The 54,210-nt window shown below is 63.0% G+C and carries 60 protein-coding genes, 1 tRNA gene and 1 pseudogene (2 of these 62 only partly in view); 37 read left to right on the top strand and 25 right to left on the bottom strand.

Translation table 11 applies throughout. The features are described 5' to 3' along the window. Window positions 1-64: the beginning of a hypothetical protein gene (locus tag B9A23_RS22875; RefSeq protein WP_176218024.1), read on the bottom strand. 155 nt of this gene lie to the left of the window's left edge; the window shows 64 of its 219 coding nt (coding positions 1-64); the start codon lies at window positions 62-64; the stop codon falls past the left edge of the window. Here B9A23_RS22875 and B9A23_RS15405 point away from each other — a divergent pair. The 16 genes from B9A23_RS15405 (at window position 63) to B9A23_RS15340 (ending at window position 8,985) form a co-directional block, all read left to right on the top strand. Further along, on the top strand, window positions 63-500 hold the full coding sequence (locus B9A23_RS15405) for a helix-turn-helix domain-containing protein (RefSeq protein ID WP_176218023.1): 438 nt from the start codon (window positions 63-65) through the stop codon (window positions 498-500). The genes B9A23_RS22875 and B9A23_RS15405 overlap by 2 nt on opposite strands. Then, complete coding sequence (locus B9A23_RS15400) at window positions 497-775, top strand: hypothetical protein (RefSeq protein ID WP_084279972.1); 279 nt, start codon at window positions 497-499, stop codon at window positions 773-775. The genes B9A23_RS15405 and B9A23_RS15400 overlap by 4 nt, the downstream gene beginning before the upstream one ends. 20 nt (window positions 776-795) lie before the next feature. Beyond that, window positions 796-1,071 (top strand): hypothetical protein, encoded by a 276-nt coding sequence (locus B9A23_RS15395; RefSeq protein ID WP_084279971.1) that lies wholly within the window; start codon window positions 796-798, stop codon window positions 1,069-1,071. A 242-nt stretch (window positions 1,072-1,313) separates the two neighbouring features. Beyond that, window positions 1,314-1,634 carry a hypothetical protein gene (locus B9A23_RS15390; RefSeq protein WP_084279970.1) on the top strand — a complete coding sequence of 107 codons (321 nt, stop codon included), beginning with the start codon at window positions 1,314-1,316 and terminating at the stop codon, window positions 1,632-1,634. Beyond that, window positions 1,634-1,798 (top strand): hypothetical protein, encoded by a 165-nt coding sequence (locus B9A23_RS22870; protein ID WP_176218022.1) that lies wholly within the window; start codon window positions 1,634-1,636, stop codon window positions 1,796-1,798. The genes B9A23_RS15390 and B9A23_RS22870 overlap by 1 nt, the downstream gene beginning before the upstream one ends. Before the next feature lie 94 nt (window positions 1,799-1,892). Next, window positions 1,893-2,030, top strand: coding sequence for a hypothetical protein (locus tag B9A23_RS22865; RefSeq protein WP_176218021.1), 138 nt, complete (start codon window positions 1,893-1,895; stop codon window positions 2,028-2,030). Then, a complete protein-coding gene (locus B9A23_RS15385) occupies window positions 2,027-3,169 on the top strand; it encodes a hypothetical protein (protein WP_084279969.1) in 1,143 nt (380 codons plus the stop codon). The genes B9A23_RS22865 and B9A23_RS15385 overlap by 4 nt, the downstream gene beginning before the upstream one ends. 3 nt (window positions 3,170-3,172) lie before the next feature. Then, entirely contained in the window at window positions 3,173-3,937 is a 765-nt protein-coding gene (locus B9A23_RS15380) for a lambda exonuclease family protein (RefSeq protein ID WP_084279968.1), read from the top strand. After that, on the top strand, window positions 3,934-4,638 hold the full coding sequence (locus tag B9A23_RS15375) for an exonuclease domain-containing protein (protein ID WP_084279967.1): 705 nt from the start codon (window positions 3,934-3,936) through the stop codon (window positions 4,636-4,638). The genes B9A23_RS15380 and B9A23_RS15375 overlap by 4 nt, the downstream gene beginning before the upstream one ends. Continuing rightward, on the top strand, window positions 4,635-5,297 hold the full coding sequence (locus B9A23_RS15370) for a hypothetical protein (protein WP_139797497.1): 663 nt from the start codon (window positions 4,635-4,637) through the stop codon (window positions 5,295-5,297). Before B9A23_RS15375 ends, B9A23_RS15370 begins: the two co-directional genes overlap by 4 nt. 2 nt (window positions 5,298-5,299) lie before the next feature. After that, the gene (locus B9A23_RS15365) at window positions 5,300-5,500 is read left to right on the top strand and encodes a hypothetical protein (protein WP_084279965.1); all 201 of its coding nucleotides are present in this window, start codon (window positions 5,300-5,302) and stop codon (window positions 5,498-5,500) included. A gap of 61 nt (window positions 5,501-5,561) precedes the next feature. Beyond that, window positions 5,562-5,990, top strand: coding sequence for a hypothetical protein (locus tag B9A23_RS15360; protein ID WP_084279964.1), 429 nt, complete (start codon window positions 5,562-5,564; stop codon window positions 5,988-5,990). 12 nt (window positions 5,991-6,002) lie between these two features. Beyond that, on the top strand, window positions 6,003-6,920 hold the full coding sequence (locus B9A23_RS15355; protein WP_084279963.1) for a DUF2303 family protein: 918 nt from the start codon (window positions 6,003-6,005) through the stop codon (window positions 6,918-6,920). 53 nt (window positions 6,921-6,973) lie between these two features. Then, window positions 6,974-7,234, top strand: coding sequence for a hypothetical protein (locus B9A23_RS15350; protein WP_084279962.1), 261 nt, complete (start codon window positions 6,974-6,976; stop codon window positions 7,232-7,234). Next, window positions 7,234-7,596: a hypothetical protein gene (locus B9A23_RS15345; protein ID WP_084279961.1), complete on the top strand. Its 363-nt coding sequence runs from the start codon at window positions 7,234-7,236 to the stop codon at window positions 7,594-7,596. The genes B9A23_RS15350 and B9A23_RS15345 overlap by 1 nt, the downstream gene beginning before the upstream one ends. 174 nt (window positions 7,597-7,770) lie before the next feature. Then, window positions 7,771-8,985 (top strand): site-specific integrase, encoded by a 1,215-nt coding sequence (locus B9A23_RS15340; RefSeq protein WP_084279960.1) that lies wholly within the window; start codon window positions 7,771-7,773, stop codon window positions 8,983-8,985. A gap of 18 nt (window positions 8,986-9,003) precedes the next feature. On the opposite strand, the gene B9A23_RS15335 is transcribed toward B9A23_RS15340, so the two are convergent. The 3 genes from B9A23_RS15335 to B9A23_RS15325 all read right to left on the bottom strand — a co-directional run bounded on the left by B9A23_RS15335 (window position 9,004) and on the right by B9A23_RS15325 (window position 13,137). Next, window positions 9,004-9,079: transfer RNA gene (locus tag B9A23_RS15335), tRNA-Val, on the bottom strand. 58 nt (window positions 9,080-9,137) lie between these two features. Continuing rightward, a complete protein-coding gene (locus B9A23_RS15330) occupies window positions 9,138-11,726 on the bottom strand; it encodes a DUF2309 domain-containing protein (RefSeq protein WP_084279959.1) in 2,589 nt (862 codons plus the stop codon). Between the two features lie 25 nt (window positions 11,727-11,751). Beyond that, on the bottom strand, window positions 11,752-13,137 hold the full coding sequence (locus tag B9A23_RS15325; protein ID WP_176218020.1) for a proton-conducting transporter transmembrane domain-containing protein: 1,386 nt from the start codon (window positions 13,135-13,137) through the stop codon (window positions 11,752-11,754). A gap of 112 nt (window positions 13,138-13,249) precedes the next feature. Here B9A23_RS15325 and B9A23_RS15320 point away from each other — a divergent pair, with 112 nt between their 5' ends. Further along, on the top strand, window positions 13,250-14,116 hold the full coding sequence (locus B9A23_RS15320; RefSeq protein ID WP_084279957.1) for a LysR substrate-binding domain-containing protein: 867 nt from the start codon (window positions 13,250-13,252) through the stop codon (window positions 14,114-14,116). An 18-nt stretch (window positions 14,117-14,134) separates the two neighbouring features. On the opposite strand, the gene B9A23_RS15315 is transcribed toward B9A23_RS15320, so the two are convergent. Then, window positions 14,135-15,886 carry a cation:proton antiporter domain-containing protein gene (locus B9A23_RS15315; protein ID WP_084279956.1) on the bottom strand — a complete coding sequence of 584 codons (1,752 nt, stop codon included), beginning with the start codon at window positions 15,884-15,886 and terminating at the stop codon, window positions 14,135-14,137. A gap of 123 nt (window positions 15,887-16,009) precedes the next feature. On the opposite strand from B9A23_RS15315, the gene B9A23_RS15310 reads away from it, so the two are divergent. The 3 genes from B9A23_RS15310 to B9A23_RS15300 all read left to right on the top strand — a co-directional run bounded on the left by B9A23_RS15310 (window position 16,010) and on the right by B9A23_RS15300 (window position 19,719). Next, window positions 16,010-17,467: a DUF4139 domain-containing protein gene (locus B9A23_RS15310; RefSeq protein ID WP_254895143.1), complete on the top strand. Its 1,458-nt coding sequence runs from the start codon at window positions 16,010-16,012 to the stop codon at window positions 17,465-17,467. 8 nt (window positions 17,468-17,475) lie between these two features. Next, a complete protein-coding gene (locus B9A23_RS15305) occupies window positions 17,476-19,005 on the top strand; it encodes a DUF4139 domain-containing protein (RefSeq protein WP_254895140.1) in 1,530 nt (509 codons plus the stop codon). Between the two features lie 87 nt (window positions 19,006-19,092). Next, window positions 19,093-19,719: an SCO family protein gene (locus tag B9A23_RS15300; RefSeq protein WP_176218019.1), complete on the top strand. Its 627-nt coding sequence runs from the start codon at window positions 19,093-19,095 to the stop codon at window positions 19,717-19,719. Between the two features lie 373 nt (window positions 19,720-20,092). On the opposite strand, the gene B9A23_RS15295 is transcribed toward B9A23_RS15300, so the two are convergent. Beyond that, a complete protein-coding gene (locus B9A23_RS15295; protein ID WP_084279953.1) occupies window positions 20,093-21,139 on the bottom strand; it encodes a MarR family winged helix-turn-helix transcriptional regulator in 1,047 nt (348 codons plus the stop codon). A gap of 281 nt (window positions 21,140-21,420) precedes the next feature. Further along, window positions 21,421-22,710, bottom strand: a complete 1,290-nt coding sequence (locus B9A23_RS15290; RefSeq protein WP_084279952.1) for an adenylosuccinate synthase — start codon at window positions 22,708-22,710, stop codon at window positions 21,421-21,423. 223 nt (window positions 22,711-22,933) lie between these two features. Between B9A23_RS15290 and B9A23_RS15285 the strand changes: the two genes are divergently transcribed. Then, the gene (locus B9A23_RS15285) at window positions 22,934-23,863 is read left to right on the top strand and encodes an alpha/beta hydrolase (RefSeq protein ID WP_084279992.1); all 930 of its coding nucleotides are present in this window, start codon (window positions 22,934-22,936) and stop codon (window positions 23,861-23,863) included. Between the two features lie 176 nt (window positions 23,864-24,039). Here the strand turns inward: B9A23_RS15285 and B9A23_RS15280 are convergent, their stop codons facing one another. From B9A23_RS15280 to B9A23_RS15260, 5 genes are all read right to left on the bottom strand, one after another. Beyond that, a complete protein-coding gene (locus B9A23_RS15280; RefSeq protein WP_139797496.1) occupies window positions 24,040-24,681 on the bottom strand; it encodes a hypothetical protein in 642 nt (213 codons plus the stop codon). Between the two features lie 59 nt (window positions 24,682-24,740). Then, window positions 24,741-25,859, bottom strand: a complete 1,119-nt coding sequence (locus B9A23_RS15275; RefSeq protein ID WP_084279951.1) for an ATP phosphoribosyltransferase regulatory subunit — start codon at window positions 25,857-25,859, stop codon at window positions 24,741-24,743. Window positions 25,860-25,960: 101 nt separating this feature from the next. Continuing rightward, window positions 25,961-27,547, bottom strand: a complete 1,587-nt coding sequence (gene serA, locus B9A23_RS15270; protein ID WP_084279950.1) for a phosphoglycerate dehydrogenase — start codon at window positions 27,545-27,547, stop codon at window positions 25,961-25,963. A 142-nt stretch (window positions 27,548-27,689) separates the two neighbouring features. Continuing rightward, a complete protein-coding gene (locus B9A23_RS15265) occupies window positions 27,690-28,829 on the bottom strand; it encodes a phosphoserine transaminase (RefSeq protein WP_084279949.1) in 1,140 nt (379 codons plus the stop codon). A 97-nt stretch (window positions 28,830-28,926) separates the two neighbouring features. Then, window positions 28,927-29,484: a TlpA family protein disulfide reductase gene (locus B9A23_RS15260; protein ID WP_254895139.1), complete on the bottom strand. Its 558-nt coding sequence runs from the start codon at window positions 29,482-29,484 to the stop codon at window positions 28,927-28,929. Window positions 29,485-29,509: 25 nt separating this feature from the next. On the opposite strand from B9A23_RS15260, the gene argH reads away from it, so the two are divergent. The 5 genes from argH to B9A23_RS15235 all read left to right on the top strand — a co-directional run bounded on the left by argH (window position 29,510) and on the right by B9A23_RS15235 (window position 34,041). Next, window positions 29,510-30,919 (top strand): argininosuccinate lyase, encoded by a 1,410-nt coding sequence (argH, locus tag B9A23_RS15255; protein ID WP_217806612.1) that lies wholly within the window; start codon window positions 29,510-29,512, stop codon window positions 30,917-30,919. Next, window positions 30,916-31,167: a hypothetical protein gene (locus B9A23_RS15250; RefSeq protein ID WP_084279948.1), complete on the top strand. Its 252-nt coding sequence runs from the start codon at window positions 30,916-30,918 to the stop codon at window positions 31,165-31,167. Before argH ends, B9A23_RS15250 begins: the two co-directional genes overlap by 4 nt. A 9-nt stretch (window positions 31,168-31,176) precedes the next feature. Next, on the top strand, window positions 31,177-32,436 hold the full coding sequence (gene lysA, locus B9A23_RS15245; RefSeq protein WP_084279947.1) for a diaminopimelate decarboxylase: 1,260 nt from the start codon (window positions 31,177-31,179) through the stop codon (window positions 32,434-32,436). Between the two features lie 3 nt (window positions 32,437-32,439). Further along, window positions 32,440-33,213, top strand: coding sequence for a precorrin-2 dehydrogenase/sirohydrochlorin ferrochelatase family protein (locus B9A23_RS15240; protein ID WP_084279946.1), 774 nt, complete (start codon window positions 32,440-32,442; stop codon window positions 33,211-33,213). Window positions 33,214-33,279: 66 nt separating this feature from the next. Further along, complete coding sequence (locus tag B9A23_RS15235) at window positions 33,280-34,041, top strand: YkgJ family cysteine cluster protein (protein ID WP_084279945.1); 762 nt, start codon at window positions 33,280-33,282, stop codon at window positions 34,039-34,041. 9 nt (window positions 34,042-34,050) lie between these two features. Here the strand turns inward: B9A23_RS15235 and B9A23_RS15230 are convergent, their stop codons facing one another. Next, window positions 34,051-35,049 carry a GDP-mannose 4,6-dehydratase gene (locus B9A23_RS15230; RefSeq protein ID WP_084279944.1) on the bottom strand — a complete coding sequence of 333 codons (999 nt, stop codon included), beginning with the start codon at window positions 35,047-35,049 and terminating at the stop codon, window positions 34,051-34,053. A gap of 46 nt (window positions 35,050-35,095) precedes the next feature. After that, window positions 35,096-36,421, bottom strand: coding sequence for a nucleotide sugar dehydrogenase (locus B9A23_RS15225; protein ID WP_084279943.1), 1,326 nt, complete (start codon window positions 36,419-36,421; stop codon window positions 35,096-35,098). A gap of 106 nt (window positions 36,422-36,527) precedes the next feature. On the opposite strand from B9A23_RS15225, the gene wecB reads away from it, so the two are divergent. The 3 genes from wecB to B9A23_RS22860 are packed head-to-tail and all read left to right on the top strand — an operon-like array spanning window position 36,528 to window position 39,166. Next, on the top strand, window positions 36,528-37,652 hold the full coding sequence (gene wecB, locus B9A23_RS15220; protein ID WP_084279942.1) for a non-hydrolyzing UDP-N-acetylglucosamine 2-epimerase: 1,125 nt from the start codon (window positions 36,528-36,530) through the stop codon (window positions 37,650-37,652). Next, on the top strand, window positions 37,642-38,961 hold the full coding sequence (gene wecC, locus B9A23_RS15215; protein WP_084279941.1) for a UDP-N-acetyl-D-mannosamine dehydrogenase: 1,320 nt from the start codon (window positions 37,642-37,644) through the stop codon (window positions 38,959-38,961). Before wecB ends, wecC begins: the two co-directional genes overlap by 11 nt. Window positions 38,962-39,019: 58 nt before the next feature. Then, window positions 39,020-39,166 carry a hypothetical protein gene (locus tag B9A23_RS22860; protein WP_176218018.1) on the top strand — a complete coding sequence of 49 codons (147 nt, stop codon included), beginning with the start codon at window positions 39,020-39,022 and terminating at the stop codon, window positions 39,164-39,166. A gap of 109 nt (window positions 39,167-39,275) precedes the next feature. Here the strand turns inward: B9A23_RS22860 and B9A23_RS15210 are convergent, their stop codons facing one another. Continuing rightward, window positions 39,276-41,612 (bottom strand): TonB-dependent receptor, encoded by a 2,337-nt coding sequence (locus B9A23_RS15210; protein WP_084279940.1) that lies wholly within the window; start codon window positions 41,610-41,612, stop codon window positions 39,276-39,278. Between the two features lie 151 nt (window positions 41,613-41,763). Here B9A23_RS15210 and B9A23_RS15205 point away from each other — a divergent pair, with 151 nt between their 5' ends. Continuing rightward, complete coding sequence (locus B9A23_RS15205) at window positions 41,764-42,375, top strand: TetR/AcrR family transcriptional regulator (RefSeq protein WP_084279939.1); 612 nt, start codon at window positions 41,764-41,766, stop codon at window positions 42,373-42,375. Here B9A23_RS15205 and B9A23_RS15200 read toward each other — a convergent pair. After that, window positions 42,372-42,911, bottom strand: coding sequence for a pseudouridine synthase (locus B9A23_RS15200; RefSeq protein WP_084279938.1), 540 nt, complete (start codon window positions 42,909-42,911; stop codon window positions 42,372-42,374). The two genes, B9A23_RS15205 and B9A23_RS15200, sit on opposite strands and share 4 nt — an antisense overlap. Window positions 42,912-42,920: 9 nt before the next feature. Next, window positions 42,921-43,541, bottom strand: coding sequence for a glutathione S-transferase family protein (locus B9A23_RS15195; protein ID WP_084279988.1), 621 nt, complete (start codon window positions 43,539-43,541; stop codon window positions 42,921-42,923). 126 nt (window positions 43,542-43,667) lie between these two features. On the opposite strand from B9A23_RS15195, the gene B9A23_RS15190 reads away from it, so the two are divergent. After that, window positions 43,668-44,531 (top strand): MipA/OmpV family protein, encoded by an 864-nt coding sequence (locus B9A23_RS15190; RefSeq protein ID WP_084279937.1) that lies wholly within the window; start codon window positions 43,668-43,670, stop codon window positions 44,529-44,531. On the opposite strand, the gene B9A23_RS15185 is transcribed toward B9A23_RS15190, so the two are convergent. Together B9A23_RS15185 and B9A23_RS15180 are read right to left on the bottom strand one after the other, a co-directional pair. Next, on the bottom strand, window positions 44,528-44,809 hold the full coding sequence (locus B9A23_RS15185; protein ID WP_084279936.1) for an usg protein: 282 nt from the start codon (window positions 44,807-44,809) through the stop codon (window positions 44,528-44,530). The genes B9A23_RS15190 and B9A23_RS15185 overlap by 4 nt on opposite strands. A gap of 150 nt (window positions 44,810-44,959) precedes the next feature. Continuing rightward, the gene (locus B9A23_RS15180) at window positions 44,960-45,601 is read right to left on the bottom strand and encodes a YqaA family protein (RefSeq protein ID WP_084279935.1); all 642 of its coding nucleotides are present in this window, start codon (window positions 45,599-45,601) and stop codon (window positions 44,960-44,962) included. A gap of 297 nt (window positions 45,602-45,898) precedes the next feature. On the opposite strand from B9A23_RS15180, the gene B9A23_RS15175 reads away from it, so the two are divergent. The 5 genes and pseudogenes from B9A23_RS15175 to B9A23_RS15160 all read left to right on the top strand — a co-directional run bounded on the left by B9A23_RS15175 (window position 45,899) and on the right by B9A23_RS15160 (window position 49,192). Continuing rightward, entirely contained in the window at window positions 45,899-46,429 is a 531-nt protein-coding gene (locus B9A23_RS15175; RefSeq protein WP_084279934.1) for a hypothetical protein, read from the top strand. Then, a pseudogene (locus tag B9A23_RS22335) lies at window positions 46,426-46,881 on the top strand (terminase family protein); the annotation flags it as partial. The gene B9A23_RS15175 and the pseudogene B9A23_RS22335, both read left to right, overlap by 4 nt. Further along, window positions 46,811-47,281 (top strand): DUF2793 domain-containing protein, encoded by a 471-nt coding sequence (locus tag B9A23_RS22330; RefSeq protein ID WP_139797494.1) that lies wholly within the window; start codon window positions 46,811-46,813, stop codon window positions 47,279-47,281. The pseudogene B9A23_RS22335 and the gene B9A23_RS22330, both read left to right, overlap by 71 nt. Window positions 47,282-47,472: 191 nt before the next feature. After that, entirely contained in the window at window positions 47,473-48,558 is a 1,086-nt protein-coding gene (locus B9A23_RS15165) for an OmpA family protein (RefSeq protein WP_084279933.1), read from the top strand. Window positions 48,559-48,652: 94 nt separating this feature from the next. Beyond that, entirely contained in the window at window positions 48,653-49,192 is a 540-nt protein-coding gene (locus B9A23_RS15160; protein ID WP_084279987.1) for a superoxide dismutase family protein, read from the top strand. A 4-nt stretch (window positions 49,193-49,196) separates the two neighbouring features. Here B9A23_RS15160 and B9A23_RS15155 read toward each other — a convergent pair whose 3' ends face one another. From B9A23_RS15155 to B9A23_RS22855, 3 genes are all read right to left on the bottom strand, one after another. Next, the gene (locus B9A23_RS15155; protein WP_084279932.1) at window positions 49,197-50,792 is read right to left on the bottom strand and encodes a spinster family MFS transporter; all 1,596 of its coding nucleotides are present in this window, start codon (window positions 50,790-50,792) and stop codon (window positions 49,197-49,199) included. Continuing rightward, the gene (queC, locus tag B9A23_RS15150; RefSeq protein ID WP_084279931.1) at window positions 50,770-51,465 is read right to left on the bottom strand and encodes a 7-cyano-7-deazaguanine synthase QueC; all 696 of its coding nucleotides are present in this window, start codon (window positions 51,463-51,465) and stop codon (window positions 50,770-50,772) included. Before queC ends, B9A23_RS15155 begins: the two co-directional genes overlap by 23 nt. A 72-nt stretch (window positions 51,466-51,537) precedes the next feature. Continuing rightward, window positions 51,538-51,699 carry a hypothetical protein gene (locus B9A23_RS22855; protein ID WP_176218016.1) on the bottom strand — a complete coding sequence of 54 codons (162 nt, stop codon included), beginning with the start codon at window positions 51,697-51,699 and terminating at the stop codon, window positions 51,538-51,540. Window positions 51,700-51,744: 45 nt separating this feature from the next. On the opposite strand from B9A23_RS22855, the gene B9A23_RS22850 reads away from it, so the two are divergent. Then, complete coding sequence (locus B9A23_RS22850; protein ID WP_176218015.1) at window positions 51,745-51,918, top strand: hypothetical protein; 174 nt, start codon at window positions 51,745-51,747, stop codon at window positions 51,916-51,918. A gap of 182 nt (window positions 51,919-52,100) precedes the next feature. Here B9A23_RS22850 and B9A23_RS15140 read toward each other — a convergent pair whose 3' ends face one another. The 3 genes in view from B9A23_RS15140 to B9A23_RS15130 are tightly spaced (at most 55 nt apart) and all read right to left on the bottom strand, a layout consistent with a single transcriptional unit that may run on beyond the window. Next, the gene (locus B9A23_RS15140; RefSeq protein WP_139797503.1) at window positions 52,101-52,961 is read right to left on the bottom strand and encodes an Hsp33 family molecular chaperone HslO; all 861 of its coding nucleotides are present in this window, start codon (window positions 52,959-52,961) and stop codon (window positions 52,101-52,103) included. Window positions 52,962-53,016: 55 nt separating this feature from the next. Next, window positions 53,017-53,943, bottom strand: a complete 927-nt coding sequence (argF, locus tag B9A23_RS15135; protein WP_084279929.1) for an ornithine carbamoyltransferase — start codon at window positions 53,941-53,943, stop codon at window positions 53,017-53,019. Next, window positions 53,940-54,210 carry the 3' portion of an aspartate aminotransferase family protein gene (locus B9A23_RS15130; protein WP_084279928.1) on the bottom strand. It continues 923 nt past the right edge of the window, so only the last 271 of its 1,194 coding nucleotides appear in the window; its start codon lies beyond the right edge, outside the window; the stop codon is at window positions 53,940-53,942. Before B9A23_RS15130 ends, argF begins: the two co-directional genes overlap by 4 nt.

Genomic DNA, 54,210 nt, shown 5'->3' with positions numbered 1-54,210 from the left:
GCGAGGCGTAAGGCAACGATATGCGCGCAGCCTCCGCCATACCTGTTGGGGTAATCGTTTCCATGCCAGCTATCTTTGCAGATTGCAAAGATGTGGTCAATAGCCAGTTGCCGTTTGAGCTTTGCAGTATGCGTGAGGACTTCCTTGCAGATTACCGCCAAAATGGGCAAATGGCAGACGACAAGAACGGCGGACCGAATTATCTCCGTGCTTGGAGAGAATATCGGAAGATGACTCAGGAAGAGCTGGGCGCGGCGCTTGTGCCTCCGACAACCGGCTCGGTCATAAGTCTGCTCGAAGAAGGTGAGCGGGGTTTGTCGCTGAAATGGCTTCGCAAGCTTGCGCCAGCGTTAAGAACGCGCCCAGGCTGGATCGCCGACCTCAATCCGTTGGAAGCTGACACTCGCACGTTGGAGCTGGTCGAAGCCGTTCCTGACGACCGCAAGGAGCAGGTCTATCGCATTATCGAGACGTTCCTAAAGGACGGCACGAACGGGTGATCGAGTTCGCCTTACTTGTCTTCGTTTGGCCGCTGTGCGTGATCCTGGCGCCGGTGATCGCATGGTCAAAGGGTCGCAGCGGCTGCAGTTTTGCGATATTGGCCGTTCTGTTCGGGCCCTTAGCTGTCCTCGCGTCAATGATTGTCAGTCCGGATCCTGAGATCAAGATTCGCAAGGGCCTCGCAAGCGGCAAGCTGGTACGTTGCGTCTGGTGCAGGGAGCCAGTGCATCTCGACGCTGCGGTGTGCCCTCATTGTCAGCGGGACAATCCCTGATCGCTTAAGGAGTGCATGCGGTGACTAAAGATGAGATTGGATTGCTCGGTCGCCTGACTGCTTATGAACGCCTTCTTGAGTTTCTGGTCGCAAGAGACTTCGCTGACAGGACCGCTGACGACGCATCAGCTGTGGCGCAAAGCATAGTCGACGCCCCCTTGGGCTTAGCCCTAGGGCTTATGGAGGCCAGCAATCTCCAGGCCGTCGAGGAAGGTGCAAGGATGATGGAGGCCGAGATCCTCAATCGAGCGCTCGCTATGGCGGAGCATTGGCGACAGGCGCGCACGAAGGCTTAGTCGCCGACAAATCGCGGTAGTCAGAACCCTGCCTGTCGGCGGGGTTTTTTGTTTTCCTACACGCAAGACGATCGTCATGATCATGGTGGGCGATTCGCATTGCTTCGCAGGCTGCAAACCACTGCGCCAGCGGGCTTTGCAATTTGCAATGTTTTTTGCTTGACCCCACCTTTGCAATCTGCAAATGTCACTCCAACACCCGGTGAGCCGAAAGCGCAGACCCGGCCAGTTGGAGACCCCCAGTGCTTCACCACACCCCCGAACAGCTGCGCAGGTCGCGTCATCTCGACCTCGTCGCATCGAACGAAGCGCATTGCGAACGCAACGCCCGCATCCGTGCCTGCGCCGAGGAGCTGGTCAGCAAGACCATGCCGCCCCGTACCGGGCCGGTGCACGGCTTCTACAGCTTCCGTGAGGGCATTGAGCGCGCTGCCTACAAAGGCCGCCGCGACAAGCTGATCGCGCAGACCATCGCCGACCTGCACGCGCAGGGCTTCGGCTATGACGCCTGGGATGCGGATTACGCTGCTGCTGTCGAGCGGCTGACGGCGAGGGCGGCCTGATGTCGACCTTCGAAATCAACTTCACCCCGGCTCGCGGCAAGGGCCCGATGATGAGCTACCAGTTCAAGGCCGCGACCTTGGCTGATGCCACCCGCGAGGCCCGCCGCCACGTCGCCATCGAAGCGCCTGGCTACAAGCTGCACTCGCAGCGCGAGGTAGCGTGATGGCACAGTACAGCCCACGCCGCGACCTGCTCGCATGCCTCGCCGTTCTGGCGCCGGTCATGGCGGTCTTCACCGCGATCTGGATCGCGCTGCCGTGATCTTCCGCCTCATCACCCGTCGCACTGCCGCGACCGCAACCACCATCCTGCCGATGTCAAAGGAAGACGCCCGCTTCTGGGCACTCCTGCGCGATCGGCGAAACACCCTCAGCAACGGAAAGGACGCCGCGTGAACGCCGTCACCAAGATCGAAGCCGCGCCTTCACACATTGCCACGGTCGTCGAGCAGACGCCTGTTGTTGTGCTGACCGACAAGGCCCAGCGCGAGAGCTTTTACGAGCACATCCAGCGCGAGGTCGATGCCTTCGAGCCGGACACCAGCACGGAGAAGGGCCGCAAGGCGATCAAGTCGCTGGCCTACAAGATCACGCGCACCAAGACCGCGATCGATGACGCCGGCAAGCAGCTCAACGAAGAGGCGAGGGCGCGCATCAACGCCGTCGATGCCGAGCGTCGCGCGGTCAAGGAGAAGCTGACGGCACTGGCCAATGAGGTTCGCCGCCCGGTGGATGAGTGGGAGGCTGCCGAGGATAAGCGCGTCGAGGAATGCCGCGCGGTTATCGACGGCATCAAGGCCGCTGCTGTCGTCACGATCGAGGACACCGCCGCAACGGTCCGCGCCCGTGGTGGTCAGGTCTGGAATACCGCGCTCGATGCCGACCGGTTTGGCGACATGCTGGCGGAGGCCACCGCTGCCAAGGACATGGCGGTGTCGGCGCTCAAGTCGGCGCTGGCACGTCTTACCAAGGAAGAGGCTGACAAGGCAGAGCTCGAGCGTCTGCGTGCCGAGGCCGCTGAGCGTGAGGAGCGTGATCGGATTGAGCGGGAGGCGCGTCTCGCCGAGGAACTGCGCTTGGCGGAATTGAAGGCCGCCGAGGAAAAGCGCCTCGCCGACGAGCGCGCTGCCGAGGAACGTCGCATCGCCGCCGAGAAGGCAGAGGCCGAGCGCATCGAGCGCGCCAAGCAGGAAGCCGCCGAAGCCGCCGAACGTGCTGCCCGTGAAGAGCAGGCGAAGCGCGACCGCGCACACGCTGAGCAGCTGGCCGCCGAACGTCGCCGTGCCGAGGAAGCCGAGCGGGCGGCACAGGCGGAGCGCGATCGCATCGCTGCCGAGGAAGCTGCGCGTCAGGCTGAGGCCAAGCGGCTCGCTGACGAACAGGCCGCACGTGAAGCCGACCAGGCGCATCGCAGCGCCGTCATGCGCGAGGCGAAAGAGGCGATCATGACCTGCGGTGTCGACGAAGAGGCCGCCAAGAAGATCGTCCTGCTGATCCGCGCCGGTGAGGTGCCCAACGTTAGCCTGAGGTTCTGATCGATGACCGACAATCCCTTTGATCTCGACTTCTGCGAAACCGCCGTCGAACTGGACGATTTCGCCGAAGCACCTTCTCAGACGACCACCGGCCCAACCTACCACGGCGAACTCCTGCAGGGCTCCGACGAGTGGCTGCATGCCCGCTGTGGGCTGCTGACGGCTTCGGAAATGAAGCTGATCATCACGCCCACCGGCAAGGTTGCGAACAACAAAGATACGCGCATCCACGCCTACGAACTGGCATTCCAGCGCATCACTGGCTTCGTCGAACCGCAGTACGTCTCGGACGCGATGCTGCGCGGGCAGGAAGACGAGATCTATGCTCGCGCCGCCTATTCCGAGCATCACGCTCAAGTCGTCGAAACCGGCTTCATCACGAACGACAAGTGGGGTTTCACGATTGGTTACAGCCCCGACGGCTTGGTCGGCGATGACGGTCTGATCGAGTGCAAGTCCCGCGCCGGCAAGTACCAGGTGCAGACGATCGCGAACGACGAGGTACCGGAAGAGTACGTCCTGCAGCTGCAGACCGCTCTGCTGGTCAGCGAGCGCGAGTGGATCGACTTCATTTCCTACTGCGGTGGGCAGCCGGTCTACATCAAGCGGGTCGAGCCTGATCTTGAACTGCAGGCAGCGATCATCGCCGCCGCAACCGCCTTCGAAGCCCGCGTCGCCCACGTCATCCGCGAATACCACGCGACGCTCGCGCGCATGCCGAAGCTCATTCCGACCGAGCGGCGTGAAATCGAGGAGATCATCATATGACGGTGATCCGCGTCATCGACTTCGAAACGTCGGGCACGGAACCGCCCGCCGGCAAGGTCTGCGAAGTCGGTATCTGCGATCTGGACCTGACGACGCGCAAGGTGATGCAGCCCAAGTCTTGGCTCTGTGGTGTCGACGTAATGCCGCCAGAGGTTCGCGCGGTGCATCACATCAGCCTTGCCGAGTGCGCTGGCTCCGACCCGTTCAAGGCCGACGACATGTTTGCCCACGTCAATGGCATACCCGCCGCCATCGCCGCCCACAACGCCGAGTTCGAGACAAAGTTCTTCGACAGCCCCGTACCGGTGATCTGCACATACAAGGCAGCGCTGCGGGTCTGGCCGGAAGCGCCCAGCCATTCCAATGGCGCGCTCCGGTACTGGTTGGAAGACGCAGGCAAGATCGCGCCGGATCACGCTCTGACGCAGCCAGCACACCGCGCCGGACCCGATGCTTATGTGACGGCGCACATCCTCCTCGCGCTCTTCGATGCCGGAGCGACCGGCAAGGACATGGTGCAGTGGACCAAGGAGCCGCGCCTGCTGCCGACGTGCCCGCTGGGCAAGTTCCGCGGCGTGCCCTGGTCCGAAGTCGAAGCCGGTTTCCTCGGATGGATGCTGCGTCAGCCGACGATGGAAGAAGACCTCAAGTGGAATGCGCAGCGCGAGATCACGCGCCGCCAGAAAGGAGCAGGACTGTGAGTGAAGCAATCGACATGTCCCGGTTCGTCGAGGCCAAGAGCGACCAGCTCAACGCCGACGACCTGATCGGGGCGCCGCGCACGATCACGGTGCGCAAGGTGACCGGCAACGACGGTGATCAGCCGGTCTCGATCTTCTACGAGGGCGACAACAACAAGCCGTTCAAGCCCTGCAAGACCATGCGCCGCGTCCTGCTCGGTGTCTGGGGCCGCAATGCCGCTGACTACGTCGGCCGGTCGATGACGCTCTACCGTGACGATGCCGTTACCTTTGGCGGCCTCAACGTCGGGGGCATCCGCATCAGCCACATGAGCCACATCGACAAGAAGACGGTCGTGGTGGTCATGAAGACCAAGGGCAAGAAGGCGGGGATCGAGGTGCATCCTCTCGTCGCCGAAGTGCGGCAGATGCCCAACGCCAACGCCGCAGCCGACTGGACCGCCAGCTTTATCGCCAAGGTCAACGAAGCGCCGGACGCCGATGCCTTGAATGCCTTCGTCGCAAAGCAGATCGCCAAGATGGACCGCCTGCCTGCCGACCTGCGCACCCAGGCCGACGATGCCGTGTCCGAGATGCTGGCCAAGTTCCACCCCACTGGCGGCAAGCCCGATGAGGACATGGGCGAGGGATTCAACACTGACGACGAGGGAGGTTTCTAACCATGACGCTCACCTACGCCCTGTTCGGGCTCAGCCTGATCATCGCGATCGCGTATCTGGTCTGCATCACGCTGGCCAATGCCCGCACCACGCGCCGCCTCAACGCCCTGCGCTCCAACTGCTTCGTCACCAGCGAGCGCGGCCACCGTATCCGCTACGTCAACGCCTCGCCGGAAGTGCGGGCGCGGGCTGAGACGAACTGACCAACACGGACCCGGCTTGGGCGCGGGCCGGGTCTGACCACCAGCGCCGGAGAACCTCAATATGAAACCCGAAGCATTTGACCCGGAGACGGGCGAAATAATCGAGGAGCGCGCTGCCGATGGTGGCCGTCGCTACCCGGCCGCCACAACAATGACCGACCTGGTCGCCATGCTCAACGATGGCGCATTCAACCAGAACTGCGCCGACAAGCTGCAGAGCTTCTCGGCTGACATGGAAGAGCGCGGCGTCGACACCGGCAAGAAGGTCAAGGGCAAGATCACCCTGACCATCGAAGTCGAGCGCGAGCACGATGGCGTCTACTTCTTCACGCCGGACCTGCAGTTCAAGCTGCCGCCCGAAAAGGTCAGCCGCACGATCGGTTGGGTTACCGAAGACAATCGCTTCACGCCCAACAAGCCGGGGCAGGGCAACCTCTTTGGCACCATCCGCGAAATCACCGTCGACGCACGCACTGTGCGCGGCGCTTAAGGACTTCTGATCATGCTCGATTCCGAAGCAACTAACGCCGGTGCCATCGTGCACGAAGCGTTCGAAGCGGCCAGCGACCATCTTCGCGGCCAAATCGTCACCGTGCGGGACCCTCGCGATGGCACTGATGCTCCGGCTATCCTCAGGGACGGCCTGCACGTCATCAATCCCAGCGAGTTCGACAAGTACCGCATTCGCCCGACCCGCCGCGAAGGCGCTGCAACCCACACTCGCCTCGACAGCTTCATCGATCACGTCAACCGCTTCAAGGGCGAGAACAGTGTCGTCTTCGCGGTCGACAACATGGCTGGTCCCAAGCTGACGGCGATCTTCGACTATCATTCCGCCGGCTATTCCAGCGATGCCGAGAACCTCAAGCACCGCGCGGTCTACAGCTTCCCGCTGTCGGACGAATGGAAGGCTTGGAGCCAGGCAGACGGCAAGTCGATGTCGATGATCGACTTCGCGGCATTCCTTGAAGATCACATCGTTGATGTCACGGCCGACAAGCCGCAGTCGGACGCCGCCAAGGACTTCCTCGCCAAGTCAGGCGGCAATCTCGCCAGCCCATCGAAGTTGATCGAGATCGCGCGCGGCCTGCAGGTCAACGAAGCATCGACCCTTCGTGAGGCCCGCAACCTGTCGAGCGGCGAGGCAGAAGTCGTGTTCCAGTCGGAGCACCTCGACGCCAGCGGCAACAAGCTGACGCTGCCCAACGCCTTCATGATCTGCATTCCGATCTTCGCGCGGGCCAAGGTGCTCGACCAGATCCTCGCGCGCTTCCGTTACCGCAAGAACGGTGGCTCGATCTCATTCTGGTTCGACCTGTGGCGCCCTGATCTCGTGTTCGAGCACGCATTCACCGAGGCCTGCGATCAGGTGAAGGCTGAGACCGGCCTGCCGCTCTTCGTCGGCTCGCCCGAAGTCTGATTTTCCACCAAGGGACTGGCGGTTGCCCAACAAGCGCCGCCAGTGATTTTACCATGACCCTCCCCGACTACATCACCCGCTATCTCCGCAACCCACTGATCTGCCCGAGACAGGACCGCATCACGGACCCGCTGGCGACATGGTCCGACCTCGGAATGCATGACGGTGCCCGCGATCTGGCACGGTGGGAAATCGCCATGCTGATCGAGGATGAAACCGGCTGCCCGATGATCGCGGATGATGTGATCGAAAAGTGGGAGACGCTGGCCGATGTTGCTGAGGCGGCGATGTGGTTTGAGGGGGTGGTGGTGTGATGGACTGGCAACCCGGCACCAAGAACGAGAACGGCGTTTACTGTCCACACGAGACGCTTGAGTTGTTCCGCAAAGGCGGCGGCCTGCGTGCCGAGATTGCCTTGGTGCAGACGCCGGAAGGCTGGCGCTCGAAGCGCGGATTCTCGTTTTTCTCTGGCGACTGGTGGGGATCATCGGGACCGATAACAGACCATTGCACCGCTTATCCGACACGCGAGGAAGCGATCAAGGAGCAGGTTGACCGGATGCACCGCGAGTTCGCCAAGATCACTGACGCCTCGCAGCAGAGGGAGGCGCGTGAAATTCTTGCTTGGGCCGACGCGGTGCTGGCGCCGGAGCAAATGGAGTTGTTCGCAGCATGACCCGCCTACTCACCAAGGAAGGCATCTGCTCATGACCGCGCACGCCTTAGCATCGAAAGTCCGCCGCGCTCTCCGCAACGATACCGGCGTGACCTTGACCGCAGATCAAATCCGCGAATTGGTTTCGCGGCACGGCCTGCTTGAAACACTCTCCCGTGCGGAAACCGAGGAACTATGCCCCGCGACAAATTCACCGTCGGCGACTTCTGGCTCGACAAGCGCCGCGACGGCATGGCCCCCGACATCTGGCAGATCGCAACCTACAAGCCGGGATCGCGCACCGTTGTCTATCGCAGCACTCGGTGCCGCACGGACGAACTAGAGCAGGCCAAGGCCGTCCTGCGTGCCCATGAAGCAGCGCAGCGGTCGAAGAAGCCCCAAGGGAGCGAGGACGCTGAATTGATCCCACAACTGCTCAACTATGTGAACGAGCACGGCCCCGACGTTCTGCGTCTGGATACGGTCGAGTCGTCGTTCCGTGCTTGGGTAGGCTTCCTTGATCAGGACGAGCTTACAACCGGCGCGCGCGTTGCCGACATCGACAAGGTTTCCGTGACCCGCTTCCGTCGCTGGCGCATGAGGCCGCATGAATGGAACCTGCAATGGTGGGACGGCAAGGCCTACAAGCACAAGAGCGATGGCGTATCAGGCGAGGCGGTGCAGCGGAATATAGAGGACTTGCGCGCCGCCCTAAACCATGCCGAAGCCGCCCGACGCATTCCGCAAGCCCCGCGCATCCCCAGCGTTGACAAATCTCTGCGGTCGAAGGCGAGGACACATCAGTTTACCACGGCGCAGCTTGGGGCTCTCATTGCCTACGCTGACCACGAACAGTGCGTTCAGCAATGGCTGTGGCTCATGATCGCAACGGGATGCCGGCCAGATGCCGCCCTTGCGTTCAACCCGCTCGAACAATGGCATGGCGCAGTGATCGACCTGCACCCCGCAGGCGCACCGCAGACCGACAAGCGCAATCCGATTGTACCGGTGATCGAGCCCTTGAAGCCAATCCTTGAAGCCTGGCAGCTTGATCGCGTGAAGTCGCGTAAGAAGTGGTGGGGCACGGCGAGGGAGAAGCTGGGCCTTCCTGCGACCCATATTCCCAAGACGATCCGCCACACGGTCGCGTCCTATCTTCGCAATGCCAACGTGCCGGGCGAGCAGATCAGTTTACTGCTCGGCCACAAGGACAGGACCGATACGCTCGAAGCGACATCAGACATCTACGCCCACGGCGACCCGCTCAAGATGGCGAAAGCGATTCGCGCGCTGACCAGCTTTTTCCGGTCTGTGGAGAAGGAAGCAGGCAAGTGGCGTGCTGTCCATTTGCTGACCATTACCCCTGACAACAACAAGATTATCGTTGTCAGGAAGGCCGCTAAAGTGTAGATTTGCCGGGCTTTTGAATGGTGGGCGCTGACGGGCTCGAACCGCCGACCCTCTCGGTGTAAACGAGATGCTCTACCAACTGAGCTAAGCGCCCCGGCGCCTGCGCTATTGCGCGCAAAGGCCGGGGCAGTCAACAGCATTTGCCGGCAATTTCAGCAGGGGCGGGCCGCCCATTCTCCGCGCACCCACTTGTGCGCCTTGTGTTTCCACGGATCGATCACGACAAGATTGACCCAGCCGTTCTCGACAAGCCGGCCGACAGCGTCATGGGCGAGCACGATATCCTGCACGCGCTGCAGCGGCGCCTCGATGATGACTGCGAGGCGACGCGGGGTGTGGTAGGGGGTGCCATCGTCGCGGAACAGCGATTGGCGGGGCAAGCCGGTGCACAGGTCACCGCCGCTGCCTTGCACCACGCCGAAGCCGCCGACGACGTTCTGCGTTGTCTTGTCGCCAGCGCCCAACACCTCGTTATCGATGGTCGAAAAGAGGTATTGGCAGTTGATCCACTGCGCGACGATCATCGGGGCGGTCATGATGCTGGTCAATGCGCTGCCATCGGCATCCTTGCGCCAATCATAGCTGTGCAGGAACGCCTTCCCGGCAAGGTTGAGCCCCTGCGTGAGCGAGCGTGGTCCGACGATGAAGGCGGCATTGTCGGACAGGCCCCATTCCGGTCGTACTTCACCCCAGTGTGCAGCGCCGGTCAGAAGGTCATCGGCGCTGCGTCCCAACCGGGCCGAGCGCTCTTCGCGCGCGGTCCGGCCAGCTTGCAACAGGGCCTGGCGCAGGTTTGCAAGGTCCGCGACGTGGCTTGCGGGGACCAGATGGCGGTCGAAGATCTCCACCTCGTCACGCGTGGTATCGTGCTGGGCTGCGATGAACCATGTGGTGGACGGCAGCGCGAGGCCTTCCGCCGCCAAGCCCGCACGCACCTCGGGATCGTTGAGGATTGCGGCCATCAGCCGGGCGTTGGGGCCACCCGGATGGCCGCCGCAGGCGCCGCAATCGAGGCTCGCGGCAAAGGCGTTGTTGGTGGTCGATCCGCCATGGCCGACAAGCGCCACGAGACGCGCCGTATCGGCGTGCAAGCCCGTCAGGGCGAACATGCCACGGGCGTAGGCGATGCGCTTGGTAATGGGAATGATCGCGGCGGCATTCTGCGCGCCGCGGTCGCACCCCTCATGATCGTGATCGTTGCTGGCGACGGGCGCAAGAACGAGTCCGCGTTCTCCGACAAGCCGCTTGCGCAGGGTTTCGAACAACCGTGGTGCGAGCGTGCGACCGAGCATCGAGAGGGCTGCAACCGGCCCTGCCGCTTCCGCTGTGGCAAATCCGGTTGCGCCGGCCTTGGTGGCGTCGAGCATTGCGCGCGCATCCTCGATCGCGGCGTGGCGATCGAGGAGGGTTGCTGCCTCGCTCTCGCGTCCCGGAGCGGGTTGTTCGGGGATGACATGCGCTGGCTGGAGCAGCACAGGCAACTGGTTGCGCTGTGGCGCCGAACATGCCGGCGCAAGCGCAATCGGCAGGCCGAAGAAGCCCGCATAGCCAAGCGTTTCGAACGAGCCTTGTGACTCGATTGCCCGGCGCATCGGTTCGGACCGCACATCGATGCAGAACACCAGTTGCGCGTCCGGCGCGGCGCTGCTTGCGGCTGAGGCGTTGCGAGCCGACGCCTGTTCGAGTTGCGGGGCCACGCCAGCCAGGAAGCTCGCCTCCGCTGCCTCCTGAAAGATCAGGCCAAGCTGCCCGTCATCCAATGCGGCAACTTGTTCGAACATCTCGCGACCGCGTGGCGTGAATGTCGCCAGCGCGTGCTCATCGATTGCAAAGTGGGCGAGCAGCGCGGCGCGGACCTCCAGGCTCTCGTCAGCCGACAGTGTGACGGCGTGAGGCGGCTGGCGCACCGTTCCCTGCACCAGCGCGACGAGCGCCATCAGTTCCTCGATCGTGGCAGCGGCACTGCTCGCCAGACTCGCGTCAGCGTATTCGTTTCGCCAGCGCAAGTGCGCGGCCCAGCCAGGCAGAACCCCGACCAGCGATTGCAGCCAAAGAGCGCGGTCGCTCAGCTTTACCCCATCCCGCCGGGCAGCGAAAAGAAGCATGTCGATCGGATCGGCTGGAGCCTTGGCCAGCCAGGCCTGGCCGGTGGCATCGCTCAGGCGCTGAAGGACCGGATCGTGGCGTAGCACCTCGCACAGACAGGCGTAGAGACCCTTGGCACGGCCCGGCAGATGCAGTGCGGCGTTGCGGTCGAAGAAGGCGGAGAGCCAACGCGCGAGGATGGCGATCTCCGGACAAAGTTCGCGCCTGACGGACTTGTGGCTCCGTGCCGGCAATTCGCACAAGCGTGCCAGAAGCAGGTTGTAGGGGGTGAGATCAGGGCCGAGCGATGCAAAGGCTTCATCAAGGCCGCCGAGATGATCGACCACCGTCTTGCGCAAGGATAAGTAATCGATCCGCCCCTCGGCCATGAGCGCGCGCCATTCTGGCAGCGAAAGCGATGGCCTTGCCCCGAACAGCGATGTGGCGCGCGGCACGGCTTCCTCGAACGGTTCATCTTCGAACCCCGAAAGTGGATTGACGGCGATAGCGCTGTCGAGCGGCCAGAGCGGTGCGACTGTTCGCGCCGCGATGCTGGCCAGCCCCCTCAGTGCGTCGCGCTCTGCCGTGAAGGCCAGCAATGCGGGGGAAACTTCGGCAGAAGACGAGGATGAGGATAATGGCGATGCGATGGACATGGAAATCTCCTGTCTGATGCGCGTGTCAGGCGGCAGAGGCGAAATGGATCAACCGCGCGTGAAGTGCGGGCGGCAAGGTCCGCTCTCCGCGCATCACGCCTTGCTGATAGACCCAGACTGCGAGAAACAGTGCGAGCAGTCCGATCTGTGCGTATCCGGGGATCAGCGGCACGGCGGCGTTGTGCTGGACCGTGCCGACGAGAGCGAGGGCCACAGCGTTGAGAGCGATCAGCGCGATCGGCACGATGACGAGCAGGCGGCTCATGCGTGAGCGCCGAGCCGACCTGATCGCAACGCCCAGCGCCGTGAGGAGGGCTGCCAAGGCAAGGCCGACGGGAAGAAGCGCGTTCGTTTCGCCCAAGGCGTGGAGCATGGCCGCGCTGATGATCGTGAACAGTGCGATCGCTGCCGGCCAAGGTTGAGCAAGGCCCTTGCCGCGCCCGCCAGCCGTAGCGATGGTGCCTGCCGATCCAAGGAAGAGCCAGGCCTTGAACAGGCCGTGCGCAACCATGTGCCACAAGGCTGCGGCATAGGCGCCGAGCGCAATGGTCAGCAGCATGAAGCCCATCTGCGCTACGGTCGACGCGGCAAAGGCGCCTTTGACATCGCTGCGGGCAAGCATCGCCACCGCGCCGGAAAGAGCGGCGAAGGTGCCAATCGCAAACAAGGCATAGCGCGCGACAGGGGCGGCCTCGATCACGGGCGAAAGGCGGATCAGCAGAAAACCGCCGGCGTTCACGAAGCCTGCGTGCATCAGGGCCGAGACAGGGGTCGGCGCTGCCAGCGAGCGCATCAGCCAGGTCGAGAACGGAGGAAGGGCGCAACGAACAGCCGCTGCTCCTACCAGCAGGATCGCGGCGATGGTTGCAATGGGCGGCGCCATTGTTGGAAGCGCCTTGACGATTGCGCCGATCTGGGTGGTGCCTGCGGCCAAGGATAGCAGGAGCGCTGCGCCCACCAGCAGCATGTCGCCGATCAGGAAGGCGGTGCCGGCGCTGCGCCTTGCGGCCTTGGCCTCGCTCCATTCGCCGACGTGGCCGATCAGGCCGGCCATGATGCGGCCACTGGCAATCCATGCAGCGACGATCAGGAGTGCGTCGTTGGCCAGGGCAAGCAGGACCGTGGCCGCCGCCTGGCCGATTGCCAGACGCACGAACGAGGCGGAACGGGGGTCGGCGCGCAACTGGCGGCGCGCAAAGGCTACCACGACAACTGTCACGAACAGCGCAAGGGCCGAGAGCGCACCACCTGCGGGCGTGACCGCGACGTGGCCGGTGGCAATGCTGATGGCGAGGAGAAGGGCGAGCGCGGCTGCGGGACCGTCCGTACGGGTCAGAGGAATTGATGGCGTGCGGGCCATGCGCGTTAGCGGCGATGATACAGCAGGCGCAGGAAGGCTCATGTCGGTCATGGAGGTTCCCCTGTTTGACGGGTTGCTGTTCGCCGGTGCAGCAAAGTCAGGCATTGGGAAAACAAATTATCGCAATGTTGAAGATTGCGGATGTAAATGATAGTTGAATGTCATGAGCTTGCGAAATCTCGACATCGATCTGCTGCGTTGCTTTGTGACCATTGCCGACACCGGAAGCTTCACGCGTGCCGGGGAACGCCTGGGGCGCACGCAATCGGCGATCTCGTTGCAATTGAAGCGGCTTGAAGCGCAGGCGGGGCGTACGCTGTTCCGGCGCAGCCCGCGGAGCCTTGCGATCACGCCGGAAGGGGAGCGCCTGATCGGTCCGGCCCGGCAGATCCTGCGGTTGCACGATGCAACCCTTGCCGAGATGTTCGAACCCGACATCGCCGGATCGGTAAAGATCGGCGTACCGGAAGATTTCGCGACCGCGCATCTTCCCGCCGTGCTTGCCGCTTTTGCCGAGGCGCATCCGCTTGTCGAACTGGAGGTGACCTGCGACCTGACTCTCAACTTGCTGGACCGCTTCCACGCCGGCGGGTTCGACCTCGTGCTGGTAAAGAGACAGCCCGCGCAGGACGTGCAGGAAGGCATGCGCGTGTGGCGCGAACCGCTGGTCTGGGTGGCTCGAGACCGGCAGGCAGCAGCGAATTTCGCCCGTGTGCCACTGGTCGTCTCGCCGGAACCTTGCGTCTATCGCAAGCGTGCGACCGAGGCACTGGAAGCCATGGGGCGGCCATGGCGGGTGGCTTACACCTCGACCAGCCTTGCCGGCAGCCTCTCAGCGGTCAAGGCGGGGCTTGGCATAACCGTCCTGCCGCTGGAAATGGTGCCCGCGACGCTGACCGCAGTCGGGCCAGACGCCGGCCTGCCGCCGCTTTACGATACGGAGATCGCGCTGCTTGAAGCGCCGGGCCTGTCGGACACCGCACACCGGCTGGCCCAGCACATCGTGGCCGCGCTGGAACGCGGGGCCTGAAGCGCCTTACGCAGCGGCTCAGTCGCCGGCGAGCTGGGGTTTGGTGATGATCCGGTCGCGTGCCACGCGAACGTCACCGGCCTCGATCTGCAGCTTGAGCCTCTCGCGATCGTTGGCGCGGAACATGTCTTCGGCGCGGCGGACCGCCTCCTCGGACAAACCCGCGTCGCTCAGCGCAATGCGGGCCATCTTGACTGCCGACTCCATTACTTCCCGCACCACGGCCGAAACCGGCGTGCCGCGCAGGCGGATCAGGGCGCGCCGGTCGAACGCGCGCACGTAGATCGCGGCCTTGGGGAATGTCTCGTGGACGGCTTCGACCAGATCCGGCGTCATCTGGTCGCCGTCCATGCAGAAGAATATCATCTCGGCCTCGGCGGCTCCGGCCTGACGGAGCAGATCGAGCCGCGTGCCATCTCCGAAATAGACCTTGGCGCCAAAACCTGCGGCGACATCGATCATCTCGATATCGGTGTCGACCATGGTGACCGGAATGTTGCTGGCGAGCAGCATCTGCGTAACGCCCTGCCCGAAGCGGCCGAACCCGACAACAATCGCGTTGGCGCCATCGGGCTTGGGTCCCTCGCGTTCGCCGGGAGCCTGTTCGGCCTCCCTGCGGGCCTTGGCAGTGACCATCATCAGGAAAGGCGTCGTCGCCATCGAAAGGGTGACGACAGCGCCGAACAGGCTTGCCGCGTCCGGTGCGATGAGCAGCGCGCCCTGCGCCTGTGCGAACATGACGAATCCGAATTCGCCGCCTTGGCTCAGAAGCAGCCCGAGCGCCAGCGCGCCGCGCCAGGGCATGCCCACGATCCGGCCGATACCGAAGATGATCACCGCCTTGATCGCGATCAGGCCCAGCGCCATGCCCGCCACGAACAGCGGCCGATCGGCGATCGCCTGCAGGTTCAGCATCATGCCCACGGCAAGGAAGAACAGGCCGAGCAGGATCGAGCGGAACGGCTCGACATCGGCTTCAAGCTCGTGCCGATAGGGGCTGTCTGCCAGCATGACGCCTGCGACAAAGGCGCCCAGTGCCGTCGACAGGCCAAGCAGTTCCATGACTGCGGCCGAGGCCATCACGGTGAACAGTGCAGCCACCACGAACATCTCGCGCTCGCCCAGATTGCCGATAAGGCGAAACAGCGGCCTGATCAGATATCGTCCTGCGGCGATGAGTGCTGCAATGGCAGCAAGCGAATATAGCGTCATCAGCCAGCCGGGAGGTCCGCCAGCGTCTGCAGGGTTGCGGCTCATCGCAGTGATGATCGTGATCATCGGGATGATCGAGAGGTCCTGGAAAAGCAGGATGGCGAATGCCCGCTCGCCAAACGGCGTCCGCAACCGTCCCGACGATTGCAGCATCGGCAGCACCTGCGCCGTCGATGAAAGGGCAAGCGGCAGTCCGAGCGCCAGGGCCGCTTCCCACGTAAAATCAGTGGTCAGCAGGATCATGCCGGCAATGGGAAGACCGCACAGGGCCACCTGCAGCAGCCCGAGCCCGAAGATGTCGCGCTTCATCTTCCAGAGCCGCGATGGGTTGAGTTCCAGGCCCACCAGAAACAGCAGCAGGGTTATGCCAAGTTCGGCAATGCCGAGTTTCTGTTCGGCATCCCCGACAAGCCCCAGCACCTGCGGTCCAACGACCGCGCCCGCCAGCAGATAACCCAACGTCGCACCAAGCCCGAGCCGTCTGAAGATCAGCACGAAGACAAGGGCAAAGCCGAGCAGGATGAACCCGTCGCGGAGCATGGAGGAGTGTTCGGCCATCGCCTTTCTTTAGGCCGATGCACGCTCATCGCAACCTTCGTTCAGCCTGCGTTGATCTGGCGATGGCGAAGGTCTAGCCAGAAGGGGAAAGCAGGGGAGCGAGCGATGCGCAAGATTCTGGTTATGGCCACGGCGCAAGGCGTACTGGCAACCGCGGTTCCGGCAGCAGCGCAGTCCGCCCAAGGCGACATTTCCCTGACCATCTACAACAATGATCTGGCGCTGGTGCAGGACGTTCGGCAGATGACCCTGCCGGTCGGGCGCGCGCGGCACGAATTTCCCGATGTCTCGGCGGCAATCCGGCCGGAGACGGTTACCCTCAACGCCGCAGGCACCGGAATCGTTGAGCAGAACTTCGATTATGATCTGCTGACCCCGGCCAAACTCATGGACAAGGCAGTTGGCCAGACTGTCACGCTGGTCACGACGAACCCTGCGACAGGCGCGGAAACGCGCGAAAGCGCGACGATCCTGGCCAACAACGGCGGTACGATAGTGCGGGTGGGCGATCGCATCGAGGTGCTGGACGGCCGAAGCGCTCGCGTGGTGTTTCCCAGCCTCCCGGCAGGATTGCGCGCCAGCCCGACGCTATCGGTGACCCTGGATACGACCACGCCGGGCGCGCGGCCGGTTTCGCTCAGCTATCTCTCGCGCGGATTCGGGTGGAAAGCCGACTACGTCGCGCTGTTCGATGAAACTGCGGGAAAGATCGACGTTCAGGGGTGGGTCACGCTCACCAACAACAGCGGCACCACGTTCGACAGGGCGAAGGTGTTGCTGGTTGCCGGGGCGGTTGGCAACGCCCGGCAAGGATATGACCTTGGCTATCGCCGTCCGGCACCCCCGCTTCCCGGCAACCGGCCCGGCACGCAGAGCGCTGGGCGCGAAAGCCTTGGCGATTTCTATGTCTATCCGATTGCCACCCGCACGACGGTTGCCAACGCGCAGCAGAAGCAGGTCAGCTTCCTTGATGTTGGTGGTGCCGCGGCAACAAGGGGTTACCATTTCCGCAATGACTGGCTGGGCAACCAGACCGAGCCCCAAAGCGTGGACTCGGTCCTGCGTTTCTCGACAGCGCGTGAAGCGGGACTGGGCGATGCTCTGCCGGCAGGCACCGTGAGGGTTTACATGCGCGACGCCCGCGAACAACCCCAGTTCATCGGCGAAAACGCCATCGACCATACGCCGATGGGCTCGGCGCTTGCGCTGAAGACCGGCGAGGCCTTCGATGTGAAAGTCCTGGCCTCGGTCGAAAAACGGGAACGGATCGCCAGCGGAGAGTGGGAGCGTACTGCACGATATCGCGTGACAACCGATGGCAAGACGCCGGTAGAGGCAACCGTCGAGCGTGAGGTGACGTTCTGGCGCACGACGATGACGTACAGGGTTACCAACGCCAAGGCTTCGCCCATCACGGTCGACGTCGTTCAGGCAGGCCTGGACAACTGGTGGCACGATACGCGCGTGCCGTCGGAAACCATCAAGGGCGAGCAACGCTCACAAGACGAGCGAGTCTGGCAGGTGCCGGTGCCGGCCAATGGCGAGGCTGTTCTGACCGTCCAGTTCGACACCCGATACTGAGCCGCCCCGTGGCCCGCGCGCTGGCCTTTGTGTTTCTGGCAGCAATCGCTGCGCCCGCGTTCGGGCAGGCCGTCGTGACATCTGCGGCGCCCGATGCCGTGGCAGTCAGCATTTACCGGGCGCCGGACCGGGCCAGCGATAGCGCGATGAATCTGGGGTGGCTTGAAGGCTATGCGCTCGTCACCGAAAAGCGCACGGTCGAAATCCCACAAGGCAGGGCAACTATCCGGTTCGAGGGCGTCGCGGCCGGGCTCTTTCCCGAAAGCGCCATCGTGACCGGCCTGCCTTCAGGCGTGCGCGAAAAGAACCTCGATGCCGATCTGCTCTCACCGCGCAGTCTTTATGCGCGCATGTTCGGCAGGCCGATCATTCTGCGGCGAATGGCTGCGGGTGCGGGATCCGTGCGGGAAGAGCGCGCGATCATCCGCTCGGGCCCCGATGGCGCGGCGATCGTGCAGACCGCGACAGGGTTCGAAGTGGCAAATTGCGGCGGTCTGCGGGACGAGATCCTCTATGCCGACGTACCGAAAGATCTTTCGCCCCGGCCGACGCTGTCGATCGAAACCGAGAGCAGCAGCGCGCACAGGGTCACGCTTTCCCTGTCCTACCTCGCCTGGGGTTTTGATTGGCAGACCAACTACGTGATGCAGATGTCGCCAGATGGGAAAACCGCCAACCTATCGGCGTGGGTCACTCTGGCGAGCAGCGACGCTACCAGCTTTGTGAATGCCGATACCGCCGTGATCGCAGGCAAGGTCAATCGCAACGACGCGCCGCGCAGCACACCACCATCGGGCGGGGAACTCGTGCTTCGCTGTGATCTGGCCTCCTTGCCGCCGGCACCACCACCGCCGCCGCCCGCGCCTGCGGCCTACGCGGAGATGATGGACTCCAGCGAGATCGTCGTGACAGCGCAACGCGTGGAAAGGGTGATGGCAGCGCCTGTCACAGTTCAACAGGAAGGCCTGGGCGATCTCAAGCTCTATCGTGTGCCCGTTCCGGTCACGGTTGCGGCCAATTCCCAGAAGCAAGTGGCCCTGGCAATGAGGGACGGGGTGAAGGTGGATACCTTCTACCGCGTGGAGATGTGGCGCGATGAAGTCCAATCACTCCGTCAGATATTGCGCAGCCGCAATCGACGTGAGGACGGTCTTGGCCTGCCGTTGCCGGGAGGGCCGGTTGCCGTGTTCGAACCTGCAAGCATGTCGAATGCCCTACTCCTGATTGGTGAGGGCGGCCTGGCAGACCGTGCGGTTGGCGAGGACGTCGAGATCGAACTCGCCAGTGGCCCGCAGGTCAACGCTGTGTCTCGCGCGGTTACGGACAAGGGCCCGAATGATGTGGTCGAACTGGCATTCAGCAATGCCCGGGCCATGTCGGCGCGCATCGAAGTGCGGATCGCGACCACGCCCGGGGAAACGGTTCGCGCGTCTGGCGGCGCCAAATTTGCGCGAAAGGACGGGCGCTGGATCGGCACCCTGGTCGTCCCGCCGTCGTCGGAGCGACGCCTGCGTTACAGGATCGTTAAAACTGACTGAAAACCGCCGATGCGGCTGTTATGATTGCGGGCGCAAATGCTAGGCCTGCGCCGGCTTGGTCGAGTGGAAAGTTCAAAGACAGTCGCGATGCGCAAGATCATTCCGGTCCTTATCGGCTTGTTGTTGGTCGCGCTGGCCATCTTTGCGTTCGTGACGCGTGTACGCGCTCCGGGCGAGGTGCTTACGAGCGCACAGGGCGGTGATAACAGCCAGTTCACACTGGTGACGCAAGGCGGCGAACTCTTCAACCGCAGCAGCCTGCGCGGCCGGCCGTACGTGATTTACTTCGGATATGCTTCGTGCCCAGACCAATGCCCGACCATGCTGCAGCGTCTGGAACGTTCGCGAAGGGCGATGGGGGCTGAGGGCCGCGACCTGGCGGTTCTGTTCATAACAGTCGATCCGGAGCGGGACACGCCTGAGAAGCTGGCAAAATTCGTCCGTACGCTCGGCGTTCCTGTGATCGCCCTGACCGGAAACCCGGATGCTGTCCATCGTGTTGCCGACAATGCCGGAGTCTATGCGAGGCGGATCGAAAGCGGTGGAGACGATTACACCATCGAGCACACGACGAACGCTTTCGTCTATGATCGTGAAGGCTTCTTTTGGGACAGCATAGCGCCGACAGACAGCGATGCAGAGATACTCGCCAAGCTGCGGGACGCTGCGCAGACGCCAAGAGCGAGCAGCAGCAGCTCCTCCGCGATACGCTGACTCCCAGCGTTGCTCGGAGTGCTGCGCCCGGAACGCAAAGTCTGTCAGGCCACGTTGTCGATCGATCTTGCAGCTGCGTCTCAGTCGGCCTCTCACCTTTGCCCAGTGCGTTGCATGCGCGTCACCTGATCAGCTTCGCTTTGGCGAAGGCTGCCCTGACGCGTTGTTTCTTTGCTACCCAGCTTGGGGAAAGGGGGCTGATCTGCGAAGATGTTCGCCATTGATGCAGCAGGGCGTCAAACCACTTCAGCCACACCGAAGGTCTGGCGCCCGGCCACTTCAAGGCAGCCGGGCGCTGCCACGCCGGTTGAGGAGGAACTGGCCAGCGTCAGAACCTGTATTCTCGAGGCGGAACTGTTCGGAAGGCCACCTTCTACAAGATGGGCGTGTCGGTTCCGACCTCGGCGAAATACTGGGCCATGGCTTCGGCAGCCCTGTCCGAAAGGCAAATGAAGGCACGGCGGCGATCAGAGGAGTCTTCGGCACGGCAAAAGATTCCCGCATCGGTCATCTGGCTGATCCAGCGCAAGGCGGTCGTCGGCGGAACGCCTGAGGCGATGCACAGCGAAGTGACAGAGACGCGTTTGTGCTCGGCACGGGCCGCCGTGAGATCGAGCAGCATGTCCCAGGCAGGATCGGCGAAAAGGTCGCCCTCGAAAAAGCGGGCACGCAACTGCCGCTGCCGGATCACGCGACGGACCAGGCGCGGATCGGGAAGGGGATGGCGCCGGCCAGAGCGCGCCAGCCGTTGCGTTGCGCAGTCCCGCACACCATCTGCATCGAAACTGAATGCCGATGCAGCCACCCGATCGCTGAGGAGTGCGTCTGCTTCGACAGGCGTGCCGGACAGCGCTTCCAGCTTTTGCGCGATCTGGCTGACCTGCTGGGTCAACCGCAGGAGCGAGATGCGATCACCATCGGACATTTCGCGCACACGCCCCGATTGCAGCGCCAGCAACTGGCCAAGAACCACGATACGGTCGGCACGGCTGGGGCTGACGAGAATTTGTGCGGAAGATTGATCGAGGCAACCGAACACATCGTCGAGCGAGCCGATGCTGGTGGAAACGATCATCGTTGCACCGGATTGGGCCACACGCTGATCAAGGCGGGCAAGCGCCGCCATTTCAGCACCTTCCACGACCGGGCAATCGACCAGCACGACATCGCCGATCACATGATCGGCCGCGGCCGCCAAGGCACCAAGGTCTGCCGTGCGCGCAACGCGCAAACCGGCCGCAGCGGCATCGTCAGCCATTTCAGACCGCAGATAGGCCCGATCGGCAAAGATCGAGACGGCCAGAGGACATGTCGGGCGAAGGACGGCCACATCATCATGATAAGGGTTTGCAAAGGGGCGATCAGGATCACCGTCATCTTCGAACGAAGTGTATTCGAACTGGGCAAGAGCCTGCGCCATCGATCCGTTCCTCAGTAGTTCCACTTATGCGAACATGTGTGGAACAGAGAAGGATCACGTCAAGATCATTTATATCGGTTCTGGATTAAGTGATGCAAACTGCTTGCCGGGACGCAACCGCGGGTCCGTAGAATCAACGGCTTGCTTGTTTCTCAGGCCTTGGGAGCAGCGAACGCGCGACCAACGTTTGCATCCGAATTCGAAGCTTGTTGCTGATTGCGGCCAGAAAAAGGGCGACCAAGTGGCCGCCCTTTTCTTCGATTCGCAGCTGATCGCTTAACTCAATCCACGAAGGGATCGCGCACAAGGATCGTGTCTTCCCGTTCCGGGCTGGTGCTGACGAGGGCCACCGGCGTCTCGATCAGTTCCTGTACGCGCTGGATGTACTTGATCGCCTGGGCAGGCAGATCAGCCCACGAACGCGCCCCGGCGGTCGTGCCGCTCCAGCCGTCCATTTCCTCATAGATCGGTTCGACCTCGGCCTGATCGGCGGCGTGGGCGGGGAAGTAGTCCAGCACCTTGCCGCGCAGACGATAACCCGTGCAGATCCGAACCTTGTCGAAGCCGTCGAGCACGTCGAGCTTGGTCAGTGCAATGCCGGTCACGCCCGAGATGGCGCAGGACTGGCGCACCAGCACCGCATCGAACCAGCCACAGCGCCGCTTGCGCCCGGTTACGGTGCCAAATTCGTGGCCGCGCTCACCCAGCCGCTGGCCGACTTCGTCTTCAAGCTCGGTCGGGAAGGGGCCGGAGCCGACGCGGGTGGTGTAGGCCTTGACGATGCCGAGCACGAAGCCGGTCTGCGATGGGCCAAGGCCCGATCCGGACGCTGCAGTGCCCGAGACGGTGTTCGACGAGGTGACGAACGGATATGTGCCATGGTCGACATCGAGCAGCACGCCCTGCGCGCCTTCGAACAGGATGCGCGCACCCGCCTTGCGCACGGTGTTGAGGCGCTTCCACACCGGCTGCGCGAACTGCAGCACGTAGGGCGCGATCTCGCGCAGTTCCGCGATCAGTGCGGCGCGATCTACCGGGGGCTGGCCGAAGCCGGCGCGCAGGGCATCGTGGTGCGCGCAGAGGCGGTCAAGCTGTGAATCCAGCGCATCGAGATGGGCAAGGTCGCACACGCGGATCGCGCGGCGGCCGACCTTGTCTTCATAGGCCGGGCCGATGCCACGGCCAGTGGTGCCGATCTTCCCCGAACCCGCAGCCGTTTCACGCAGGCCATCAAGATCGCGGTGCAGCGGCAGGATCAGCGGGCAATTGTCGGCAATGGCGAAGTTCTCGGCGTTGATTTCCACGCCTTGCGCGGTCAGCTTCTCGATCTCGGCCTTTAGGGCCCAGGGATCGAGCACCACGCCGTTGCCGATGATGGACAGCGTGCCCGTCACGATGCCCGAAGGCAGGAGCGAAAGCTTGTACACCTGCTCGCCCACGACCAGCGTGTGCCCTGCATTGTGGCCGCCCTGGAAACGGACGACGGCATCGGCGCGGCTGGCCAGCCAGTCGACGATCTTGCCCTTGCCCTCATCGCCCCACTGGGCACCAATCACGGTTACGTTGGCCATGGATACACTCCTCCACCCTGCCAGGGTGGATCCTAGAACGCCCTTCGACAGGACTCGGCGTAATGGACGGGATGGGCGGGAAAGCCCCGCGATTTCGGAGCGCGCCCTAGGGGGGGAAAGGGCGCCAAGTCAAGCCGCGAGAGGCAGGTAACGCCAATTCACCGCACGTAAAGCCGATGCGCGGCACGTTCTGGCGGATCAGGGATAAATGAGGTGCAAGATCATGAACAAGGCATGGATTGCAGGCGGGGTCTCTCTGGCGATGGCCGGCGCCGGCGTAGCCGATGCGCAGATCGGGCAGCGGCTGCGCGAACGCATAGCGGCGCGGGCGGAAAAGCGCGCAGGCGAGCAGGGCGCAAGGCAGCGTGCGCCGGGCGCGCAGACTCTGACCTATGGCACTGACCCGCTGCAGGTCATGGACTTCTGGTCTCCGGCGGGCGCCAGGCCTGCGCCACTGGTGCTTTACGTTCACGGCGGCGGGTGGAAGCGCGGGAGCAAGGACACCGCGATAGGAAATGCCCTGCCCGGACACTTGCGCGATCAGGGCTATGCCTTCGCCTCGATCAATTTCCGCCTCGTCCCCGCCGCCACGGTCGAGCAGCAGGCGAGCGACGTGGCGCAGGCGCTGGCGTATCTGCTGGCGCGGGCGGACAAGCTGGGCATAGATCGCAGCAAGGTCGTCATAACCGGCCACAGCGCAGGCGCACACCTCGTCGCGCTGGTCGGGACGGACGAACAATACCTGCGCAAGGCGGGCCTCGCCTTCGCCGATATCGACGGGGTGATGCCCAACGACGGCGCGGCCTATGATGTGCCCAGGCAGATGGAGCAGGCCGGCCGCATGATGGCCGATACCTACAAGCAGGCCTTCGGTACCGACCCGGCGCGGCAGAAGGCGCTATCCCCGGTGTTCCACGCCGCCGCCCCCAACGCCCCGCGCTTCCTCCTGCTCCACGTCCAGCGCAAGGACGGCGTGGCGCAGGCCGAGGAACTCGGCGCGGCGCTGAAGCAGGCGGGCGTGAAGGTGGAATACGGCAGCTTCCCCGGCACCGGCCTCCAGGGCCACGCCGAAATCAACCGCAAGCTGGGCGAACCTGACTATCCGGCGACACCGGTGATGGATGCGTGGTTGAAGGGGGTGTTTGGGGGGTAGGTTGTGTTCGGTGCAACCGGCGGCTTACCAAACGACCTCACCGTCGCCCCGTGCTCGACACGGGGCCTAGCTTCTCCCTATAACGCAGCGCTGAAGAAGAAAAGCAAAGTCAGGGACACGGTTTTAGGTTTGAGAGCTTTTGCTCGAACAACAGGAATAGGGGTATGGAGTCGACGCTACGTAAAGGAACAGGTGAGATAGTCACCCCAGAGCCTCCGACAACTAACGAGGTCGCCTCCAAAAAGTTTCGTGATCGGTTCCGGTGTCTGAAACTCTCCAGTCTTCGAATTAAATCCGTTGGCCATCATCATCTTGCCTGACGGATCGAATACTATGGCTGACCAGTTGTCCAGCATGCCAGCGGGTTCGAATGCAACCCGGACCGGTGGGCCGACATCAACTGAATATGTCACCCCATTTGTGTCTTCTGCATACCATTCAGCGCGTCGCTCGACACGTGCCTTGGATATAATTGCTGCATATTGCCTTTGATTGACGGCCAAGCGGGCAAGGTCGCCCACAAATCCGCCAAGAAAGATTAACAGCGAAGCTGTAAGCACAACAAGTAAGCACATCACTGGACTGGCACAGACGTATACGATGGCTTTTGACCTATCTACCTCGCTTCGCGCCATTTTGATGCCACGAATTAACCAGATGGTTGTGATGGTAACCAAGGCAATCGGAAGCGTTGGCAGGCCAACAAGAAAGAGAAGAAACCCGGCTCCCGGAAAATAAACGTTGATTAACCCAAACAGGAAAAGGGCGCTGGCAATCAATAAGAAAAAAGCACCAGATTTCCTAAAGAACGGCTTCATACGGCGATATTGCCTGACGCCTTCGGCATACGCAATGGCGTTGCTACCGTCCGTCTTTCTCAAACTTTCTCCGGCCCACTCTTCCCCAACACATGCGTACAATCCAACCCCTGCGCGCTGTCCGCATCGCTGAGAGCGGCCACCGTGCGCCACCCAATCGAACGCAACCGCGCCGCCTCGTCACGATCATGCCCGAGCGGCAGGAACACGCGGTCTTCCGGGGTTTCACTGGCTGAGAGCAGGTCGATCAGCGCATCCGGGTAGAGCGAGAAGCCGGTGGCAGCCTCGTCCTTGCCGTTGCCGGCAATGCGATAGGTGCCGCCGCGCCCCACAGGGCCACGTGCGCCTTCTGCGTAGAGGGTGAAGCCGAACCAGGTCTGGTATTCGAAACCATGGCGCTCGCTCGGGTCGAGCGTCAGGCGGGCCGCGCCGTTCAGGCTGGCGGCGATCTGCTTGAGCGCGGCGATGCGAGAGGCGAGCGCGCCGCCGGCATCGATGGCGGCAAGCTTCTCGATCGCGCTGTCGAATTCGCCGGTGGCGTAGAGCAGCGGCACGTAAGCCTCGCCGCCGACATCGCGCAGGCCGCCGGCATCCTTGGTATCGAGTTCGCGGCGCACCGCCTCGATCTGTTCCGGCGCCAGCGGGAAGGCCTTGGCGGCGAGCGTATCGACCAGATCGGGCAGGGTGAAATCGACGCTGACACCGCGCGCGCCTGCGGCCTGCAGCGCTTCGACCGCGATGGAAACGATCTCGGTCGCCGCCGCCAGATTGTCCGCACCGACGAGTTCCGCGCCGCACTGCAGCTTCTCGCGCGCGGGGTTCAGACCGTCGCTCTTGATGGTCAGGACCTGGCCTGCGTACATCAGGCGCAAGGGGCGCGCGGCTTCCGCAAGGCGGGTCTGGGCGATGCGGCCGATCTGCGGTGTGTGGTCCGAACGCAGGCCCATCATCCGCAAGCTCGACGGATCGGTGAAGCGGAACATACGGCGGCTCTGAATGCCAGCCATGCGCGACGCCAGACTGCCTTCGAACTCGATCATCGGCGGCAGCACGCGGTCATAGCCGTGGCCGTGCATCACGTCCTGAACGCTGCGCATCACGCGCGTGGTGGCCGCTGCCTCGGCAGGCAGGCGGTCCTCAAGCCCCTCGGGCAGCAAGCTGGAATCGACGTCGGTCATGTGCGCGCGCTTAGCCCTTGCACCTGCAAAAGCAAAGGGCGCGAAAAAAGAGGGCGGGCGCATTGCAGCACCCGCCCTTCGATTTTCACACCAACGCCGGATCAGACGAAGTTGAGCGCCTTGACCACGCGCACGCCTTCGATGTCGCAGGCCTGCTTGAGCACGTCCTGCGGGACCGGGCTGTCGAGCGAGAGCAGCAGCACGGCTTCGCCACCGGCCTGGCGGCGGCCGAGGTGGAAGGTGCCGATGTTGATGTTCGACTGGCCGAGGAGGGTCCCGATGCGGCCGATGAAGCCCGGCGCGTCGGAGTTGACGATGTAGAGCATGTCGCCATCGAGGTCAGCCTCGATGCCGATGCCGAAGATTTCGACGAGGCGCGGCTGGCCGTTGCCGAACAGCGTGCCCGCGACCGAACGTTCGCCCTGGCTGGTGCTGACGGTGACGCGCACCAGCGTGCGGTATTCGCCTTCACGGTCATGGCGGACTTCGCGCACGTCGAGCCCGCGCTCCTTGGCGAGAAACGGTGCGTTGACCATGTTAACGCTCTGCGAATACTGGCTCATCAACCCGGCTAGAACCGCAGCAGTGATCGGCTTCTGGTTGAGCTGCGCGGCAGCGCCCTCAACCTCGATGGCGATCTTGGTCAGGTTGTCGTGCGCGAGCTGGCCGACCAGCTTGCCGAGCTTTTCAGCCAGCGCCATGTACGGCTTGAGCTTCGGCGCTTCCTCGGCCGAGAGCGAGGGCATGTTGAGCGCGTTGGTGACGCCGCCGGTGACGAGAAAATCGGCCATCTGCTCTGCCACCTGAAGGGCGACATTGACCTGCGCTTCGGTCGTGCTCGCGCCGAGGTGCGGGGTGCAGATGAAGTTCGGCGTGCCGAACAGCGGCGATTCCTTGGCGGGTTCGGTCTCGAACACGTCGAGCGCGGCGCCTGCCACTTGCCCTGAATCCAGCGCAGCCTTCAATGCGGCTTCATCGATCAGGCCGCCGCGGGCGCAGTTGATGATGCGCACGCCCTTCTTGGTCTTGGCGATGTTCTCGGCCGAAAGGATGTTGCGGGTCTGGTCGGTCAGCGGCGTGTGCAGCGTGATGAAGTCCGCCTTGGCCAGCAGTGTGTCGAGGTCTGCCTTTTCGACGCCCATTTCCACGGCGCGCTCGGGCGTAAGGAACGGGTCGAAGGCGACGACCTTCATCTTGAGGCCGAGCGCGCGACTGGCGACGATCGAGCCGATGTTGCCCGCGCCGATCAGGCCGAGCGTCTTGCCGGTCACTTCAACGCCCATGAAGCCGTTCTTCGGCCAGGTGCCGGCCTGGGTCTGCGCGTTGGCTTCGGGGATCTGGCGGGCGAGGGCAAACATCATCGCGATGGCGTGTTCGGCAGTGGTGATCGAGTTGCCGAACGGGGTGTTCATCACCACCACGCCCTTCGAGGAAGCGTAGGGGATGTCGACGTTGTCGACGCCGATGCCGGCGCGGCCGATGACCTTGAGGTTGGTGGCGGCATCGAGGATCGCCTTGGTTACCTTGGTCGACGAGCGGATGGCCAGGCCATCGTATTCGCCGATGCGCGCGATCAGTTGTTCCGGCGTCTCACCGGTGATCACGTCGACGTCGCAGCCCATCTCGGTGAAGATGCGGGCGGCGTTGGGGTCCATCTTGTCGGAAATGAGAACCTTGGGCTTGGTCATGGTACGTTCCTTCAATTCGTCGTCCCGCTTTGCTTGCGCGGGAGGAAGAGGAAGCGGGACCCCGGATCAAGTCCGGGGTGACGCCAAGTGGGTAAGGAAAATCAGGCCGCGTATATCAGCCCCGTAAATTTGGCCCCGAAGATCAGGCAGGGGCCAGTTCGGCCTTGGTCGTCTCGTAGGCCCAGTCGAGCCACGGGCCGAGGTCGGCGATGTCTTCGGCGTTCACGGTCGCGCCACACCAGATGCGCAGGCCAGCCGGGGCATCGCGGTAACCGGCGATATCGTAGGCTGCGCCCTGCTTCTCGAGCAGGCCGGCAAACTTCTTGATGAAGTCTGCGTCCGCGCCTTCGACCGAAAGGCAGACCGAGGTCTTCGACCGGGTTGCTTCGTCAGCGGCGAGGTGCGAGAGCCACGAACGCTCTTCGACGATCTTGTTCAGCGCGGCCGCATTGGCGTCGCTGCGCGCCTTGAGGCCCTCAAGGCCGCCGAGGCCCTTGGCCCATTCGAGCGCGAAGATCGCGTCTTCGACCGCGAGCATCGACGGGGTGTTGATCGTCTCGCCCTTGAACACGCCTTCGGCCAGCTTGCCCTTCGAAACGAGGCGGAACACCTTGGGCAGCGGCCATGCAGGGGTGTAGGTCTCGAGCCGCTCGACCGCGCGGGGCCCGAGGATCAGCACGCCGTGGCCGCCTTCGCCGCCAAGCACCTTCTGCCAGGAGAAGGTGGCAACGTCGATCTTCGACCAGTCGCTGTCGTAGGCGAAGACTGCCGAGGTGGCGTCGGCGAAGGACAGGCCCTCGCGGTCCGCGGGGATGAAATCGGCGTTCGGCACGCGCACGCCCGAGGTGGTGCCGTTCCAGGTGAACAGCACGTCGTTCGACCAGTCGATCGCGTTCAGATCGGGGATCTGACCATAGTCGGCGCGAAGCACCGTGGGATCGAGCTTGAGCTGCTTGGCAGCATCCGTAACCCAACCTTCACCGAACGATTCCCATGCCAGCGTGGTGACTGGGCGAGCGCCTAACATCGTCCACATCGCCATTTCGAAAGCGCCGGTATCAGACCCCGGAACGATACCGATGCGGTGCGTATCGGGCAGCTGCAGCACTTCGCGCATCAGGTCGATGCAATACTGAAGGCGCGTCTTGCCGATCTTGGCGCGGTGCGAGCGGCCCAGCGATTCGGTGGCGAGCTTTTCGGGGGAATATCCGGGCGGCTTGGCGCAGGGACCGGACGAGAAATAGGGGCGCGCAGGCTTGCGAGCCGGAATCGTAGCAGACATGTAGTCTCTCCTTACAGAGAGCACGCGCGGCGTTGGGACCGCGTGGCCCGCCGACCGCCCTAGTGGCGCGGGCCAATATGTCAAATGATGTTTGGGCCTACTGTCCCAAAGTATCGGCGAGCATCGCTGCTGTCCTCGGGCCCGACCAGTCGTGCGCTCCGATCATGCGCCAGACTTCCTTGCCGTCCTTGTCATAAAGCACGGTGGTCGGCAGCACGCCGGTTTCGTAGAAGAAGCCGAAGTTGTTTTCCGGATCGAGCCACGGCTCCAGCGCGGCGAACTTGTTTTCGGCAAAGTAGGGCGAGACTTTTGCCGCGCCTTCGATGTCCTGCGCGATGGTCAGGACGCGCAGCTTGCCCTTGTTGTCCGAGGCCAGCTTGTCGAGTTCGGGCATCTCCAGCTTGCACGGGCCGCACCACGTCGCCCAGACGTTGACCAGCACCGGTGTTCCCTTGAGATCGCGCAGCTTGAGGGCCTTGCCCGATGGGTCGGTCACCGTGAAATCGGGCATGTCCTTGCCCCGGTTGCTGATGTCCAGAGTGCCGTTGAACTTCTTCTCGCCCGCAGTTTCCGTAGCGGAGGGGCTGCTCTGCGGTTGCGAGTCGCGCTGGCCTTGCCTATCGCACCCCGCGACGGCAAGGGCCGGGACCAGCATTAGCAACACGAGCGGGCGGACGGACATGAGCGACAATTCGGGCTCCAACCAGATGTGGGGTGGGCGCTTCGCAGGCGGTCCCTCGGCGATCATGCGCGAGATCAATGCCTCGATTCCCTTCGACAAGGCCTTGTGGCGGCAGGACATCGCCGCGTCAAAGGCCCATGTGGACATGCTCGGCGCGCAGGGCATCGTCTCGGGCGAGGATGCGGCACTGATCGCCGATGGCCTCGACAAGGTGGCGGCGGAATATGAAGCCAACGGAGTCCCCGAGAACTGGGACCTTGAAGACATTCACATGACCACCGAAAGCCGCCTTGCCGAACTGATCGGTCCGGCGGCAGGTCGCCTCCACACCGCGCGCAGCCGCAACGACCAGGTCGCCACCGACTTCCGCCTGTGGGTCCGCGATGCGATGGATCAGGCAGAACTGGGCCTCAGGCAATTGCAGGTCGCGCTGGTCTCCCGCGCGGGCGAACATGCGGGCTCGATCATGCCCGGGTTCACGCACCTGCAGACCGCGCAGCCGGTAACGCTCGGCCATCACCTCATGGCCTATTACGAGATGATCGGGCGGGATCGTTCGCGCTTTGCCGATGCGCGCAGCCGCATGAACCGCAGTCCCTTGGGCGCCGCGGCACTTGCGGGCACGGGCTTTCCCATCGACCGCTTCCGCACGGCAGAAGCGCTGGGCTTTGACGGGCCGACCGACAACAGCCTCGATTCGGTGTCCGACCGCGATTTCGCGCTCGATTACCTGATGGCCGCTGCGCAATGCTCGCTGCACCTTTCGCGTCTGGCCGAAGAGTTCATCATCTGGGCGAGCCAGCCCTTCGGCTTCGTGACCCTGCCTGACAGCCTGTCGACCGGCAGCTCGATCATGCCGCAGAAGAAGAACCCCGATGCCGCCGAACTGGTTCGCGGCCATTCCGGGCGCATCGTCGGCTGCCTGACCGCGCTGATGATCACGATGAAGGGCCTGCCGCTGGCCTATTCAAAGGACATGCAGGACGACAAGCCGCCGGTGTTCGAGGCAGCGTCGCTGCTGGCCCTTTCGATCGCCGCGATGACCGGCATGGTCGCCGAAGCGAAGTTCCGCACCGACCGTATGCGCGCCGCCGCCGAACTGGGCTATGCCACCGCCACCGACCTTGCCGATTGGCTGGTGCGGCAGGCCAACATCCCGTTCCGCGAAGCGCATCACATCACCGGTTCTGCCGTGAAGCTGGCAGAATCGCGGGGCATCGCGCTCGATCAGCTTTCGATCGAAGACCTCAAGGGGATCGATGCCCGCATCGACGACCGCGTCTATGCCGCGCTTTCGGTCGAGGCGAGCGTTGCGGCGCGTTGCAGCCATGGCGGAACCGCGCCGGACGAGGTAAGGAAGCGCGTCGCCCAGGCGCGCGCTGCGCTGGGGCTGGAGGAATCGGCTTGAGCGTTTCGCGCAATATCGTGCTGGTCAGCCTGGCCGCGCTTGCTCTTGGGGCCTGCGGCAACAGGGCCGAACTCAAGCTGGCACCGGACCAGACGCCACCGCCGATCCCCTATGGCCGCGAAGTCCAGCCGGGAGCGGACGATCTGCTCAAACCTCCCGCGCAGGCAGCCCCTGCGCGCAATGTCGAGCCGCGTCGCCGCTCGCAGGATCGCGAAGACGATCCTTTCGACCTGCCTCCCGAAGACTGAGACTTTCCGATGGACCATTTCGAACAGCATAACGGCGTGCTCTGCGCCGAGAACGTGCCCCTGCCGGTGATCGCGGCAGAAGTCGGCACGCCCGTCTACGTCTATTCCCGCGCGACGCTGACCCGCCACGCCCGGGTGTTCCGCGATGCGCTGGGCATCCTGCGCGACGTGAAGATCGCCTTTGCGGTGAAGTCCAACCCGAACCTCGCCGTGCTCAAGGTGCTGGCGGCCGAAGGCTACGGGGCCGATGTCGTCTCTGGCGGCGAGATGGAGCGGGCGCTGGCGGCGGGCATGGCACCCGATGGCATCGTGTTCTCGGGCGTTGGCAAGACGGCTGCCGAAATGCGCCGTGGCATCGAAGCCGGCATTGGCCAGTTCAACCTCGAAAGCGAGGAAGAGGGCCTCGAACTCGCCGAAATCGCCGCTTCGATGGGCAAGGTCGCCTCGGCCGCCCTGCGCGTGAATCCGGACGTCGATGCCGGAACGCACGGCAAGATCTCCACCGGCAAGGCCGAGAACAAGTTCGGCGTCCCGTTCGACCGTGCAGCCGCCATCTACGGACGGCTCGCCAATGCGCCGGGCCTCAACATGCGTGGCCTCACGCTGCATATCGGCAGCCAATTGTCGAAGCTCGAGCCGCTGGAAGCCGCCTTCAACAAGGTTGGCGGCTTGATGGAAGAGATCCGCGCGGCGGGCCATTCGGTCACGCACATGGACCTGGGCGGCGGAATCGGCGTGCCCTATCGCGCGGGCGAAGCCTTCCCGCAGCCTGCCGAATATGCCGCCATGGTCGCGCGCGTCACCGGCAACTGGGGCGTCACATTGATGTTCGAACCGGGCCGCGTCATCACCGGCAACACCGGTGTGCTGGTGACCGAGGTGATCCGTGTGAAGGAAGGCGCCAGCAATCCGTGGGTCGTGGTCGATGCCGCGATGAACGATCTGGCGCGTCCGGCGCTTTACGATGCGTGGCATGATTTCGCGGCGGTCCAGCCCAATGGCGAGACCTTCACTGCCAACATCGTCGGCCCGATCTGCGAAAGCTCGGATACATTTGCCATGGCCCGCACCATCGACAGGGTCGGGCGCGGCGATCTGGCCGTCTTCCGCACGGCGGGTGCCTATGGCGCGACGATGGCCAATACCTACAATTCGCGGCCCCTCGTGCCCGAGGTCATGGTCGATGGCGACAAGTGGGCCGTGGTGGCCGACCGCATCGATCCCGCCACGATCCTTGCCGCCGAGCGCGTGCCGGATTTCCTGAAGTAAGGCATGCAGTCGCTCCCCCTCTTCCACCGCATCGCGGGCCAGCCGGTCATCCTGCTGGGCGAGGGGGATGCGGCCGAAGCCAAGCAGCGCCTGATCGAGCGGGCGGGCGGGGTGATCTACCGCGATATCAATGCAGGCATCGATGACGGTGCCCGCCTTGCCTTCGTTGCGCACGACAACCCGGCAATGGCTGAAGGTGACGCGATCCGGCTGCGCTGTGCCGGCCTGCTGGTCAATGTGGTCGACCGGCCCGAACTTTGCGATTTCACCACGCCCTCCATCCTCGACCGCGACCCGGTGTTGATTGCCGTGGGCACGGGCGGGGCTTCTGCGGGATTGGCCAAGATCCTGCGTTTGCGCCTGGAGCGCCTGCTGCCCCAAGGTCTCGGCGCGCTGGCCCGCGCGCTGGAGGACGCGCGCGACGGCATGCGCCAGCGCTGGTCCACGGTCGCCGACCGTCGCCGCGCGCTGGATGCCGCGCTCGACGAAGGGGGTGACCTCGACCTGTTCCGCGCCGGTAGCGAAGCGAAGGTTGGCACCTGGCTTGCCTCGGGTGAAGAAGGGCAATCAGGCCACTTCGAGATAGTCCTGACATCGAACGATCCCGAAGATCTTACACTGCGTACAGCACGGCTGCTGGGGCAGGCCGACGTTGTGGTTCACGATGCGGAAGTTGCGCCTGAAATCCTTGCTCGCGCACGCGCAGATGCGGTGCGTATGCCGATGGGCAGTATGACCAACGAAAGTGGCGTGATCGTGGTGCTGCGCATCGGCTAGATCAACCGCTCCAGAGTCGGCGCTGTTGCGCTGTCTCGGGCGCGGGCCATGGCCTAGAACTGGGTCATGGACGTATGTTTCGATTGTACCCAGTGCGGGCGCTGTTGCCATGATCTCAGACTGACGCTTTCCGTCGCCGAAGCACAGGCGTGGGCGGGGCGCGGGCATCGGGTGGACTTGCTGGCAGAGGCCTGGCCTTGGGCAGATGAGGCGGGCGCAGACGATCCTGCGCTACAATGGCGTGCCGCGACGACATCCTCGGCCAGCGTTGGGGACGTTCCATTCCGGATCAATCTGCGGCTGGTGGCGCATCATGACGGACCGTGCCCGCATCTCCTGCCTGACATGCGCTGCGGCAATTATCAGGATCGCCCGCGCATCTGCCGGATCTATCCGCTGGAAAGCCGCCCGTTCGAGGCAATGGTCCCGGCCCGGCGAAAGTGCCCGCCCGAAGCATGGGAACCCGGCCTTCCGGTGATCGAACGCGACGGCGTAGCCGTAAATGCCGAGGCGGCGATGATCCTTGCTGCCCATCGCGCCGCCCAGGTCGCCGACGTCGCCTCCAAGGCGCGCATCGCCGCCGTTCTGGGTTTTGCCGATGCCGCCCTTGCAGGGGAGGGTCTTGCAGTGTGCGAAGTGACGCCTGCCGCCTTGCTCGAAGCGATCGAGGCGTCAGAAGCACTTGCTGACGTGCCTGACCAGAATTGGACCATCGTCACCAACCGCGCGCCGACTTATGCCATGCTGTCAGATCTCGATTGCCCCGTCCGGCTTGCGCCAGCCGGGCAGGGCTATCTCGCTTCGTTCGAGGATCAATTGGCCGCCTGAGGTGGCAGATCAGAGGCCGTGGTAGTCCTTGTACCACGCCACGAATTTCGGCACGCCGACGTCGATGCTGGTGGTCGGCTGGTAGCCAAGATCGCCAGAGATGGCGTCGATGTCGGCGAAGGACTGGCGGACGTCGCCGGGCTGCATCGGCATCAGGTTCATCTCGGCCTTGCGGCCCAGCTGCTCTTCCAGAATGCCGATGACCTTCATCAGGTGTTCGGACTTGTGATTGCCGATATTGTAGAGGCGGTGCGGCTTTTCGCTGCCGCCAGCCTTGATCGTGCCATCGTCGGGCGGGGGATTGTCAAGGCAGGCGATCACGCCCGAGACGATGTCATCTATGAAGGTGAAATCGCGGTACATGTCACCGTGGTTGAAGACGTTGATCGGCTCGCCGGCAAGAATTGCCTTGGTGAACAGCCACATCATCATGTCGGGCCGGCCCCATGGGCCATAGACGGTAAAGAAGCGCAAACCGGTCAGCGGCAGGCGGTAGAGGTGGGCGTAAGTTTCGCTCATCAGTTCGTCCGCCTTCTTGGTGGCGGCATAGAGCGACATCGGGTGGTCGACCCGGTCATCGACCGAGAAGGGCAGCTTGGTGTTGCCGCCATAGACCGAGGATGAGCTGGCATAGACCATGTGCTCGGCCCCGCGATGACGCGCGACTTCGAGCAGGTTGAGATGGCCGACCAGGTTCGCCTGCACATAGGCATGCGGGTTCTCGATCGAATAGCGCACGCCCGCCTGGGCGCCGAGATGGACGATGCGTTCGAACGGCTTGTCGGCGAGCGCTGCGGTGAGGCCAGCATAGTCGGCAAAGTCGGTGCGGCAGAACGAGAAGCGGCTTCCCCCCTGTTCGACAAGCCGCGCCAGCCGCGCTTCCTTGAGCCTTACGTCGTAGTAATCGTTGACGATATCGACGCCCACGACCTCGTCGCCGCGCGCGAGAAGGCGGGTGATGAGCGAATAGCCGATGAAGCCGGCGGCTCCGGTAACAAGAACTCTCAAGTTGGCTTCACCTTCAAGAAATTTGCGTCAGCGTAAGTCTGAAAAGTCAAAGTTTCCAGTCCGCCCGCTCGCCCAGCACGCCCTTGAGGTCGGCCAGCGTGCCGCCCGGCGCCACCAGCGCGGCGATGCGATCCGCGCCCGCCGCAAGGTAGTACTGGTGCGGCACGGCGAGGAACACGAGGTCGTAGCTCTGGTCGAAGGCATCGCCTTCAAGATGCAGGCCATATTCCAGCAGTGCCTCGGCATTGTCGGCGTGAGGATCGTGGACGGCGACCTGGTGTCCCAGCGCCTGCAGTTCGGCGATCACGTCGGCGACCTTGGAATTGCGCAGGTCGGGCACGTTTTCCTTGAACGTCAGGCCGAGAACCAGCGCAGATCCCGGCTTTCCGCCGCGCTGCGCGTGCAGTTCACGTGCGACCCACTGCGCCATGCCGTCGTTCACCCCGCGCCCCGCCAGGATCACTTGCGGATCGTGGCCCAAGGCTTCTGCGCGGGCCGAGAGGTAATAGGGGTCGACGCCGATGCAGTGCCCGCCGACAAGACCGGGCGTGAACGGCAGGAAGTTCCACTTCGTGCCTGCCGCCGCCAGCACGTCCCAAACCGACAGGTCCATCTTCGAGAAGATCTGCGTGATCTCGTTCATGAAGGCGATGTTGATGTCGCGCTGCGCATTCTCGATCACCTTGGCCGCCTCGGCCGCCTTGATCGATGCCGCGCGGAACACCCCGCCCGAAGTGATCGCACCGTAGAGGTCTGCCACGCGGTCGAGCACTTCGGGCGTCTGGCCGGAAACGACCTTGGTGATGCGGTCGATGGTGTGTTCGCGGTCACCGGGGTTGATGCGCTCCGGGCTGTAGCCAAGGAAGAAATCCACGCCGCACTTCAGGCCTGAAACCTGCTCCAGAATCGGCCCGCAGATGTCCTCGGTCACGCCCGGATAGACGGTGCTCTCGAACACCACGACGGGCGCGCGACCTTCGGCCACGGCATCGGGCAGCATCGCGCCGACCGTGCGCGAGGCGGCTTCGACCAGCCGCAGGTCCGGGCGGTTGTGTGCATCGATGGGGGTGGGCACGGTAACGATGTAGAAGTCGCTCGGCGGGCACACTGCCGCGTCCGAAGTCAGGCCAAGGCTCGATTTCGCCAGCCGTTCCGCCTCGATCTCGCGCGTGCGGTCATGGCCTTCGGAAAGCTCGGCAATGCGTTGCCTGTCGATATCGAAGCCGGTGACGAAGAACTGCCTGGCCAGCGCCACGGCCAGCGGCAACCCGACATAGCCGAGGCCCAGCACGGTCACGCGGGTGGTTGCCGAAACCAGCGGATCGAGCCCGCGAGCGGGTGCGGGGGCAAGCGGCGGAAACTGGACAGTCACAGGCGATGCGGCCTTTCATGGTTGACGCCTTCAGCGCCGGATTGCCGCCATGCTTAAATCGAGGCTCTTATTTCACGGTTAACACTCGCCGGTTATTGGAGCCGATATGACGACAAAGACCGTTCTAGTGGTGTTCGGCACCCGTCCCGAAGCGATCAAGATGTTCCCCGTGGTCCATGCGCTGCAGGCGGATCCGCGCACCCGCGTGGTAACCTGCGTCTCTGCCCAGCATCGTGGCATGCTTGATCAGGTGCTGGAGATTGCCGGGATCGTGCCGGACTTCGACCTGGACCTGATGCAGCCCGACCAGACGCTTGACGGGCTGACTGCGGCATTGCTGACCGGGCTTGGCAAGGTGATGGATCAGGTCCAGCCTGATTGGGTCGTCGTTCAGGGCGATACCGCCACGGCCATGGCCGGTGCGCTTGCTGCCTATTATCGCAAGCTGCCTGTCGCCCATGTCGAGGCGGGCCTGCGCAGCCATAACATCTATCACCCCTGGCCCGAGGAGGTGAACCGCAAGATCATCGGCACGATCGCCAGGCTGCACTTTGCGCCGACCGACGTTTCCGCAGCAGCACTGCTCGCCGAAAACGTCGATCCCGCCGCCGTCCACATCACCGGCAACACCGTTATCGATGCCTTGCAATGGGTCACGGCGCGGATTGGGGCCGAGCCTGCGCTGGCCTCCGGGCTTGCCGGGATCGAGGCTCGGTTCGCCGGCAAGCGCGTGATCGGCGTGACCAGCCACCGTCGCGAGAACTTCGGCGGAGGTCTAGAGAATATAGCCGAATCGATCCGCCGCATCGCCGCGCGTGACGACGTGGCCGTGGTCTTTCCGGTCCACCCCAATCCCAACGTGCGCAAGGTGATGGATGCCGCCCTGCAGGGCCTGCCCAACGTCGCGATGATCGAACCGCTCGATTATCCGCACTTCGCCCGGTTGCTTTCCATTGCCGAAATCATGCTGACCGATTCGGGCGGTGTGCAGGAAGAAGCGCCCGCGCTGGGCAAGCCGGTGCTTGTCATGCGCGAGACGACCGAGCGCCCCGAAGGCGTCACTGCCGGGACCGCGAAACTCGTCGGCACCGATGTCGACACCATCGTTTCCGAAATCTTCACCCTGCTCGACGATAAGGCTGCCTATTCGGCCATGGCGCGTGCGCACAACCCGTTCGGGGATGGGCAATCGGCGCGCCGTATCGTGGAGTTGCTGGCGAATGATGGGTGATGTGAAGCCGGACGTCTGTGTTGTCGGCCTCGGCTATATCGGACTTCCAACCGCTGCCATCATAGCCCGCGCCGGATGCCGCGTGCTCGGCCTCGACGTGTCGCAACACGTCGTCGACACGATCAATCGCGGCGAAATCCACATCGAGGAAGTCGATCTCGATGGCCTCGTCCACGGCGTCGTCCAGCGCGGTCTGCTCCGCGCATCCACGCAGATTGCGCCGTCCGACGTCTTCGTGATCGCCGTGCCGACGCCGTTCGAGAAGGACGGCCATCACACGCCCGACATTTCCTATGTGCTGGCCGCTGCCACACAAGTCGCTGCGGTCCTCAAAGCCGGCGACACGGTGATTCTTGAATCGACCTCGCCCATTGGCACCACCGAGCAGATGCGCGATCTGATGGCGGGGCTGCGGCCCGACCTGAAGTTCCCTTTTCCAGACTCCTTGGGAAAGACCAAGGAAACGCCCGACGTTTCCATCGCCTATTGCCCCGAGCGCGTTCTGCCCGGGCGCATCCTTGAAGAACTGACCAACAACGACCGCTCGATCGGCGGGATCACCCCGCGTTGCGCGCGCAAGGCACTGGCGTTCTACAAGCGCTTCGTGCGCGGCACTTGCGTCACCACCGATGCGCGCTCGGCCGAGATGACCAAGCTGGTCGAGAACGCCTATCGCGACGTCAACATCGCCTTTGCCAACGAACTGTCGATGGTGGCAGACCGCATGGGCCTCGATGTGTGGGAAGTGATTCGCCTCGCCAACCGTCACCCGCGCGTGAACATCCTGCAGCCGGGGCCGGGCGTTGGCGGGCACTGCATCGCCGTGGACCCTTGGTTCATCGTGGCCGGCGCTCCGGAAGAAACCCCCCTGATCCGCACCGCGCGCAACGTCAACGACGGCAAGATGCATCACGTGGTGAAGAAGGCGGCGGAACTGGTCAATGCCAACCCGGGTGTGAAGGTCGCCTGCCTCGGCCTGGCGTTCAAGGCCAACATCGATGATTTCCGCGAAAGCCCGGCGCGCTATGTTGCCGCCAGCCTTGCCCGCCAGTTCGGCAGCCGGATCAACGTGGTCGAACCCTATGCGGGTCAGCTTCCCCGTGAATTCGAAGGCACCGGCGCTGTCCAGATCGATCTCGATACCGCGCTGGAAGAATGCGGCGTGCTGATCGTGCTGGTGGATCACGACGTGTTCAAGGTCATCCCGCTGGCCGAACGCAGCGGCAAGGTCGTCTACGACACGCGCGGCATCTGGCCGGACCAGCCGGGTGCGGAAAGCCCCGCGGCGGGGTTGCGGTTGGCAAGCTGATCTGCTTCGCTTCCGCATTCCCGGTAACAGGCCGAAACAGGGTTGAGGGCAGCGGTTAATGCAGAAAGATCAGGCGGTTGGATTTCCACTGGGTGTTATCGGCGGCATCATTCTGGGCGCGGTTATCGGCAATATGGCGATTGGGCTTCTGATCGGGTTTGCGGTGGGTTTCGGCTGGATAAAGCTGAAGAGCAAAAAACCCTGAGCTTGTCTTGCGAACAAGAAAAAGCCCCGGCCTTGCGGTCCGGGGCTCTTCTTTTTCGGAGCGCGGTTTTGGGTGAGGGAGCCCGCGCTCCGAGGAGAGACCGTTCAGATCAGAAGCGCACGCCGACCGTGACGTTCCAGGTGCGCGGATCGCCGTAGTAGGCGGTCTGGATGTTGCCGACCGAGCTGAACTCCTGGCCGTCGGTCTTGTAGAGCGTGTTGGTCACGTTCTTCACCGCGCCGCGCAGGTAGAACTTGTCGAAATCGACCTGGGCGTAAAGGTTGCCCAGCCAGTAGCCGTCTTCGGTCAGCCCCGGACGGTTGTCGACCGAGAGGTAGTGCTTGTCGACGAAGCGGGCGTCGCCACCCAGGGTCAGCGCAGCCTCGCCCAGCGGCAAGCGGTATTCACCGCCGACGCGCAGCGTGAGCGGCGGTGCGAAGGGCGGGCGGCAGGTGATCTTGGTGCCGGTGGGGTTGCAGCTGAACGAAGGCGCGCGGCGGCCGTCGTTGAACTCCTTGTAGTCGGCATCGAGATAGCCGACCGAGGCGAACAGCGTGACCGGCGTTGCCGGGCGCACGTTCAGGTCGAACTCGAAGCCCTGGATGCGCAGCTTGCCGGCGTTGAGCACGGGGAAGCTGCCGCCGGTGATGCCGGTGTTGCCGCCGCCGACGCGGGCTTGGAAGTTCGAATAGTCCGAATAGAACGCAGCACCGGAAAGGTTCACGCGGCCATTGAGGAACGAGCCCTTGGCGCCGACTTCGTAAGTCCACACCGTTTCGGGCTTGAACGTCGGCACGACAACGCGCTGGCCATTGATCTCCTGCGTCACGTCACCCAGGCCGTTGACGCGGCCGTTGAAGCCGCCCGACTTGAAGCCGCGGCTGACCGAGCCATAGACCATCGTGTTCTGCGAGGGCTTGTAGCTGAGCGTTGCCGACGGCGTCCACGCTTCATAGGTCACGTCATTGTCGGCGTTGAACGGCGCGGGAAGATTGTTCGGGAAGACGAACGTGTTCTTGATCACGATCGCCGGGAAGACCGGGCTCGACGTTGTTGCCGTGGTGGTGCGGAAGTATTCCTTGGTCTCGCGGGTGTAGCGCAGGCCTGCGGTCAGCGAGAGCGCATCGGTGAAGTCATAGGTAAGCTGGCCAAAGGCGGCGTAGGACTTGGTGTCCTGCTCGTCGTCGATCGTGCGCAGGAAGTTCAGCGGCGTGTTCACATAGCGCAGGTAGCTGTCGGCATAGGCTTCCTGGTGCGAGGTCACGTGCTCGTTTAGATAGTAGAGGCCGAGCACGCCCTTGAGCTTGTCGGCATCGAGCTTGAGCTGCAGTTCCTGGCTGAACTGGTGCTGGCGGGTGCTGACCAGCACGTCGCCCACTTCGGCAGCGGTGCCGTCAATGTCGACGAAGAAATCGGTCTTGAGCTTGCGGTAGGCGGTGATCGATACAAGCTGCAGGGTATCGGAGAGGTCGACGTTGACCGTTCCCGAAACGCCCCAGTGATCAAGGCGCTGGCCTTCGTCGTTCTTGAAGCTGGTCGAAGCCTGATACTTCCACGGGCCAGCCGCCGGCGCGATGGTGAACGGCGTCAGCGCGGTGAAGGTGGCGTTGTAGTTGAAGCCGATCAGCGGCGCTGTGGCCTGGCCCAGCGTCAGCGCATTGCGCTGGCGGGTGTAGTCGCCGGCAAGGCTGATCTCGACCGTCTCGGAAGGCTTCGCGCGCAGGATGGCGCGGCCCGAGAGGTTGTTGCGATCGTTGTACTTCTTGCCCGTGGCCGGATCGGTGACGATGCCGTCGCGGTCATCATAGACGCCAGCCAGAGAAAGCGCGAGCTTGTCGGTGACGAGCGGCGCCGAGACATAGCCCTTTGCAGTCACTTCATCGAAGCGGCCATAAGTGAAGGCCGCTTCGCCGCGCACGGTATCGAGATCAGGCTTCTTGGAGACGACGTTGACCGCGCCGCCGATGGTGTTCTTGCCATAGAGCGTGCCCTGCGGCCCGCGCAGCACTTCGACGCGCTGGACGTCGAACAGGTTGAGCAGCGCGCCCTGGATACGGCTGAGATAGACGCCATCGACATAGACGCCGACAGCCGGGTCAAAGGTCTGCAGCGCGTCGGGCTGGCCGATGCCGCGAATGTAGAAGTTGGCGCTGCTGGCCGAGCCGCGGCCCTGCACGATGTTGACGTTGGGGATCGCGCCCTGGATGCCCGAAAGGTCCTTGGCGCCGGCCTTTTCCAGCGCTTCGGTGTTGAGCGCCGAGATGGCGATCGGCACGTCGAGCAGGCGCTCTTCGCGGCGGCGGGCGACCACGGTGATTTCGTTGCTGGTGGCGACATCGCCGGTGTCTTCTGCGGCGGGCATGTCCTGCGCGAATGCGGGCATGGCGGGCAGGGCGAACAGCGCAGCAGTAGCGATCAGCGCGGCGCGCGTGGAAATTCGGGTCATCAGGCAGGCTCCCTCTCGCGGACTGCTTCGTCCGCTCATCCTTCCAATATTGAAAGTTGAACCACCTTTCAAGTTTGAGTTGTGGGGCGATGTGTTTGCGGTTACGAATCGTGGCGGAACGGCAACAGGTCCGTTGCGGGGAGACGATTTCATGGCGCAGGCCAGCTCTGCCAGTCCGGGCAAGGTGCCGCGCACGGCGCGCGGCCGCGAAACGCTGCGGCGCCTGCTCGATGCTGCAGCGGCAGAGTTTGGCGAGCGCGGCTTCCACGAAGCGTCGATCAGCGGTATCACCCGCCGCGCCGGCACTGCGCTGGGCAGCTTCTACACCTACTTCGATTCGAAGGACGCGATCTTCACCGCACTGGTCCGCGACATGTCGGCCCGCGTTGCGACGACGGCGGCAGCAGCGATGAGCGAAGGATCAAGCGGGTTGCAGCGCGAGCGCGAGGCGCTGGCGGGATTTCTCAACTTCGCGCGCGAACACAAGGAAATCTACCGGATTATCGACGAGGCGGAGTTCGCCGATCCGGCAAGCTACCGCGCTCATTACGAAGGCACTGCCACCCGCATCGCCGCGCGTCTGGCCGAGGGCGTGGCGGCGGGAACACTTCGCGATGGCGAGCAGGACGTGCGCGCCTGGGCGATCATGGGGATGAATGTGTTCCTCGGTCTGCGCTTCGGGGTATGGGACGACAGCCGTCCCGTCGACGACATCGCACGGGTTGCAGCCGACCTGCTCGGCGAAGGGCTGAACGCGCGCTAGAGCTGGCGCCATTCCCCCGGCGACATATCTCCCACCTGCCACTCACCTATGCTCCACCTGACCAGCCGCAAGGTGGGATGGCCGACAGCTGCCGTCATCCGGCGCACCTGCCGGTTGCGACCTTCGCGAATGGTCAGTGAAAGCCAGCAATCGGGCACCGATTTGCGCACGCGGATCGGCGGATCACGGGGCCACAGCGCAGGATCGTCGATCCGTTCGGCTAGCGCGGGTAGCGTCGGTCCGTCCTTGAGGACGACGCCCTTTCGCAAGGCCGCAAGCGCCGCAGCGTCGGGTTCGCCCTCTACCTGCACCAGATAGGTCTTGGGCAGTTTGTGGCGCGGATCGGCGATGCGGGCCTGAAGGCGGCCATCGTCGGTCAGCAGCAGCAAGCCTTCGCTGTCGTGGTCAAGCCGGCCGGCTGGGTAAACACCGGGAAAGTCGATGAAATCGGTCAAAGTATGGCGTGGCGGCCCGTCGCGCTCCGGACTGAACTGGCAAAGCACGCCAAACGGCTTGTTGAACGCAATAAGGGCCATGCCACGTGCTTAGGCTGCGGGACCCTGCGCCGCAATCGCGCGCTGGAAGGCGGGGCGATTGCGGAGGCTTTCGAAATATGTCCGCAGGCGCTCGGACACGAACTCCTCAAGGCCGACCGAAAGCGCCAGCATCACTGCGTAACCTACGGAAATATCGGCCATGGTGAATCGGTCTGCGGCAACATGACTGGCCCCCATCATCGTTTCGACGTTGCGCAGGCGGGACCCAAACCATTCGGCGTAATCGCGGGCAATTTCGGGGCGGCGCTCCTCGCGCGGGGCGAAGACCTGATAGCGCAGGTGGATGGTCTGCGGGAAGGTCAGCGTCGCCTCGCCCATGACAAGGAAGTTGAGGTAGGCGCCATATCCTGGCTCGTCCGGTGCAACGGCGAGGTCAGTCGGCCCGTATTTCGTGGCGAGATAGTGCGGGATCGCTACGCTTTCGGTCAGGCGAACGTCACCGTCGAAGAGCACTGGGATCGTGCCCAAGGGATTGATATCATGCATGTTCTCGTGCCGCTTGCGCGGCGGGAAGGGCAGGACATGCAGATCGTAGGGCAGTCCCATTTCCTCAAGCGCCCACAAGGCGCGGAACGAGCGGGCGTTGGTGCAATGGTAAAGCGTGAGCATCGGGCGAGGATCGCCGGGTGTGCGCTCCTGCACAAGCGCAAGTTTTCGACACATTGCCGCAAAGCGCCGGTCTTGGAGGCAGTCCATAGGACGCGCGGATCGTTACTTACACTGAGGAGAATAAGGATGCGTCTGGTTCGCGCTGCGCTGGGTCTGGGCTTGGGCCTGGGTATTGTCCTGCTGCATCCCGCCAGCGCCCAGACCGCTCCTTCCGCGACCGCTCCGGTGCGGCCGGCAGGACTGCCCATGGCGCCGCAGGGGTGGACGATGACAGTGGGCGTGGCGCCGGTGTTCGGCATGGCCTGGTCCGGATCGAAGGACACAGCGCTGTCGATCTTCCCGGACCTGCGCGTGAACTACAAGGACACGCTGTTCCTCTCGGTGCAGGATGGCCTCGGCTGGAATGCGGTAAATCATGATGGCTGGAAGGCTGGGCCGATCGTGCGGACCCGGTTCGGCCGCAACGATGACGACGGCGGATCGCCTTTCCTGATCGCCGGGGGCAGCGATGCCCTGCGTGGCATGGGCGACGTGGGCATTGCCGGCGAGGCTGGCGGCTTTGTCGAGAAGCGGTTGGGCGCGAAGAAGCAGTGGCGCGTGCGCGCCGAAGTACGGCAGGGCTTTGGCGGACATGAAGGCGTGGTGGGCGACGTGCTGGCGCAGTATTCCGGGCGCGAGGGCAAGCTGATCTACGCCGTGGGGCCGCGCGCGACATTTGCCAGCGGTGACTTCATGCGGACCTACTACGGCGTTGATGCGGCCCAAGCGGCGCGCACGGGGCTGGCGGTCTCACGGCCCAATGGCGGGCTCGTGTCCTATGGTCTTGGCGGCAGCCTGATCCGGCCGTTGAGCGCCAAGCGCGCAGTGGCGGTTTTTGCCGGAGCTGATCGACTGGGCGGCGAACCTGCTGGGAGTTCGCTGATCCGCGAGCGCGGACAGCGCACGCAGTTCTCGGTCGGTTTGGGCTACTCCTACCGGTTCGGGCTTTAGTTGATCGAGATCACACCATCGACGGCCCGCCATTCCTGCGGGCCGATCAGGTGGTTGTGCGCAATGCGGACCGAGTGAAGTGCGGCTTCGATTTCGCGCCGCCAGTGGTCGAGAAAGCCATGCAGGCGGGGGAAGCGCGGGGCGAGATCGTATTGCTGAAAAGCGAACATCTGCAGCAGGCTGGGATGGTCGGGCAGGTAATAGTGGATCTGGATAGTGGTGAGGCCGTATCCCGCCATCTGCAGCCGGATGTCCTCGTTTGCGCTCACACGTCCCATGCTTTTCCTTCCTACGGTTCGGAAGGAGCACCGGCCGATGGGAGCGCGATGCTCCGACCCATGCAAAAGTCGCAAAGACAGTTTCAGTTGTGGCGAAAAATCCTGAAGATGCCGTGAACCGTCAAGAGGCGCAAAAAGCGTATTCCACAATCAGGATGCGGTAATCGGCGCGACCTGTTCGCACTTGGCCTTGGTATCCGAAGTGCCGCTGCCGCCGAGCATCGTTGCGGCAATGAAACCGCCGACGATGAGCAGGACGAAGCCGACGGTAACGAGGCCAAGGTACTTGTCGATGAAGCGCTTGATCGGTGCACCGAACAGGCGGAACAAAATTCCCACGATCATGAAACTGATCGAGCGGCTGACGATGCTGGCAAGGATGAACGGCACCAGCGGCATGGCGATGAAGCCTGCGGTTATCGTCAAAAGCTTGAAGGGAATGGGCGTGGCGCCCTTGATCATGATGATCTCGACCCCGTATTCGCGCAAATAGCACGCCGCCTTGGGGAAGCTCTCGGTCAGGTGAAGTGCCGCGAGCAACTGGGTGCCGACCGTATCGTAGAGGCCATAGCCGATTGCGTAGCCGAGCAACCCGCCAAGGACCGAGGCGATCGTGGCGACAGCGGCGAAGCGCACGGCCTTCTTGGGTTCGGCCAGGCACATCAGGCCCAGCAGCGGGTGCGGCGGGATCGGAAAGAAGCTTGCCTCCATGAACGCGAAGAGCGCGAGCCACCATTCGGCATGGGGGTGCGCGGCCTTGGCCATGGTCCAATCGTACAGGCGGCGAAGCATCGGGATTCCGTTCGTTGTTGCTTGCGTGCGGATAGGCGAGGCGCGGGCTGAGGGGAAGTGCTGATTGGGGCTGCGAGATACGCCCTGCAGGCAGAGACCATTGTTAGCGAGGCACGCAGTACCGATCGCATTGGTTATCCCATTTCCCAAAAAGAACCTGATTGGCACTTTTCGATTGACATCGTCACGCTCTTTCGGTACATAACAAGAACATCGCGATAGACCGAGTCGCTCCCGCCAAGGGACGAACCGGCCAAGCGGTTCTCTGACAGCTCATTTCCGGGAGGGATGGTCACTATGGCCAAGCCGACTGTGCAGCCGCGTGCGACGAGTTCGGGCGCGAAAGGGAATGCTGCGCGCACGGCGCAGGCAGAAGGCGATGGGGCTGTATCAAGGCGCGGCAGTGCCCCGTGGAAGATACTGTTCCTGGCGAAGCTTGCCGAAACTTCGAATGTGACGGCCGCAGCCGCGGATGCGCAGGTGCAACTGTCCAAGGTCTACAAGGAAAAGCGCGACGACAGCGAATTTGCCGCGCGCTGGCGTGAGGCGCTGTGTGAGGGTTACGATCTGCTCGAGATCGAGGTGTTGCACCGCCTGCGTTTCGGCGAGCCCAAGGAGATCGGCGCAAAGTTCGACAATGCCACTGCCCTGCGACTGCTTTCGCAGCATCGTGAGACGGTGGCGCGCGAGCGGGCGATCCGCGACAACGCCGATGTGGAAGCGGTGCGCAAATCGATCCACGCCAAGCTGCTGCAGATCCGCGAGGAAATGCAGCGCCAGCGCAATGGCGGGGCAATGGATGATCTTCCGGGCGGCACCCCTGCATGAGCGGGGGCACGTTGCTGGACTGGCTTTTCGATGCGAGCCCCGAGCAGGTGGACGGCTATCTCAGGCGGTTCGACAAGGTTGAAATCGCGGAATGGCCATTTGATTGGCAAACCTGGGCAAGGCCGAACCAGTTGCCTCCCCAAGGCGACTGGCGGATCTGGCTGATCATGGCCGGGCGCGGTTTCGGCAAGACGCGGCTGGGCGCCGAATGGGTGCGCCGGGTTGCGGAGGCCGATCCCGATGCGCGCATCGCGCTGGTGGGATCGTCCCTGCACGAGGCACGCAGCGTGATGGTGGAAGGCGAAAGCGGGCTCTTGTCCATCGGGGCGCCATGGCGGCGGCCGGTGTTCGAGAGTTCGGTGCGGCGGCTGGTCTGGCCCAATGGCGCACAAGCGCATCTTTATTCGGCAGCCGAGCCGGAAAGCTTGCGTGGCCCGCAGCACAGCCACGCTTCTGGGTAAGTCACAGAAAGAGCCGACCATCAATGAAAGCCTGACGATGGTCGATATGCTGCTGTGCGGCGTCGTTATCGGAACAGTAAACGAGGCCCCGGCGGATCCAGAAGCAGGATCGATGTGGATCGTCGGGGAACAGCCATCGGGCATTTTCTCTGGGCAGGTTCACAACCTGGCGGGATGGACCGAGGGTGGATTGCGATTTGCAACACCCGTTGTTGGCATGTGCATTCTCGACCGTTCGATCGGAGCGTTGAAGATTTTCAACGGTAATTGGACATCATGCGGGCCAATCACGCCTGCCACCGGCGTGTCGGTGATCGATACGGAAGTTCGACAGACTGTCGCGTCCATTTTGGCTGCACTGCGGTCTACCGGGATAATTTCGCAAAGTTAAGCGGAACCAAATCTCTGTCACGGCATTCCACCGGGACATGAGGGCGCAATCAACTGCTATTGCAATGCACAACGGATCTCGATCGTTGTTTTCTTGCAACAGTCAGTGTGTTTGTCTGCTTGCATGACCACTTTGGAAACGGTAGACAACCTGCACGACGTGGCATGATGTCGCAAAAAGGGGAAACAATAATGCGGAAACTGGTCCTGGGCGTAGCCTTGGCCTCGAGTGCCTTGGCATCGCCTGCATTCGCACGTGATGATGCTTGGTACGTTGAAGCTGATGCTGGCGCGATGATCGTCGAAGACATCGAGAACCTTCGTGGTTCCAACCAGCTGGGCGTTCTCGATACCCGCACGGGTTACGATTTCGGCGGCGTGGTCGGTTATGACTTCGGTGGCTTCCGTCTGGAAAGCGAAGTCAGCTATCGCCGTGCAGAAGAAAAGAGCTACGACGCCGTAACTGCTGTCATCCCTGACTCGCAGCTTGGTGGCGGTGCAGAAGCTCTCAGCTTCATGGTCAACGGCCTTCTCGACTTCGGTCCCGATGATGGCCTTCAGGGCTTTGTCGGTGGTGGCGTTGGCGTAAGCCGAGCTAAGGTTGCCGTGATTTACAGCGACACCGCCCGCAGCCTTGTCGACTCGGACACCGGCTTTGCGTGGCAGGCCCTCGCGGGCATCCGTGCACCGCTTTCCGACCGCGTCGACGTTGGTCTGAAGTACCGCTTCTTCAACCAGGATCACATCGATCTGGTGACGAATGCGGGTCAGAATGCACGCACCAAGTTCCGTTCGCACTCGCTGATGGGCACGCTGAGCTACAACTTCGGTGGCGCTGCACCGGTCGAGGAAGTGGCTCCGCCGCCGCCGCCCCCGCCGCCCCCGCCGCCCCCGCCGCCCCCGCCGCCCCCGCCGCCGGCTCCGGTCTGCAACAAGGGTCCGTACATCGTGTTCTTCGACTGGGATAAGTCGGACATCACGCCTGAGGCAGCGACGATCCTTGACAACGCAGTTACCGCTTACGGCAACTGCGCGAGCGTTCCGATCATGCTCGCTGGCTATGCTGACCGTTCGGGTACCGTGAAGTACAACCAGGGTCTGTCGGAGCGCCGCAACGCTTCGGTTACCTCGTACCTCACCACGCACGGCATCCCGAGCGGTTCGATCACAAGCCAGGCGTTTGGCGAAAGCAACCCGCGCGTTCCGACCGCCGATGGCGTTCGCGAACTCCAGAACCGCCGCGTGGAAATCACGTACGGTCCGGGTTCGGGCATGTAATCTTCGGATTACCCGAAAACAAAAAAAGGGGTCGGAGAAATCCGGCCCCTTTTTCGTTATGGTCTGAGTGCCAATGCAGATGGAGACTACGACGATGATTTCGAAAGCCGCTACTGCGCCGCTTGCTTGCTGCTTGCTTCTTGAGGCCTGTGCCGATGTGCAGAGCACCCCTCCGATGGCAGCGCTACTGGCTGAGGCCTCCTTGCAAAATTCGACCGGAGCGCCGGTAGGCAAGGCGAGCATCGAACAACGGGGGGCCGAACTCGCGCTAGTCGTCAATGTAAAGGGACTATCGCCCGGTCCTCATGGCATTCATCTGCACACCACAGGAAAATGTGAGGCGCCCGGTTTCACCACGGCTGGTGGCCACCTCAATCCGACGTCGCATCAGCACGGCACAATGAACCCTGCAGGCCCTCACTTGGGCGATCTGCCGAATATCGTAGTCACGTCAGACGGGCGTGGATCCCTTCGCCACTCGATTGCGGGATCGGGACAAGATACCCTCGCGAACCTGTTCGATGCTGACGGCACCGCATTGGTCGTTCACGCGGGGCCCGATGATTACGCAACGGACCCCAGCGGAAACAGCGGCGGGCGCATTGCCTGCGGCGTGCTTACCCGCATGCGCTGAACACTTACACTGGCTCGCCTGCCGCTCTCGCGCGCTCTTCCAAGCTTGCGATGGCGGCCGGTACGCTGCGGATAGCAACGATCAACAATACCAGGCCGATCGGCGCTGAGATCAGTGTCGAGAGCACTCCAAGTGAGAGATTGTCGCCGTAGGTGGCCGATACATAGCCCGCCATGAACGGACCTAGAGCGAGACCGACCAGAGTCGTTGCCAGAAAAAAGGTCGCTGTCGCTGTTCCGCGCATTCTGGGTAGAACGAGCGCTTGGCTCGTCGCCGCTGCACCACCTAGCGCACTGCTCGACATGGACTGTGCAACAAACAGCATACACACGAACAAGGGAAAGCTCTCGCTTCTGAAAGCGATGACCATCGGCAATATGGGAGCGATCAGTCCGAACAGGGTGACCAGGATCCTCCCCGAGCCGTGGCGCTTGTGGAGCACATCGGCAACTCGGCCCCCGATGATCACGCCAAGAAATCCGGCGAGCGCACCAGGCGCGCCGATAAACCAACCCAATTCTGCCTTGGCAATATCGAACGTCCGCTCAGCGTAGGGTGCCGCCCAGTAAGATGTCGCGTATGACGTGAACGCGACCATGCCATAGCCGAGCGTCGTGCAGATGAAGGCGGGTGTTCCCCAGATTAGTCGAAACGTTGCGGGGTCTCTTGCGCGCAGGGCACTGGCCCAACTGAATACCGCATAAGTCCCCACCCCCACAAAAATCCACTGCTGCATGGTCGACCGGCCCAGCACCGCAGTAATGCCCGCTATCAGCGCTGCGATAAGGCCCGCTACGACCACGTTTGCAACCAGTGCCTTGGGTCCTCGTTGCAGCGCGCCGATCAGTGTGAGCGGTGGGATGACGGTGACAAGTTCGCCAAAGAAGCCCTTGAACGGCTGATCGCTCCCGGGCGTGGGCCGACCATCGATCGCGCCACGCACCGGTTCGCGCAGGGTTGCCACCAGCACTGCGAGCGCAATGCCCGGCAAGCCGACTGCCATGAACGCCGCCTGCCAACCGACGAGCCCGAGCGGTCCGCCACCGGGATAGGCTGCATTCCAGCGCTCTACGATGAGGCCGCCCAGCAAAAGTGACAGACCCCCTCCGAGGAAAAGGCCCGAAGAATAGATGGACAAGGCCGTGGCCCGCAATCGTTGCGGAAAATAGTCGGAGATCAGAGAGTAGGCGGCAGGGCTTGCGGTTGCCTCGCCGACGCCGACGCCGATGCGAGCGACCGTCAACTGCCCGCCGCTGCGCGAGAAGCCCGAAACCGCGGTCATGACGGACCAAAGAGCCAGTCCTGTGCTCATTAGCCGGACACGATGCCAGTTATCTGCAAGGCGACCGAGCGGAATTCCGAAGAGCGAATAGAAGACAGCAAACGCAGTGCCGTAGAGAAAGCCCAGATCCGCGTCGGTGAGCGCCAAGTCCTTCTTGATATCGTTTGCAAGGATCGACAGGATCTGTCTGTCGACAAAGTTCAGCACATAGACCAGGACCAGCACGCCAAGAACGTACCAACTGTAGCCAGTCGCCTGCTGTATTTCGCCCTTCTCGACCGGCTTGGCCTGGTGTTCAACCGTACTGGGTTCCGTCATCAAGTCCTGCCTCTTCAAACCCTGCTTGCCGCAGGCGACAACTGTCGCATACGCCGCAGGCTCTCCCGTTTTCCAAGGGATCGTAGCAGGACCAGCTCTGGCCTGCATCGAGCCCCAGTCGCGCTGCTTGTTGCGCGATCTCTGATTTTTTGAGGTACTGGAGCGGGGCGTGCACCGTTACGTTGCCACCCTGGCTACCGATCTTGGTCGCCACTCGCGCAAGACTTTCAAACCCGGCGATGAACTCTGGCCGACAGTCAGGATACCCCGAGTAGTCGAGCGCGTTTACGCCGATGAATATATCCTTTGATCCAGCAGCTTCTGCCCATGCCAGGGCAAGAGACAGGAACACCAGGTTCCGTGCAGGAACGTATGTCACCGGGATGTCCTCGCCAACGCCTTCCTTCGGCACGGCAATGTCATCTGTCAGAGCCGAGCCGCCAAATTGCCGGAGGTCCATCGGCAGGATGACATGACGCTCCACCCCGATGCGTTCAGCGATGGTCTTGGCCGCGTCAAGCTCGACACGGTGCCGCTGATTGTAGTCGATGGTGAGTGCAAGGACGCGGAACCCCTGTTCCTTGGCCAAACCCGCACATACCATCGAATCAAGTCCACCGGACAGGAGCACAACGGCGATCGGCTCCATCGCGTCTTTGATTTGGGTGATCATCACATCTTGGCTAGCCGCGCCCCTGACACCTTGCAATGGTCTCTTGTGCAACTTTCTGAAAAGCCTGCGGTCTCAGCCATGACAGCGGCCAAGCCGGCGCCCCTCGGCCTCGAAGTTGAAAGGCAGGCCGTTTTCGATGCCTTGTGTCTCAAGCTGCACCAATTCGGGGTTCTCGAAGCGTACTTGCGTATAGCCATACCCCAGCGAAGGGCACGAATACTGTACCGTGACCATGGCAGGCCGATCTTCAATCACGAAAGGACGGCACGTCTCGCTTCTGTGACGGACCTGAATGAGTTGACGGCCATCGTCCAGGCAGATCTTCACGACTTCGGCTTTGTCATGCGCAGTGATTTGCCACAGGCCTGGCTCGATGCGATCAAGCATGGCCAGCGACGGCCCTTTGCCATCGGCCGTGGTAGCAACGCAGGCTGTGGCTATTATGCCCAATAAGGCTGAGATGCCAGCCGAGAGAGAGCAGTTATATCGACGAACGAGCATGCCGGTTTCTCGCTAGATGCCGGAATGGATTGCCGGTCGACTGCCGACAATACCCGCTTCGGACTCGCGATGAAACGAACATGCTCGTGCGGAAACATGAAAAACCCTGATAGTCGCGCGCCGAGGCAGTGCCCTCAGTCTATCTCGATCGCAAACTGACGCGAGCAGAACGAGCAATCTACCAAGATCTGGCCGTTTTCATCTTCCATCTCCGCGCGCTCGCTCGCAGCGAAGCGGGACAGGATATCTCTGTAATGATCCACTGTGCAGCGACAGCCACGGGTCAGCACGCGCCCACTGTGGACCCGTACCTCGCGCTCTTCGTGGAAGAGGCGCCAGACCATGCTTTCAAGGTCCAGTGCGGGGTCAAGCAACTCTTCTTCGCTAATCGATCCGGCAAGAATGGAGACATGCTCCCATTCGGGGTGGTCGAGTTGAACGTGCAGTCGTTCCCTGCCTTCCTCGCCATCAGGCAGGTGCTGCAAGAGCAGAGCGCCAGCCGTGCAGCCATCGGGACCATGCTGGACGGCAACCCTTATCAACGTCGGGATCTGTTCTGACTGAAGGAAGTACTGTTCGCAGGCTTCAGCCAGTGATTCACCCTCAAGTGGCACGACGCCCTGGTACCGTTCACCCGTGCTTCCCAGATCGAATGTGATAGCGAGGTATCCGTCGCCAAACAGGGAAAACAGGGAAGGGTTGGGCCCGAGTTCGTCAAGCCGTGCCCGGTCATGACGAACGTATCCCCGTAATTCGCCGTTGCGGTAATCGCAGACCAGCAGGTCAATGACGCCGTCCTGCGTCTGGGCCTGAAGAGTAAGCTGCCCCTCCTTGTCCTTCAGGAGCGTGCCGAGCAGCGCCGTGATTGCCAATGCCTGCGCCAGCAGATGCTTCACCGGCGCGGGGTAGGAGTGTGCCGCAAGAATTGTATCCAGCACTGGCCCCAACCGTACAGCCCTGCCGCGCGCATTGCGATCTGGCAGCGTGAAATGCATCACGCAGTCGAACCCGGTAGATGGCTGGTCTGAAACACTCACGTTTTAGCTTTCCTCAAATCTGCCCGAACGCCCAGCGCAACACGGATTTCTGCGCGTGAATGCGGTTTTCAGCCTCATCCCACACAACCGAGCGGGGGCCATCGATCACGGAATCCGTGACCTCCTCGTTGCGGTGCGCTGGCAGACAATGCAGGAACACAGCGTCAGCCTTGGCATGGGCCATCAATGCATCGTTGACTTGATAAGGCTCCATCGCCGCCAGCTTCGCTTCAGCATGGGACTGGCCCATCGAAATCCAGGTGTCGGTGACGATGACGTCAGCGCCGCGTACCGCTTCTGCCGGGTCGCGAACAACGCTGATGCGCGCGCCTGAAAGCTTAGCGGCCTCGATCATGGCAGCATCGGACTCGTAACCTTCCGGCACACCAATCCGTACGTTGAACTTCATCAGGCCAGCTGCCTCGACGACCGAGTTCAGGACGTTGTTACCATCGCCGAGCCACGCCACCTCAAGACCGGGCAGTGACTTGCCATGCTCGATCACGGTCAACAGATCCGCCATGATCTGGCAGGGGTGGGACAGGTCAGTAAGGCCATTGATTACCGGAACGCTGGCATAACGGGCCAGTTCCTCGACCTTGGCGTGATCATCGGTTCGCAGCATGATGGCATCGACCATGCGGCTGAGCACGCGTGCAGTATCTGCGATGGTCTCGCCCCGCCCAAGTTGGGTGGTGCCTGCATCGAGGATCAGCGCCGATCCACCCAACTGGCGCATGGCGATATCGAAAGACACGCGGGTGCGGGTCGAATTCTTCTCGAACACCATGGCAAGAACCCGTCCCGCCAGCGGCGCATCTGCGTCCGCCTGGCCTTTGGGCAAGGTGCGCCGCGCGGCCTTGCGGTCGATCGCGTCGTTGAGCATGGCGGCAATGGCATTGCCGCCAGCGTCGGTGAGATTGAGGAAATGCCGGCTCATGATGCGACCAGTTCCGGCTGGTAACTTGCGGCTGCCGCCGAAAGCTTTTCCATGAACTCGTCGATGTGACTGTCGTCGATCACCAGTGGCGGGATCACGCGCACGGTGTTGTCACCGGCCGAAACTGTCAGCAACTGATGGTTGTCGCGCATGTGGGCGACGAACGGGCGCGGCTCGATCTTCATCATCAGGCCCAGCATCAGCCCCCGTCCGCGCACGCCGATGAACATATCGGGGTAATTGCCGATGAACTGTTCGATCCGGCCA

Source organism: Novosphingobium sp. B1, assembly GCF_900176395.1.
Taxonomy (GTDB): domain Bacteria; phylum Pseudomonadota; class Alphaproteobacteria; order Sphingomonadales; family Sphingomonadaceae; genus Novosphingobium.
This window is presented reverse-complemented; position numbering and strand designations above follow the sequence as displayed.

Excerpts from the sequence above, each read along its gene's own strand:
- B9A23_RS15235 (WP_084279945.1), top strand. The coding sequence starts at position 33,280 with ATGGACGTATGTTTCGATTGTACCCAGTGCGGGCGCTGTTGCCATGAT.
- queC (WP_084279931.1), bottom strand. The coding sequence starts at position 51,465 with ATGATCACCCAAATCAAAGACGCGATGGAGCCGATCGCCGTTGTGCTC.
- B9A23_RS15155 (WP_084279932.1), bottom strand. The coding sequence starts at position 50,792 with ATGACGGAACCCAGTACGGTTGAACACCAGGCCAAGCCGGTCGAGAAG.
- B9A23_RS22870 (WP_176218022.1), top strand. The coding sequence starts at position 1,634 with ATGTCGACCTTCGAAATCAACTTCACCCCGGCTCGCGGCAAGGGCCCG.
- B9A23_RS15165 (WP_084279933.1), top strand. The coding sequence starts at position 47,473 with ATGCGGAAACTGGTCCTGGGCGTAGCCTTGGCCTCGAGTGCCTTGGCA.
- B9A23_RS15325 (WP_176218020.1), bottom strand. The coding sequence starts at position 13,137 with ATGACCGACATGAGCCTTCCTGCGCCTGCTGTATCATCGCCGCTAACG.
- B9A23_RS15175 (WP_084279934.1), top strand. The coding sequence starts at position 45,899 with ATGGCCAAGCCGACTGTGCAGCCGCGTGCGACGAGTTCGGGCGCGAAA.
- B9A23_RS15275 (WP_084279951.1), bottom strand. The coding sequence starts at position 25,859 with ATGACCGACGTCGATTCCAGCTTGCTGCCCGAGGGGCTTGAGGACCGC.
- B9A23_RS15330 (WP_084279959.1), bottom strand. The coding sequence starts at position 11,726 with ATGTCCATCGCATCGCCATTATCCTCATCCTCGTCTTCTGCCGAAGTT.
- B9A23_RS15375 (WP_084279967.1), top strand. The coding sequence starts at position 3,934 with ATGACGGTGATCCGCGTCATCGACTTCGAAACGTCGGGCACGGAACCG.
- B9A23_RS22855 (WP_176218016.1), bottom strand. The coding sequence starts at position 51,699 with ATGGTCACGGTACAGTATTCGTGCCCTTCGCTGGGGTATGGCTATACG.
- B9A23_RS15205 (WP_084279939.1), top strand. The coding sequence starts at position 41,764 with ATGGCGCAGGCCAGCTCTGCCAGTCCGGGCAAGGTGCCGCGCACGGCG.
- B9A23_RS15300 (WP_176218019.1), top strand. The coding sequence starts at position 19,093 with ATGCGCAAGATCATTCCGGTCCTTATCGGCTTGTTGTTGGTCGCGCTG.
- B9A23_RS15210 (WP_084279940.1), bottom strand. The coding sequence starts at position 41,612 with ATGACCCGAATTTCCACGCGCGCCGCGCTGATCGCTACTGCTGCGCTG.
- B9A23_RS15280 (WP_139797496.1), bottom strand. The coding sequence starts at position 24,681 with ATGAAGCCGTTCTTTAGGAAATCTGGTGCTTTTTTCTTATTGATTGCC.
- argH (WP_217806612.1), top strand. The coding sequence starts at position 29,510 with ATGAGCGACAATTCGGGCTCCAACCAGATGTGGGGTGGGCGCTTCGCA.
- lysA (WP_084279947.1), top strand. The coding sequence starts at position 31,177 with ATGGACCATTTCGAACAGCATAACGGCGTGCTCTGCGCCGAGAACGTG.
- B9A23_RS15190 (WP_084279937.1), top strand. The coding sequence starts at position 43,668 with ATGCGTCTGGTTCGCGCTGCGCTGGGTCTGGGCTTGGGCCTGGGTATT.
- B9A23_RS15285 (WP_084279992.1), top strand. The coding sequence starts at position 22,934 with ATGAACAAGGCATGGATTGCAGGCGGGGTCTCTCTGGCGATGGCCGGC.
- B9A23_RS15160 (WP_084279987.1), top strand. The coding sequence starts at position 48,653 with ATGATTTCGAAAGCCGCTACTGCGCCGCTTGCTTGCTGCTTGCTTCTT.
- B9A23_RS15350 (WP_084279962.1), top strand. The coding sequence starts at position 6,974 with ATGACCCTCCCCGACTACATCACCCGCTATCTCCGCAACCCACTGATC.
- B9A23_RS15345 (WP_084279961.1), top strand. The coding sequence starts at position 7,234 with ATGGACTGGCAACCCGGCACCAAGAACGAGAACGGCGTTTACTGTCCA.
- wecC (WP_084279941.1), top strand. The coding sequence starts at position 37,642 with ATGATGGGTGATGTGAAGCCGGACGTCTGTGTTGTCGGCCTCGGCTAT.
- B9A23_RS15185 (WP_084279936.1), bottom strand. The coding sequence starts at position 44,809 with ATGGGACGTGTGAGCGCAAACGAGGACATCCGGCTGCAGATGGCGGGA.
- B9A23_RS15405 (WP_176218023.1), top strand. The coding sequence starts at position 63 with ATGCCAGCTATCTTTGCAGATTGCAAAGATGTGGTCAATAGCCAGTTG.
- B9A23_RS15260 (WP_254895139.1), bottom strand. The coding sequence starts at position 29,484 with ATGCTGGTCCCGGCCCTTGCCGTCGCGGGGTGCGATAGGCAAGGCCAG.
- wecB (WP_084279942.1), top strand. The coding sequence starts at position 36,528 with ATGACGACAAAGACCGTTCTAGTGGTGTTCGGCACCCGTCCCGAAGCG.
- B9A23_RS15180 (WP_084279935.1), bottom strand. The coding sequence starts at position 45,601 with ATGCTTCGCCGCCTGTACGATTGGACCATGGCCAAGGCCGCGCACCCC.
- B9A23_RS15140 (WP_139797503.1), bottom strand. The coding sequence starts at position 52,961 with ATGCATTTCACGCTGCCAGATCGCAATGCGCGCGGCAGGGCTGTACGG.
- B9A23_RS15360 (WP_084279964.1), top strand. The coding sequence starts at position 5,562 with ATGAAACCCGAAGCATTTGACCCGGAGACGGGCGAAATAATCGAGGAG.
- B9A23_RS15310 (WP_254895143.1), top strand. The coding sequence starts at position 16,010 with ATGGCCACGGCGCAAGGCGTACTGGCAACCGCGGTTCCGGCAGCAGCG.
- B9A23_RS15200 (WP_084279938.1), bottom strand. The coding sequence starts at position 42,911 with ATGGCCCTTATTGCGTTCAACAAGCCGTTTGGCGTGCTTTGCCAGTTC.
- argF (WP_084279929.1), bottom strand. The coding sequence starts at position 53,943 with ATGAGCCGGCATTTCCTCAATCTCACCGACGCTGGCGGCAATGCCATT.
- B9A23_RS22860 (WP_176218018.1), top strand. The coding sequence starts at position 39,020 with ATGCAGAAAGATCAGGCGGTTGGATTTCCACTGGGTGTTATCGGCGGC.
- B9A23_RS15355 (WP_084279963.1), top strand. The coding sequence starts at position 6,003 with ATGCTCGATTCCGAAGCAACTAACGCCGGTGCCATCGTGCACGAAGCG.
- serA (WP_084279950.1), bottom strand. The coding sequence starts at position 27,547 with ATGACCAAGCCCAAGGTTCTCATTTCCGACAAGATGGACCCCAACGCC.
- B9A23_RS15320 (WP_084279957.1), top strand. The coding sequence starts at position 13,250 with ATGAGCTTGCGAAATCTCGACATCGATCTGCTGCGTTGCTTTGTGACC.
- B9A23_RS15290 (WP_084279952.1), bottom strand. The coding sequence starts at position 22,710 with ATGGCCAACGTAACCGTGATTGGTGCCCAGTGGGGCGATGAGGGCAAG.
- B9A23_RS15365 (WP_084279965.1), top strand. The coding sequence starts at position 5,300 with ATGACGCTCACCTACGCCCTGTTCGGGCTCAGCCTGATCATCGCGATC.
- B9A23_RS15315 (WP_084279956.1), bottom strand. The coding sequence starts at position 15,886 with ATGGCCGAACACTCCTCCATGCTCCGCGACGGGTTCATCCTGCTCGGC.
- B9A23_RS15380 (WP_084279968.1), top strand. The coding sequence starts at position 3,173 with ATGACCGACAATCCCTTTGATCTCGACTTCTGCGAAACCGCCGTCGAA.
- B9A23_RS22330 (WP_139797494.1), top strand. The coding sequence starts at position 46,811 with ATGGCGCACAAGCGCATCTTTATTCGGCAGCCGAGCCGGAAAGCTTGC.
- B9A23_RS15340 (WP_084279960.1), top strand. The coding sequence starts at position 7,771 with ATGCCCCGCGACAAATTCACCGTCGGCGACTTCTGGCTCGACAAGCGC.
- B9A23_RS15240 (WP_084279946.1), top strand. The coding sequence starts at position 32,440 with ATGCAGTCGCTCCCCCTCTTCCACCGCATCGCGGGCCAGCCGGTCATC.
- B9A23_RS15295 (WP_084279953.1), bottom strand. The coding sequence starts at position 21,139 with ATGGCGCAGGCTCTTGCCCAGTTCGAATACACTTCGTTCGAAGATGAC.
- B9A23_RS15195 (WP_084279988.1), bottom strand. The coding sequence starts at position 43,541 with ATGCTCACGCTTTACCATTGCACCAACGCCCGCTCGTTCCGCGCCTTG.
- B9A23_RS15265 (WP_084279949.1), bottom strand. The coding sequence starts at position 28,829 with ATGTCTGCTACGATTCCGGCTCGCAAGCCTGCGCGCCCCTATTTCTCG.